The organism is Nitratireductor sp. PBL-C9, from assembly GCF_050877045.1.
In the GTDB taxonomy this organism is placed as follows: domain Bacteria; phylum Pseudomonadota; class Alphaproteobacteria; order Rhizobiales; family Rhizobiaceae; genus Nitratireductor; species Nitratireductor aquimarinus.
Genome location: NZ_JBPAXW010000006.1, coordinates 7,501 through 64,690, shown reverse-complemented (window position 1 = coordinate 64,690; position 57,190 = coordinate 7,501). Strand labels below are relative to the sequence as shown.

The window sequence follows — 57,190 nt, the reverse complement described above, 5'->3', positions numbered from 1 at the left end:
TACATGACGCTGCTGGTGCCCAAGGTCATTCTTCTGGAGAGCTTCCTCTCCTTCCTCGGCCTGGGCGTTCAGGAGCCGCTGACCAGTCTGGGCGTGCTGATCTCCGAGGGCGCGCGCAACATGCGCGGGGCGGCCTACATGCTGCTCTATCCGTCGCTGGCGCTGACCGCGCTCCTGTTTGCGCTCAACTTCCTGGGCGATGGCCTGCGCGATGCGCTCGATCCGAAGGACCGCTGACATGAAGCAGCAGAACGAGGAACGCATCTTCGACATAAGCGACATTCGCGTCACCTTCGACACGCCCGATGGCGCAGTCGAGGCGGTGCGTGGTGTGGACATGCATGTGAACGCCGGCGAAACGGTCGCCGTCGTGGGCGAATCGGGGTCCGGCAAGAGCCAGATCATGATGGCGTCGATGGGGCTTCTGGCGTCCAACGGCTCCGTCTCCGGTTCCGTCAGCTATCGCGGGCAGGAACTCATCGGCCTGCCGCGCGCGAAGCTCAACAAGATCCGCGGCGCGAAGGTCACCATGATCTTCCAGGAGCCGATGACCTCGCTTGATCCGCTCTACACGATCGAGCGGCAGATCTGTGAGCCGATCCGGGTTCATGGCGGGCTTTCGGCCGGGGCGGCGCGCAAGCGTGCGCTGGAGCTTCTCAAGCTCGTCCACATTCCCGATCCCGAGCGACGGATGAAATCCTATCCGCACGAAATGTCCGGTGGCCAGCGTCAGCGCGTGATGATCGCCATGGCGCTCGCCAACGATCCGGACCTGTTGATCGCCGACGAACCGACGACGGCGCTCGATGTGACCATTCAGGCCGAGATCCTCGGCCTGCTGGCCGAACTGCAGAAGAAGCTCGGCATGGCCATTCTCTTCATCACGCATGATCTCGGCATCGTCGAAGCTTTTGCCGACCGGGTCTATGTGATGCAGAAGGGGCTCGTGGTGGAGACGGGCGAGACTGCCGATATTTTCGAGCGGCCGCAGGAGGACTACACCAGAATGCTGCTGGCGGCGGAGCCGGAAGGGCACAAGCCTCCGGTCGGCAACGACCAGCCCATCCTGCTCGATGCGAAGGATGTCTGCGTGACCTTCGTCGTGAAGGGCGGCTTCCTGTCCGGTCCGGGCTACGAGGTGAAGGCGGTGCAGAATGTCGGGCTGACGCTGCGCGCCGGCCAGACCATCGGCATTGTCGGCGAATCGGGGTCGGGCAAGTCCACGCTCGGCCGCGCGCTCCTGCAGCTTCTGCCGTCCGAGGGGCGGGTGGTCTATCAGGGCACGTCCATTCAGGGGTTTGACCGGGCGGCCATGCGGCCCTTCCGGCGCAATCTGCAAATGGTGTTCCAGGACCCCTATGGCTCGCTCAGCCCGCGCATGACGGTGGGCGAGATCATCACCGAGGGGCTGCTCGTTCATGAGCCGCAACTGTCCGCGCGCGAGCGCGACAAACGGGCCATTCAGGCGCTGGAGGAAGTCGGGCTCGACCCGTCCATGCGCAACCGCTTCCCGCACGAGTTTTCGGGCGGTCAGCGCCAGCGCATCGCCATCGCCCGCGCGGTGATACTCAAGCCCACCGTGATCGTGCTGGACGAACCGACCTCGGCGCTTGACCGTTCGGTGCAGAAGCAGATCATCACCCTGCTCAGGAGCATCCAGGAAAGCCACAACCTGTCCTTCATCTTCATCAGCCACGACCTGTCCGTGGTGAAGGCGCTGTCCGATTACGCCATCGTGATGCGTTCGGGCCAGGTCGTGGAAGAGGGGCTCACCAGCGACGTCTTCGATAATCCACAGAGCGATTACACGAAGGACCTGATGGAAGCAGCGTTCAATCTCAGGGAAGTCTTGCATCGCCAGGCAGCAGCCCGCGCATAGTATAAAACAGGGCTGTCCGCAGGATTGCGGGCAGCCCGTCATCGGTTTTCACTCCCCTCAATTACAGCCGCAAATATAAAGTTTCCGATTTTTCGGGAACTTTATCTCCCGCCGTCGCTTCTGCTAATGGAAACAATCGATTGCACAATCGATTGACTCTGCCGTGCGTCTGTTTCACGCTGGCCGGGTCGAACGACGACTGGGAGCAAGGAGGCGCGCTTGAGCGCACCCCAAATGATCGGCGCGAACAATGATGAGGCCATGCCCCTGCGGTGTGGCCATCTGCGTTCGTTCTGCTGGCAGCAGGCGTATATCGTCGCTGTCATCATGAGCGCCGCATCTTTCCCCCTGCTTCTCGGGCGCAGCAAAAAGCGCCGTCGTAGATTCCCGGCAAAAGCGCGTTTGCGCGGAATTGCGACCGTACCGGGCTGGTTTCCAGCCAGTTGACGCCGTTCGCCTGAATACGATTTGCCTTTAGCCGACAACGGCTTCTGGCGCGGATTCCCTTTTTGCCTAAACCAAGTACGTCAAAGACAGAGGAGAACAGAATGCGTTCCATCAAGACCCGCTTAAAGGCAGGCCTCGCCGGCGTCGCGATCTTTGCGGCCGGTGTAACCGCTGCCCAGGCGGACACCTGGAAATACGCTTTCGAAGAAGCGATGACCGACGTTCAGGGCGTCTACGCCCAGAAGTTCAAGGAAGAGATCGAGGCCAATTCGGACCACGAAGTCCAGCTCTTCCCGTTCGGCACGCTTGGCGAGTCTGCCGACATCATGGAGCAGGCACAGGCCGGCATCCTGCAGTTCGTTGACCAGTCCCCGGGCTTCACCGGCGCGCTGATCCCCGAAGCGCAGGTCTTCTTCGTGCCTTACCTGCTTCCGGCAAAGTCCGAAGAACTGGGCGACTTCTTCCGCAACTCCAAGGCCATCAACGAGATGTTCCCGGAGCTCTACGCTCAGCAGGGCCTCGAGCTTCTCACCATGTTCCCCGAGGGCGAAGTGGTGATGAACACCAAGGACCCGGTGGAGAAGCCGGAAGACCTGAACGAAGTGAAGTTCCGCGTCATGACCAACCCGCTTCTGGTGGAAAGCTACAAGGCATTCGGCGCAACGCCGACGCCGCTTCCCTGGGGCGAGGTCTATGGCGGCCTGCAGACCAACATCATTCAGGGTCAGGAAAACCCGCTGTTCTGGGTCGAGTCCACGAAGATGTATGAAGTGACCGGCGCGATCACCCTTACCGGCCACAACAACTTCACCACCGCTGTGATGGCCAACAAGGAATTCTATGATGGCCTGAGCGACGAGGAGAAGAAGCTCGTCCAGGACGCGTCTTCCGCAGCATTCGAGCACATCCTCGAATACCAGAAGGGTCTGAGCGAGGAATCGCTTGCGAAGATCAAGGAAGCCAAGCCCGAGATGACCATCAGCGACCTCACCGAAGAGCAGCGCGCTCCCTTCAAGGAAGCCGCCGCGCAGGTTGAGGCCAAGTTCATCGAGATGACCGGCGACAGCGGCAAGAAGATTCTTGACCAGATGAAGGAAGACCTGAAGGCCGCGACGCAGTAGCCCGCTGCCCGCAGCAAAAACAAGAAGAGCCCTGCGGCCCCTTTTGGGTTGCGGGGTTCCGTCATCTCACTGAGGGGAATGAAGATGGGCAGTGACGACGAAACATCTGAACAGCACAGCGAAACATACGAATCCACACTGCCCGGTGTGATCGGCATGTTCGACAATGCCATCAGCCGCATCGAGTCGGTGATGCTCGCGCTCGGCGTCATGCTCATGGCGCTCAACACCATCGCCAATGTGGTCAGCCGGGGCATCGGCCACACAATCTTTTTCTCCGAGGAGCTCAACAGCATCCTCATCATTCTCATCACCTTCGCCGGCATCGGCTATGCCGCGCGTCACGGGCGCCACATCCGCATGTCCGCTCTTTACGACGCCCTGCCGCCCAAGACGCGCAAGGTGCTGATGATCGTCATCACGGTCATCACCGCGCTGACCATGTTCGCGCTCTGCTATTTCGCGATTGGTTACATCGGCAAGGTGGCCAAGTCCGGTCGCATCCTGCCGGCCATGCAGATCCCCGTTTACTGGATCTATCTCTGGGTCCCTGTCGGCTTCTTCATCACCGGTGTGCAGTACGCGCTCACCGCGCTGAAGAACGTCGTCCAGAAGGACATCTATCTCTCCACGCATGTTCTGGAGGGATATGAAGAAGACGAAATCGAGATCTGACCGGGGCCAGCGACCATGACACTCAAAATCTCCACCATCATGATCGTGTTGCTGCTCTTCGGCTTCCCGATGATGATTCCGCTCATTCTGGGCGCGGGCTACGGCTTCTATGGCCTGTTCGGCGGTTTCGACCGCATGGACTTCATGGTTCAGCAGATGCTGGCCGGCATTCGCCCGGCGTCGCTGATCGCCGTGCCCATGTTCATCCTCGCCGCAGACATCATGACCCGTGGCCAGTCGGCCGACCGTCTGATCGACATGGTCATGAAGTTCATCGGCCACATCAAGGGCGGCCTGGCCGTCTCCACCGCCACCGCCTGTACGCTGTTTGGCGCGGTGTCCGGTTCGACGCAGGCCACGGTCGTTGCCGTCGGTTCGCCGCTGCGCCCGCGCATGCTCAAGGCCGGCTACAATGATTCCTTCGTTCTGGCGCTGATCATCAACGCCAGTGACATCGCCTTCCTGATCCCGCCATCCATCGGCATGATCATCTATGGCGTCGTCTCCAAGACCTCGATTGCAGAACTCTTCATCGCCGGCATCGGGCCGGGCCTTCTGCTTCTGGTCCTGTTCTCCGCCTATTGCATCGTCTACGCGACCATCAAGGGCGTGCCGACGGAACCAAAAGCGCCGTGGGGCGAGCGGGTCGCAGCCGTGCGGGCGGCCATCTGGCCGCTGTTCTTCCCGGTCATCATCGTTGGCGGCATTTATGGCGGCATCGTCAGCCCCACCGAGGCCGCGGCCATCTGTGTGGCCTATGCGCTGTTCCTGGAGCTGGTGATCTTCCGGTCGCTTTCCATTGCCGACATCTACAAGATCTCCAAGTCGACCGGCCTCATCACCGCGGTGGTGTTCATTCTGGTCGCAGCGGGCACGGCCTTTTCCTGGGTCATCTCCTTTGCCCAGATCCCGCAGGAGATCCTCGGCGCCATCGGCATTGACGAGATGGGACCGAAAATGGTCCTCGCGGTCATTTCGATCTCGTTCTTCGTCGGCTGCATGTTCGTGGACCCGATCGTGGTGATTCTCGTTCTGGTGCCGATCTTCGCGCCGGTGGTGGATTCGGTCGGTCTCGACAAGGTTCTGGTCGGCACGATCATCACGCTGCAGGTGGCCATCGGCTCTGCCACGCCGCCATTCGGGTGTGACATCTTCACGGCCATCGCCATCTTCAAGCGGCCCTATATGGACGTGATCCGCGGCATCCCGCCATTCACGCTCATCCTGCTTGGCGTGTCGGTCGCGCTGATCTTCATCCCGCAGATCGCCCTGTTCCTGCCCAGCCTGGCATTCGATTAGGAGACGCGTCATGTTCAAGAGAATACTTGTACCCGTCGACGGTTCGGAAAACGCGCTGAAGGCACTCGAGATGGGCGTTCAGATGCAGAAGACCACGGGCGCCGAGCTGATGACGCTCACCGTTTTCCGGCATCACAGCCTGCTTGAGGCGTCCATGTCGATGGTGCGGCCCGATGATCCGCAGAACATCGATGACGTGATGCGGGAGCACGCCAAGGAGATCGCCGATGCGGCCAAGAAGGCCGCATTGCAGATGGGGGCGGAAAACCCCCGCGCCTTCGTGAAGAACGGCCAGCCGGCGCGCACCATCGTCAAGTTCGCAAAGGAACGCGAGGTGGATCTGATCGTGCTTGGCAGCCGTGGTCTGGGCGATCTGGAGGGCTATCTGCTGGGCAGTGTGTCGCACAAGGTCACCAGTCTGGCCGGTTGCCCGGTCATGGTGGTCTAGTCAGTCTGCGGCCGGGCGGTTGCGCCCCAAGCGAAGCGTTCTGTTTGCGAATGCAATAAGGGCCGGTTCCCGCCATCGGGACCGGCCCTTATTCGTCGTGTTCCAAAAGCGATTCGGCGCTCTGCCCTGGCAGTCTCAAACCGGATCCGCTCCACCAATCGGCGGCGTGCCCGTGGGCTTGCGCCAGATGTGCCCGATACGCGTGCCAATTGCGGTCAGGGCATGCTTGAGGACCGCCGAACGGGCCTTGTTCGCCTGCCGCGCATAGCGCTGCATTTCAGGGCTGGAACCAACGCCCACCGTGTAGTGTGACATCAGAACCTCCTTGAGAGGGTTAGCAATGTAGAGAGTCTGCGGCGGTGTGCTGCCGGTTTCGGCCGGTCAACCCATCGCTACAGTTCCTATTTGGGGTCTATGGCCGTTTTACACAATAGAAATTATTCTTCCCGTTGTGTGCGTTTATGTTACGCTGAGGGCAGGGCCATTCCCCCCCTCCCCCCCCCCGGGATCAAGGGCTTGGACGCAGCAGGTCGCCGGTCGATCGAGCGTCCATCGGATCGGCCCGGCGAGCATATCCGCGCAAATCAGGCCGACCATTGCGGCCATAGGAAGAGGTCCTGACCCCAAGCCATGCGCCAGCGTCTGCCCAATCTCAACGCCGTTCGGGCGTTCGATGCCGCCGCCCGGCACCAGAGCTTCTCGCGCGCCGCCGAAGAGCTTGGCGTCACCCATGCCTCCGTCAGCCGACACATCAAGAATCTCGAAGCCGATCTCGGCATGCCGCTGTTCGAGCGGCGGCACCGGCAGGTGGCGCTCACACCGGGGGGCGCGCGCTATGCGGAAATCGTCGCCGATGCGCTGATGCTCATCTCGCTGGATACGGGCACGCGCGCCACGCGAAACGCGAAGGGCAGGGTGGTGCTGGAATCCGATTCGGACCTGGCGGCCCTCTGGCTCATGCCGCTGCTCACCGACGAAGTTCTGGAAACGCTGGGCATCGAGCTGGAACTACGCTCCTATCCCGAGCCGCCGCGCACCATCGCGCCCGACACGGATCTGGCGCTCACCTGGGGGCGGCTCGATGTGCCGGGCTATTCACGTGAGCCATTTCTGGATTTCACGATCTTCCCCGTCTGCACGCCGGAGCGCGCAGAGCATGTGCGCACCCACGGGCTCATCGCCAACAAGCTGATCTACGACCGGGGCGTCAACACATGGGACGAGCTTCTGCGGCGTCAGGGGTCCAGCCTCAGCGCCGCATCGGGCCATCTCATCTTTCACCGCACGCAGCTTTGTCTAGAGGCTGCGGCGCGCGGGCTCGGCGTGGCGCTGGGCGATGATGTCACGGCGGCGGCCATGCTGCGCGACGGGCGTCTGGTGCGGCCCTGCGGCCCGTCCGTGCCCGGACGCAACAGCTATTATCTCTCCTCGGTGTCGCGCGGGCCTGTCAGCCCCTCCGTCATCGCCATGCGCACATGGCTTCTGGAGAAGGCGGAGGAGCATGTGCGCTGGGCGGAAGAGGCAGGCTATGCTCTGCCGAAGAGCCCCTAGAGCAATTTCGCTGAAACGCGAAAACACCCTGGCTCTTTGTTTTAACGCGATTCCGGACGGAAAACCGGTTCCCACTTTTCCTGGAATTGCTCTGGCCGCACGCTTTCAGGCGCTGCAGCTTTGATCACAAAAAAAAGCCCGGGGCCTCTGCGGTCCCGGGCTTTTCAATGTCTGTCAGGCTGAGGCGCTTCAGGCGGCCTTTTCAGCCAGCCGCTTGCGGATGCTTTCCACATCGGCGCGCGGCGTCGCTGCAAAGAGCGACCGGGTGTATTCGTGCTGCGGGTCGGAGAACACCGCATCGCGGGTTCCGTACTCCACGGCTTCGCCGAAATACATCACCATCACCTCGTCTGCGATGTAGCGCACCACCGAAAGGTCGTGGCTGATGAAGACATAGGTGAGGCCGAACTCTTCCTGAAGGTCCGCCAGAAGGTTCAGCACCTGCGCCTGCACCGAAAGATCGAGCGCGGAAACCGGCTCGTCCAGCACCAGCAGGCGTGGCCGCAGCATCAGCGCGCGCGCGATGGCGATGCGCTGGCGCTGGCCGCCCGAGAACATGTGCGGATAGCGGTTGAAGTGTTCGGCCTGCAGGCCAACCTTCAAGAGCATCTCCATGGCGCGTTCGCGCCGTTCCTGGGCAGGAACCTTCTCGTTGATGATCAGCGGCTCCATCAGAACGTCACCGATCTTCTGGCGCGGGTTCAGCGAACCATAGGGGTTCTGGAAAACGATCTGCACCTTGCGGCGCATTTCGGGATCCACGCCCTTCTTGCCGATCTCAACCGGCTTGCCGTCGATCAGCAGTTCACCGGAGGTGGGCGCATCGATCATCGTCATGATGCGGGCGAGGGTGGATTTGCCACAGCCCGATTCGCCGACGATGGCCAGCGTCTTGCCCTTCTCGACCTTCAGGTCGACGCCTTTCAGCGCATGGACGGTGCGGCCTTTTCCAAAAAAGCCGCCGCCGATGTGATAGTCGCGCGTAATGCCGCGCGTCTCCAGGACGATCTCGCTCATGGGCGGGCTCCTGTCTGCGGCGCTTCATCGAACACGAAGTCGGAGACGGTCGGCAGGCGGTCGCCCGTCGCATTCTCCGGCAGGGCCGAAAGCAGCGCCTTGGTGTAAGGGTGCTGGGGCTTTTCAAACAGCGAAAGCACGTCGGCTTCCTCCATCTTCTTGCCCTTGTACTGCACGATCACACGGTCGGCCGTTTCCGCCACCACGCCCATGTCATGGGTGATCATGATCATGCCCATGTCCTTCTCGACCTGGATCGACACCAGAAGATCGAGAATCTGCTTCTGGATCGTCACGTCGAGCGCGGTGGTCGGCTCGTCGGCGATGAGAAGCTTGGGATCACAGGCAATCGCCATGGCGATCATCACGCGCTGGCACTGGCCGCCGGACATCTGGTGCGGATAGGCGCTCAGCCTATCGGCGGCATTGGGCAGGCCCACGGCCTCGAAGAGTTCCACCGTCCGGTCGCGCCGCTGGCGGGACGTCAGATTGGTGTGCATCTTCAGCGTTTCATCGATCTGGAAGCCGACCGTGAAGCACGGATTGAGGCTGGCGATCGGCTCCTGGAAGATCATGGCGATGTCCTTGCCGACGATCTTGCGTCGCTCGGCAGGAGACAGGTTCATGATGTCGCGGCCCTGGAAGAGCATCGCATCCGCCTTGACCTTCGCGGTCCAGGGCAGAAGCCCCATGACCGCAAGCATCGAAACGGATTTGCCCGAGCCCGATTCGCCGACGATGGCCAGCACCTCGCGCGCATCGACGGACAGCGAAACGCCATCCACCGCACGCAGGGTGCCACCCGCCGTTTCGAACTCGACGCTCAGATTGCGGATGTCGAGAAGAGCACCGTTCTTGTTACTCATGTCACGACCTCTTCAGCTTGGGATCGAGCGCATCGCGAAGACCGTCGCCCATCAGGTTGATGGCCAGAACGGTGATCAGGATGGCGAGACCCGGGAAGGTGACGACCCACCAGGCGCGCAGGATGAACTCGCGCGCTTCGGCCAGCATCGTGCCCCATTCGGGTGTGGGCGGCTGTGCGCCCATGCCCAGGAAGCCCAGCGCCGCCGCATCAAGAATCGCGGCCGAGAAGGAGAGGGCCGCCTGCACGATCAGCGGTGCGGTACAGTTCGGCAGGATGGTCTTGAACATCAGCCGGATGTTGCCCGCGCCGGCAACGCGTGCCGCCGTCACATAGTCGCGTCCCTTCTCCGACATCACCGCAGCGCGCGTCAGGCGCACATAGTGCGGCTGCTGCACAAGCGCGATGGCGATCATCGCGTTGACGAGGCCCGGTCCCAGAATGGCGACCAGAACCAGCGCCAGAAGCAGCGACGGGAAGGCGAGGATGATGTCCATCACGCGCATGATGACCGTGTCGACCGCGCCGCGGAAATAACCGGCGATGAGGCCGATCAGAATACCCACGGAGACGGCGACCGACACCACCACCACGCCGATGAACAGCGAGAAGCGCGCGCCATAGATCAGGCGTGAAAGCACGTCGCGGCCCACGGCGTCGGTGCCGAGGATGAACGACCAGTTGCCGCCTTCCTCCCAGACCGGCGGCAGCAGGAAGAAGCCGCGGTTCTGCATGGTCGGGCTGTGCGGTGCGAGCACCGGCGCAAAAATGGCGATCAGAACGATTGCGATGAAGACATAGAGGCCGATCACGGCGCCACGGTTCTGGCTGAAATAGTACCAGAACTCCGCAAGACGGGCGCGCCGTGAGACCGCGATGACCGTGCCGCCTTCGAGACCGACGGCGGCATTCGGGTCTTTTGTGTTTGTCGAGGTCATGGTCAGTGCCTGATTCTCGGATTGATCAGACCGTAGAGGACGTCCACGATCAGGTTCACGATCATGATGATGGCGGCAATGAGCAGAAGTCCGCCCTGCACCACCGCATAATCGCGCTTGAACACGCTATCGACCATCCACTTGCCGATGCCCGGCCAGGAGAAGATCGTCTCGGTCAGAATGGCGCCTGCGAGCAGCACACCCACCTGGAGACCAATGGTGGTCACCACGGGGATGAGAGCGTTGCGCAGCGCGTGCAGGCCGATCACCCGGCGGGGCGGAAGGCCCTTCGAGCGCGCCGTGCGTACATAGTCCTCGCCAAGCACTTCAAGCATGGCCGAGCGCGTCTGGCGGGCGATCACCGCAAGCGGGATCGTGGCCAGCACGATGGTCGGCAGGATGAGGTGCGAAACCGCCGATTTGAAGGCGCCGGGCTGGCCCGACAGAAGACTGTCGATCAGCATGAAGCCGGTCACGGGCGGGAAGAAGTAGAGCAGCGAGATACGGCCTGAAACCGGCGTCCAGCCAAGAATGCCGGAGAACAGGATGATCAGCAGCAGACCCCACCAGAAGATCGGCATGGAATAGCCGACAAGGGCTGCGCCCATCACCGTCTGGTCGAGCCAGGAGCCGCGCTTGACGGCGGCGATGACGCCGACGGGAACGCCGATGGCAATCGCCACGATGATCGCGGAGAGCGACAGTTCCAGCGTGGCCGGAAACAGCGTCAGGAACTCCTGAAGCACCGGGCGCTTGGTGACGATGGAGGTGCCGAAATCACCCTGCAGCAGGTCCGTCATGTAATGGAAATACTGAACGAACAGCGGCTGGTCGAACCCGTAGAGCGACTGAAGCTGCTGGTAGCGCTCCTCGCTCATGCCGCGTTCGCCGGCGAGAAGCATGATCGGATCGCCTGGCAGGAGGCGGATGAAGGCAAAGGCAACAATGGAGACCCCGATGAATGTGGGGATCAGCAGCGCCAGCCGTGAAAGAAAGAAACGGAGCATCTAATACACGACCGGCGACAGCTCGCGCTGCCGCCGGTTCCTGTCTCTGTTGTGGGGCCTACTCGGCGAGGTCTACGCCTTCAAAGGCGTGGCCACCGAGCGGGTCCATCTTGTAGCCGGTGACTTCCTTGCGCATCGGCATGTGAACCACGGAGTGCGCAATGGTTGCCCAGGGTGCTTCGCGCTTGAAGACGACCTGGGCCTCTTCATAGAGCTTGGCGCGCTCGTCCTGCGAGGAAAGCGTCTTGGCCTTCTGGATCAGACCCTCGAACTCCTCGTTGCACCACTGGGCGCGGTTGGAGCCGCCAACACCGTCACAGCCGAGCAGCACGGCGAGGAAGTTGTCCGGATCGCCATTGTCGCCGGTCCAGCCGAGCAGCACTGCGCCGTCGCGGTCTTCCTCCTTGGAGCGCTCGAGATACTCACCCCATTCGAAGGAGACGATCTCGACATTGACGCCGACCTTGGAGAAGTCTTCCTGGATCAGCTCTGCCATGCGGCGTGCGTTCGGGTTGTACGGACGCTGAACGGGCATCGCCCAGATCTTCATGGAGAGATCCGTAACGCCTGCTTCCTCAAGCATCTTCTTCGATGCTTCCGGATCGTAGGCGTCGTCTTCAACGGCGTTGTTGTACGACCACATTGTCGGCGGGATCGGGTTCTTGGCTGCCTGACCGGCGCCCTGGAACACGGCGTCGAGAATGGCTTCCTTGTTGATCGCCGAGTTCAGCGCCTTGCGGACCTTCGCATTGTCGAAGGGCGCAACCTTGGTGTTGTAAGCCAGGTAGCCGACATTCAGGCCTTCCTGCTCGTCAACCTTCAGCGCATCGTTTGCCTTCAGGCTCTCGATGTCGGCCGGGTTCGGGTAAGGCGTGATGTGGCACTCGCCTGCGATCAGCTTCTGCTGGCGCACGGAGGCCTCGGTGGTGATGGCGAACACCAGATCGTCGATCGGCTGCTTGCCGTTCCAGTAGTCCGGATGCGCCTTGTAGCGGATCACGGCGTCGGGCTGGTAAGCCACGAACTGGAAGGGGCCGGTGCCGACGGGCTTCTGGTTCAGGTCAGACATGGTGCCGGCTTCTGCGAGCTGGTCAGCATATTCTTTCGAGAAGATGGAGGCGAAGTCCATGGCCAGGTTGGCGATGAACGGTGCTTCCGGGCGGTTCAGCACGAACTTGACCGTGTAGTCATCGACCTTGTCGATGGACTTGATCAGGTCCGGCATGGACATGCCGTTGAAGTATTCCCAGGACGCGCCCTCGACATAGGCGTTGTAAGGGTGGTCCTTGCTGTACTGACGGTTGAAGGAGAACAGCACGTCGTCAGCGTTGAAGTCGCGGCTCGGCGTGAAGAAGTCCGTGGTGTGGAACTTGACGCCTTCGCGAAGCTTGAAGGTGACCTCAAGACCATCGTCGGAAACTTCCCAGCTCTCTGCAAGGCCCGGAACAGTCTTCGTCGTACCCGGCTCGAACTGCACGAGACGGTTGTAGACGGGCTTCGACGACGCGTCGAACGTGGTGCCTGCGGTGTAGAGCGCCGGATCAAAGCCTTCCGGGCTTCCTTCCGAGCAATAGACAAGCGTCTTGGCGCTGGCAGCGCCGCTCAGAACCGTGGCGGCAAGCAGCGCAGCCGCAAAGGTCGTTTTGGTTTTCATTGAGGTCTCCCTAACTCTCGCATGAGCCTGCTTATGAGGCCCTGGAAGCCGGCATATAAGCAAAGATCGAAAGGTGAGGGAACTCCCTCGATCACTTTCACGCCGCAAATGCAACTTTTTGTCGAATCGGTCTTGATGGGCGCAACAAATCTCCATCCAAGATATTGTAGTATAGGTCCCGCAAGGACCATATGCATAAGCATACCGTTATTTCGAGGAGAGAACCGCATGGGCGAAAACTGGCAAGACGAGGTTCTGGACTTCTGGTTCGGCACGCTGACGCCCAGGGACTGGTTCACCGTCAGTGAAGAGACGGACGCGCTGATCCGCGAGCGCTTCGGCGCGCTGCACGAACAGCTCGTGCAGAAGCTGCCTGAAAATGTGAAGACCGATCCAAAGGCCGCTCTGGCCGCCGTGATCGTACTCGATCAGTTCCCGCGCAACATCCATCGGCGTCAGCCCGGCGCGTTCTCCTCGGATGAACTCGCCATCGAAGTGGCAGGCGACGCCATCGAGAGAGGTTTCGACGATGGAATGAACGAGCGCGAGCGGCAATTCCTCTACATGCCCTACATGCACTCCGAAGTGCTGGCGGATCAGGAACGCGCGGTGATGCTGTTCCGTTCGCTCGGGCAGGAAGAGGCGTTGAAGTTCGCCATCGAGCATCGCGACATCGTTGCGCGCTTCGGCCGGTTTCCGCATCGAAACCGGGTGCTTGGCCGCGAGAGCGGGCCGGAAGAGTTGGCGTTTCTCGAAGAGCATGAAGGCTATGGACAGTGATGCCGTCCCCCGCCTTGCTCCGGGCAGAGCCGCAGTGAAGCCGTGCGCCCGCCCTTTCTTTCAAATACGGTTGGCCTTTCAAAAACGCTTGGCGTTGCGTTTTTTGTTACGTGAACGTAAACGTTATAGCTGGGTTTTCTTTCTGGGAGGAACAGTTGTCTAAAAGCGCAAAGACGACCGCCAAGGGCGAGAAGACCGTCGCCCCCACGGCGGAGCCCGCCAAAAGCGCCAAAACGGCGGCCAAAAAGACAAAAAATACCGGGGCGGATTTTCCGCGCCCCTGGGTCGATCATTACCCCGAAGGCGTTCCCGCCGAGATGGGGGACTATCCGTTCGCGTCGCTGGGCGATCTTCTGGTCGATGCCTGCAAGGCCCATGGCGACCGTCCGGCCTTCACCTGCATGGGCAAGGCGCTCAGCTATCGCGCGCTTGATGCGCTGTCAGAGCGCTTCGCCGCCTATCTCCAGTCGCTTGGACTGAAGCCCGGCGCGCGCGTTGCGCTGATGATGCCCAATGTCCTGCAATATCCCGTCGCCATGATGGCGGTGCTGCGGGCCGGTTACGTGGTGGTCAACGTCAATCCGCTCTACACGCCGCGCGAGCTTGAGCATCAGCTCAACGACGCCGGGGCCGAGGCCATCGTCATCCTTGAGAATTTCGCCCACACGCTTCAGGCCGTCGCGGCAAGAACGACGGTCAAGCATGTGGTCGTGGCCTCGATGGGCGATCTTCTGGGGCTCAAGGGCTTCATCGTCAATCTGGTCGTGCGCCGGGTGAAGAAGATGGTGCCGGCCTGGTCGCTGCCGGGGCATGTTTCCTTCAACGATGCGCTGAAGCGCGGCGCATCAAAGGGCTTCAAGCCGGTCAATGTGACGCTGTCCGACAATGCGTTCCTGCAATATACGGGCGGCACGACGGGCGTTTCCAAGGGCGCGACGCTGCTGCACAGCAATGTCATGGCCAATGTGATCCAGAACGAATTGTGGTTCCGCAGCGCCTATATCGGCAAGCCGAAGCCGGAAGCGCCGGTGCTCATCTGCGCGCTGCCGCTCTATCACATCTACGCGCTCACGGTGAACGCGCTGATGGGCATGAAGCTGGGCGGCAACAATGTGCTGATCCCCAATCCGCGTGATATCCCGGCCTTCGTGAAGGAATTGCAGAGCTTCGATTTCCACATTTTCCCCGGCCTCAACACGCTGTTCAATGCTCTCCTCAACAATGAGGATTTCCGCAAGCTTCCCTTCAAGAGCCTTCTTGTCACCTTCGGCGGCGGCATGGCGGTGCAGCGCGGCGTTGCCGAACGCTGGCAGGAGCTGACGGGCTGTGTCATTTCACAGGGCTACGGCCTGTCGGAAACCTCTCCGGTCGCAACCGTCAACAGCTTCGACGCGAAGGAATTCACCGGAACGATCGGCTATCCGGTTCCCTCGACCGACATCACCATTCGCGATGACAACGGCAAGGATCTGCCCGGCGGCAAGGTCGGCGAGATCTGCATTCGCGGCCCGCAGGTCATGGCCGGTTACTGGAACCGCCCGGACGAGACCGCCAAGGTGATGACGGAGGACGGTTTCTTCCGGTCGGGCGACATGGGCACCATGGCCGAAGACGGTCAGGTCACCATTGTCGACCGCAAGAAGGACATGATCGTGGTGTCCGGCTTCAAGGTCTTCCCCAATGAGGTGGAAGAGGTGGTCGCCGGTCATCCCGGCGTTCTGGAAGCGGCCATTGTCGGGGTCGAGGACGAGCATTCGGGCGAGGTGCCCAAGCTCTTCGTTGTCCGCAAGGACGCAAACCTCACCGAGGCGGACCTGAAGAAGTTCTGCAAGGAAAACCTCACCGGCTACAAGCGTCCGAAATATGTCGAGTTCCGCGACGATCTGCCGAAATCCAATGTCGGCAAGATCCTGCGCAAGGAACTGCGCTGAACAGGATGGCCCGCGCCCGGTGCGCGGGCCTCGTTTCTTGAGGGCGGCATGCGGTGATTTCGGTCATGCGTGGTTCGACAAGCTCACCATGAGGGAGGAACATACCTTGCGGAAAGGGGACTGTGTTTAGGTGCCCTCTTTTCCAAGGTGCCTGGATCAGGCATGCAGCCAGCGTCCTCCCTCATGGTGAGCCTGTCGAACCACGCACCGCGTTGATGCAACGCGGTTGTACGGTTCAACCCAACCGTGATGCGCCTAAAGCGCTGTCCGCCCCTCCGCCGCCCGGCGCGCCAGAATGATCGCCCCATCCACGGCATCGCCATCGGCGGGTTTCAGCCGCCGGCGCACATCGGGCGAGAGCCAGGGTTCCAGCGGCCCCGAGAGACCACCCAGAAGCGTCACGCGCGGTGCGCCCTGATCGAAAAGCGTGCGCACCAGCATGTCGATCTGCGCCGCCGCATCCTGCACGATGCGCCGGGCTGCCGCGTCCCCCTGATCCGCGTGGCGCAGCACCATGGGCGCAAAGGTGGCGTAGTCGGTGGCGGTGGCCCGATCCATCCACGCGATCACCTCGGCGGGATCATCGTCAAACCGGCGCATGAGTTCCGTCAGCAGCGCACTGTTGGGGATGCGCCCGTCATGCCCCTGCAGGGCGGCGCGCACGGCGTTGAGACCCATATCCGCACCGCTGCCTTCATCGGAAATCGGAAAGCCATAACCGCCGATGCGCAGCCGTCTTCCTTCCACGAGACCAAGCCCGACAGACCCGGTACCGGCAATCGCGATTGCCCCGTCGAGGCCCGAATGCGCACCCAGACAGGCCGTGTCGCTGTCGCTGGCGAAAACGATGCCGGCAAATGGATGCGGCAGCGCCTCAAAGGCTTCAACCGCGCCCTTGCGGCGCATGCCGGCAAGGCCGACGCCGGCATATGTGCGGGCAGTCTGCGCGTCGCCAAAACCCGCTTCCTCAATGGCGGCCTCGAAGGCGCGCCGCACCGAGGCCCAGGCCTCATCGACGCCAAGCCGGGTGGTTGCAGGGCCTGACAGGCCCTGTCCGAGCACCGCGCCCCGTGCATCCTCGATGCGCGCCCGACAACCCGTGCCGCCGCCATCGACGCCAAGATAAAAGCGCTCCTGCGCCTGCGATCCACTCATGCCCGCAACCGCTCGATATCCGCGCCGCACTGCGCCAGCTTGCGGTCGAGTTGTTCATAGCCCCGGTCGATATGGTAGACGCGGTTGATGACGGTTTCCCCTTCGGCTGCCAGCGCCGCCAGCACAAGGCAGACCGAGGCGCGCAGATCCGTCGCCATCACCTGTGCGCCCTTGAGCGGCCGCCCGCCGCGCACCACGGCGGTGGTGCCCTGAAGCGCGATGTCGGCCCCGAGCCGCGTCAGTTCCGGCACATGCATGAAGCGGTTTTCAAAGATCGTTTCGCGGAACAGCGACGTGCCTTCCGCGCAGCAGGCAAGCGCCATGAACTGCGCCTGAAGATCGGTCGGAAAGCCGGGATAGGGTTCGGTGGTCAGGTCCGCCGTGCGCAGGGGCGCGTTTCTTGAAACGACCAGCCCCCGGTCGCTTGGCCACACATTCACCCCCATCACCTCCAGCGCCTGGATCACGGCAGCGAGGTTCTCCATGCGTGCATTGACCAGCTCCAGCGCTCCGCCGGTGATGGCCGCAGCCACCGCATAGGTGCCCGCCTCGATGCGGTCGGGAATGATGTGATGCGCCGCTGCGCGCCACGCCGTGTCGCCTTCAATGATGATGCGGTGCGTTCCCGCTCCCTCGATCTTCGCGCCCATGGCGTTCAGGCAGGCGGCGAGGTCGGCCACTTCCGGTTCGCGCGCCGCGTTCAGGATCTCCGTTTCGCCGCGCGCCGTGGTCGCCGCCATCATGGCGGTCTCGGTCGCGCCCACCGAGGGCGAGCTCAGGATCACGCGCGTGCCCTTGAGGCCGTCACTCGCGCGGGCGACGATCAGGCCGCCCTCCATGCCGATTTCCGCGCCGAGCATTTCAAGCGCCTTCAGATGCATGTCCACGGGCCGCGCGCCGATGGCGCAGCCGCCCGGCAGCGAAACCCGCGCCACGCCGAAGCGCGCCAGAAGCGGGCCCAGAAACAGAACCGTGGCGCGCATCCTGCGCACGGTCTCATAGGAGACTTCGCGCGCGGCGATCTCTTTGGCGTCGATGGTGGCGCAATGCGCGTTGCGGGTCACCTTCGCGCCGTAGAGTTCTGCGACGCACAGCATGTTCTCCACGTCGGAAACCAGCGGCAGGTTTGAAAGCTCAACCGGGTGCGGGCTCAGAAGCGCCGCTGCGATCTGCGGCAGGGCTGCGTTTTTTGCCCCGGCAATGGCGACGGTGCCGTGAAGAGGCTTTCCGCCTGTTATTCTCAGTCTGTCCATGATTGCTGTTCCGGTAGCACCGTGTGGCGAAGGGCCAGTCTCTACGGGCGAATTCCTTTGATCAAGCCCTCTTGGGAATATATTATTCCATACCGTAATTCCTTCGGGATTCCCCTGGCAGCGAAATTCATCTAGTTTCGCGCCCCAGTCTCGTGCCCAGTCTCATGCCCGGCCGTATTTCCGGCCCTGCGCCCACGAAAGGAAGCCATGTCCGTCCTGAAGATCATCGACGCGCAGCTTGAGACGATGGCTCCGGCCGATCGGCAGATCGGGCAGTTCATCATCGACAATCCCGACCGGGTGCTCAGGCTTTCATCGGCAGCCCTTGCCGAAGAGACGGGCCGCAGCCAGTCGAGCGTGGTGAAATTCAGTCAGAAGCTCGGGTTTTCCGGCTATCAGGATCTGAAGCTGGCCGTCAGCAAGGCCAAGGCGCAGGAATGGCAGGTGCCGCCGGGCATGATCCACTCGACCATCGAGATGGGCGACAGCCATGCCACGATTTCGCAGAAGCTGATCAGCAGCAAGCTTCTGTCGATGCAGCAGACGCTGGCCGCCAATCACGAGCCGGAGATCGTCCGGGCGCTCGATGCGCTCGACAGTGCGCGCCGCATCCACATTGCCGGCGTCGGCGCTTCGTCGCTGGTGGCGCGTGACTTCTCCTACAAGCTGCAAAAGCTTGGCCGCAACGCGCTGCATGACAGCGACAGCCATGTGCAGATGGCCAATGTCTCGACACTGCGCGAAGAGGATGTGCTGTTCGCGCTTTCCTATTCAGGAACCAGCATCGAGACCGTGCGCATTGCCGAACTCGCCAAAGCGCGTGGTGCGACCGTCATTTCCGTCACGGGTCTGCAGCAGAACCCGCTGATGCGCGCCGCCGACATTCGTCTGCACACGGTGGCCGATGAAGAGCGGGTGCGCTCCTCGGCCATCACTTCGCGCGATGCGCAGCTCACGCTGATGGATTTCCTGTTCATCCTGATCCTGCAACGCCAGCCGGACGCGGCCGATTACGTTCACAACAGTGAGGCTTCGGTGTCTGCGCTGAAAATGCCGTAGGCAAAACAGGCTGTCAGTAAGCGGCGCGGCGCGCCGTGTCGCTGGGGCGTTCGCCGAATGTTTTTCTGTAGTCGGCGGCGAAACGTCCGAGATGGGAAAAGCCCCAGCGCAGGGCCGTTTCCGTCACCGACACGTCGCCCTGCGCATTCTCCAGATCGAACCGCACACGGCACAGCCGTTCATGCGTCAGCGCATGCATGGGCGACATGCCGTGTGCGCGCTTGTAGGCAAGCTGCAGCGCCCGCGCGCCAACGCCGGAGGCGGCGGCAATCTCGGTCAGCGTGACCGGGCGGTGGGCATTGGCCCTGATGAAGTCGTCGGCGCGTTTCACCTGGCGGGGCGCTGCCTCCTGCGGCCTGTCGAAAAAGGGTGAGAGATTGTTGGGCTGGAGCCTGAGAAGCGCTTCGAGAATGCGCTGCTCGTTGAAGGCGGCGCACAGGCTGAAGGCCTTTTGCTCGCGCGCATCGGCGGCGCGAAACATGGCGTTGACCAGATAGCGCCAGGCGGAAAGCTCGGGCCGGGTGAAGTCGATCACCGGGTCAAACACGAGTGGTCCCGGCAGGCTGCGCTCGCACAGCTGCTCGGCGAAGTCCATGAACGAGGCCTTGTGGATCTGCACCAGAACCTGCTCGCATCCCGCCCACCAGCGCATGGTGGTTTCGCGGTCGGCGTTGAGCAGCGAGGCGGTTTCGCCATCGGTCAGAAACTCCCGCCGGTTGTGCTTTATCGTGGCGCAGCCGGAGATCGGAAGCTGAATGAGATAGAAGGTTTCCAGCGCGCCGGGATCGATCAGCACATCGGCGCCATAGCTGATGTAGTTTAGCGAGATGAGGCGTCCGGGCTGGTGGTGATGCGCGGCGCGAAACTGCCCTCCACCGACCACTTCAAGCCGATGGTTGCAGAATTTCCGGGCGACCTTCTCCCGCGCGCAGTCCAAATCGTCCGATTGAAACAGGACGTGGCTGGACAACGGGTGGCCGCCCCACTCCTCCCGGGCGATCACCATTCCCGGAGTTTAGCAGGCGCTGCGGTTTCGCCAAGAACCGTCTCGTTTTCGGGAAAAATGCGGTCATTTTTTTTCGTTTTTCGGATATTCGCTGCGGTTTCCGGATATTCTTTCGCCCTCCCTCGGCGCACCATGAGCCTCTGTGATCAAGGGAGGAACATCATGGAAAAGGAACTCGAAAAGGGCGTCACCGCGAATGGCGAGGGCTATGCCGGCACGGAATGGAACATTCTGGGCCAGGTCTATTTCCCCAAGGCCACCTGCGATTCCACCTTCGCATTCGAAACCAACAGCGACCCGGGCCAGTTCGTGCCCGTTCACGTTCACCCCACCCAGGAAGAGTTCATCCTGGTGCAGGAGGGCGAGCTGGACCTGAAGCTTGACGGCAAGTGGATGAAGGCGAAGGCCGGCGACCTGGTGCGCATGCCGCGCGGCGTTCCGCATGGCTATTTCAACAAGTCCGACAAGCCGGCCCGCGCGCTCTTCTGGGTGTCGCCGGCGCGGAAGCTCGAAGCCCTGTTCGAGAAGCTGCACAACATGACCGACCCGGAGGAAGTGGTGAAGGTTTCAGCGCTTCACGAAGTGGACTTCCTGCCGCCGGAAGCAAACGACTAGAGCGTTTCATTCCAGGCATTTGGCCGGCTCGGGGTTGGGCCGGCCCACAGACCCGATAACAATCGAACCGGCAATCGGATCTTCGGCGACGTGCGGGAACGCGGCGCGGGGAGATGCTCGTCCCGAATTTGCCGGACGGGAGGAACAACGCCATGACAACAAGAAAGAAAGTCTGCGTGATCGGCGCAGGCGTCAGCGGGCTCGCCGCAGCCCGCTCCTTCAAGAAACGCGGCCACGCGGTCACGGTTCTGGAGCGCAGTCACGAACTGGGCGGGGTGTGGGAACCGTCACGCTCCTACCCGGATGTGCAGACGCAAAGCCCCAAGGATCTGTATCGCTACACCGACAAGGCGATGCCGAAGGATTTTCCCGAATGGCCCAAGGGGCCGCAGGTGTTTTCCTACCTCTCGGATTACGCGAACGACCACGGCCTGCGCCCGCTCATCCGCTTCAACACCGCCGTTTCCTCGATGCGCCGGCGCGCAGACGGCAAGCCCGGCTGGGAACTCGATCTGGAAACCGCCGATGGCGAGAAGGTGAGCGAGAGCTTTGATTTCGTCGCCATCTGCACCGGGCAGTTCAGCGAGAAGAACATCCTCACCCATCCGGGGCAGGAGAAGTTCGAGCAAGCGGGCGGAACGGTCATCCATTCCTCCGAATACACCGATCCCGCCATGGTGAAGGGCAAGAATGTCACCGTTCTGGGTTTTTCGAAATCCGCCACGGACATTGCCGTCAGTGCGGTCAAGTCGGGCGCAGCCTCGGTCACCATCGTCTATCTGGAATCGGTCTGGCGCATTCCCTACTTCGTCGGCGGGCTGATCAACTTCAAACGCATCCTCTATATCCGCGCGCAGGAAAAGATGTTTCCCGGCTGGAGCCTCAGCGGTCTCGCGCGTTTCAACCATGCGGTTGCCCGTCCATTCGTCTGGGCGCACTGGCGCGCGCTCGAAGCGCTTCTGACCGTGCAGCTCAAGCTGAACAAGACCGGGCTGAAGCCGAAAGAGCCGATTGAGGGCGGGGTCAACTGCTCGGTGCCCATCGCCACGCCCGGCTTTTTCGAGATGGTGGCGGACGGGCGCATCAAGGCGGTGCAGGGCACGTTTCAAAGCTATGAGCCCGGCGCGATCCGGCTCACGGGCGGCGAGCGGATCAAGGCCGACATGGCCATTCTCGCAGTGGGCTGGAAACTGGGCGTGCCCTATTTGCCGGCCGAGTATCGCGAAAAGCTGGTGGAGCCGGACGGCCAGTACCGGCTTTATCGCCTGATCGCCAATCCGGACATTCCCGATCTGGGCTTTGTCGGTTTCAACTCGTCCTTCTGCACGGTGCTGTGCGCCGACCTCGCCTCCGAATGGCTGGTGCGTTACGCGGACGGCCAGCTGGCGAAGCAGCCGACGCCGGACGAGATGCGGGCCAATATGGACATGATGCTGAACTGGCGACGCAATGAACGCCCGGCGGCCAAGATCTATGGTGGCCTTTGCGTCGCGCCCTATCACTTCAAGCATTTCGATGAGCTGATCGACGATATGGGCGCACGTGAGAAGCGGCGGAATCCGCTGGCCGAGAACCTCTCGCCGCCCGACGCCGATGCCTATGCGCGCTATCTGCGGTCTGCGCCCGACTATCAGGTGGCGTGAGGCTTTGCCGCGCCGCCTTCATCGACTGGCGGCGCTGCGCCCGCCCTTGAAATCCGGTGCGGCATGAGCGATTGAAAAGGGGCGCGCAGGTTCCATGCGCGCCCCGTTTGCTGTCAGGAGTATCCGTTCCGTGAAATCTCTCACCATCCGCCGCCCCGACGACTGGCATCTGCATCTGCGCGATGGCGCGGTTCTGGAGGCGGTGCTGCCGCATTCCTCCGACGACTTTGCCCGCGCGATCATCATGCCCAATCTGGTGCCGCCGGTGGTGACGGTGAAAGACGCGCTCGCCTATCGGGAGCGGATCATGGCGGCCAAGCCGGAAGGCCATGATTTCACGCCGCTGATGACACTCTATCTGACTGAGCAGACGGATGCCGAGGATGTGGCTGCGGGCTATCGCGACGGACACATTACGGCGGTGAAGCTTTATCCGGCGGGCGCGACCACCAATTCGCAGAGCGGTGTGCGCGATCTTCTGAAGGTGCAGCCGGTGCTGGAGCGCATGGCCGAAATCGGTCTTCCGCTTTGCGTGCATGGCGAGGTGACGGATGCTTCCATCGACATTTTCGACCGTGAGGCCGTGTTCATCGAAACCGTGTTGCAGCCGCTGCGCGCGCGTCTGCCCGAGCTCAAGGTCATCATGGAGCATGTGACGACGAAGAACGGCGTCGACTATGTGCAGGGTGCAGAGAAAAACCTCGCGGCATCGCTGACCACCCATCACCTGATCATCAACCGCAACGCCATTCTGGCCGGCGGCATTCGCCCGCATTATTACTGTCTGCCCGTGGCCAAGCGCGAAGAGCACCGGCTGGCGCTGCGCAAGGCGGCGACGTCGGGCGACAGCCGCTTCTTCCTCGGCACGGATTCGGCCCCGCATCTGGACCCGGCCAAGGAATCGGCCTGTGGCTGCGCTGGCATCTACACCTCCATCAACACCATGTCGTGCCTGGCGCATGTGTTTGAGGAAGAGGGGGCGCTGGACCGGCTGGAGGCCTTCGCCTCGCTCAACGGACCGGCCTATTACGGTCTGCCGGCCAATGAAGACACGATCACGCTCGAGCGTCGCGACGAACCGGTGGAGTTCCCGCATTCGGTCTACAGCTCCGATGGGACGATCACCGTTTTCGATCCGATGTTCCCGATCCATTGGGCCGTGGTGAAGTAAGCCGCGCCGGAAGTTGCGGTCGGTTTTCCGTTGCCTGTTCGCGCCGTCGGGACAATGCGCCTGACGGCATGATGAGCGGGCGGATGCCTAGGGTCAGGACCCTGCATAAGTTCATCTTGCTTTGCGCATAAGGATGTTTCCGTGTTGATGCCATTCGGTTTCGACAAGGGAGCGCCATTTCATGGGCCGTTACTGCCGTTTCTTTCTGACAGTCTGGCTCAGCCTTTTTCTCACCGCCTGCGGTGGTGGAGACGGGGAAAAGGCGAGCAGTGTTCAGCAGCCCGAACCGCCCGAACAGCCCGAGCCACCGGTCTATACGGGCGGTTATCCCGCGTTCGACCCGGTGGCGGCAGCGCAATACCGGGAGACGCCGGAGTTCAGACGTTCCGACCCTGGCGAAGGTGAGGAGAACCATATTCGCGGCCAGTTCGGCCAGCCGCGATTGTGTTCTCAGTCTGCCAATCCCGATTGTGCGGGCACGTCCGCCTATGCCTTGCAGAACATCCATTTCGCCCATACGGCCACCGACTGGAGCGGCAGGCCCCTGACGGGCCATGGCCAGACGATTGCCATTTTCGACAATGGATATCGCCTGTCGCATCGAGAACTCGCGGGCAAGGATGTCATCCGCTACACCGCGCCGGGCCGCACGATAGGGCGTGACAGCCATGGCACGGCGGTCGCCGCAATTGCAGCAGGGGCCGCCGATGGTGTCGGTGCGATGGGGGTGGCGCCCGATGCACGTCTTCATATCTCTTCCTGGGAAGATGTGTCGGACGATGACGCCATGGCGCATATGGTCGCCGCGATCCGCGATGCAGCCAGGCACGGGGCTGTGGCGCAAAACAATTCCTGGGGTTGGCAAACGGAGAAGCAGGCCGATGCGGAAGCGCGGGATTTCGGGGCCTCGGGAACCACGGATTATGCGCGACACCTCGCTGACCGGCAGGGCGACGACCCGCAGACATGGCGTACGCTGTTTGCAGCCTATGACGCGTTCCAGAAAGGCGGTGTTCTGGTTTTCACGAACTCCAACGACCGGACTTTGCATAACGCAACAGCCTGGGCTGCCCTGCCCGAGTTCGTTCCCGAACTCGCCGAGGCGTGGATCGCCGTGGGCAATGCGCTCTTCTCCGTCGACGGGAAGACGGGAGACATTCTCGACGCAGATCTCCTTTCAGCGCCATGTGGTATGGCGGCGCGCTATTGCGTCATTGCCGACGGGACGCTGCGTGTCGCGACAGATGTCGGTGACGGGAGTTACCAGCTTGGCACGGGAACATCTTACGCCGCCCCGCAGGTGGCGGGAGAGATAGCGCTTCTCGCGCAGGCGTTTCCGACCCTTTCGCCGGGGGAGTGGACCACGCGCCTGCTCGCCACGGCGCAGCGCGACTGGGACGGTTTTCAGAATTCGATCGCCGGGCATCAGAATTTTGCGCCGGGTGTCCGCCGCGCCTATTCGCATCTTTACGGCCACGGCGTGCCGGACATGAAGGCGGCGCTTTCGCCGGTGGGGGGGCTCTCCATCGCCTCGGGCGCAAGGGTGGGCGAGGGGCCGCAGACGCCGCTTTCAGCAGCTGCCACAAGCGCGCCGCCGATTGTCGGCAACGCGGTTTCCAAGGCGCTTTCGGGCAGGCGAATCATGGCGCTTGATGCGCTGGGCGGAGATTTTTATCTCGATGGCAGGGCGCTCGCGCCGGCAAACAGGATGCATGCGCCATCGGGCATCGGTGTGGCGCAGAGGCTCGCCGCGCAGCAGGAAAAGCTGGATTTCGCCTTTGCCTTTGCAAACCTGCCCTCATCCGAGTGGCAGAGCCTGCACAGCACCGCATCGGCCAAACTGTTCTTTTCACACGGCTTCACCGAGACACAGGACGGGCTGGTTCTCTCCCGCCTGATGCCGCTGGGGGCGGGGGACTACCTGCAATTTGCAGGCGGTATGGTGGAGCGGAATGAAAGCGAGGCGGTTCAGTTCGCGCTGTCGCGTTTGACAAGGCGTGGGATCATGACGAGCGAGGTCACGCTTTCGGGCGGGCACGGGCGCGGCCGGCTTTTTGGCATGTCGACGTCAAGCCCGTTCGCCCTGGCTGAAAGCAGCGGCCGGTTCTCCGCCGGGGCAACGCTGACGGCGCGGCTCGGCGGGGGCTGGTCCTTCTCGGGTTATGGCGAGGTGGGTCTGGCTCATGCGCAGGAAGGAGAGGAGGCGCTGATCGATTACGGCGCACTCACCTATGCAAGCGGCGGCCTGATGCTGGACAAGACCGGGCTTTTGCAGGCGGGCGACCGCGCAAGGTTCTATGCGGGCATGAAACCCAACCCGCTGGCGGGCCACACCACGCTGCGCGTGCCGGTGGCGCGCACAAAAGAAGGGCTGATCACCTATGAAACCGTGGATGTGAACCTGGCGAGCGGCGATCTGCCCGCGCGCTTCGGTTTTTCCTATACGCATCGCACAGCGCGGAACTTCGACTTGAGCCTCAACGCCAATGCGGATCTCTTCATCACCGCGCCGGAGAGCGCGGTGACGGATGTATCGATCAATTTAAGGAAGTCGTTTTGAGCATCGGACCGAAAAGTGGAATCCGGTTTTCGGATTGATCCGAGGCTCCATTGATGACTCAGGCCGCCTTCGGGCGGTTGATCTGCCCGGAGGCTTCCATGACCATGGGCGACAGGCCCATTCCGCCCTGCTCGATGATCTGGAACAGGTGCGTGCGCATGCGCGGCTCCCAGAACTTGTTGATGTGGTCGGCCACGCCCGCGACCTGCTCTTCCTTTGGCTGGGAGGTGAAGAAGGTGGCGATCTGGTTGGCCATGTAGACCAGGCGCTCGTCGCCGGATTTGAACTTATCGTCATGCGACATGTCTGGTCGCTCCAATTGTCACGCGTTCCGGATGGGTGAAAATGTCGAACTCCTCGCCCCGCACGAGGGCGACCAGGGTCATGCCGGCGGTTTCCGCCGTGCGGATGGCAAGTGCTGTCGGCGCGGAGACGGCGGCGATGAGCGGCGCGCCGATGGCCGCCGTTTTCTGCACCATCTCGACGGAGACGCGAGAGGTAACGACGACCGCGCCGGTTGCGCCATCGATGCCGGCCTCCACCAGTGCGCCCGCCAGCTTGTCGAGCGCATTGTGCCGGCCCACATCCTCGCGAACGGCCACGATGCCCTTGCCGGCAAGATAGAAGCCGGCGGCATGCACCGCGCCGGTGGCGTGATGCAGCTCCTGAAACTTGTGAAGCTCACTGACTGCCCCGGTGAGATCGGCGGCGGTGAAGCGCGGCGATGCGGAAACCTCCGGCACGCTGCGCATCGCTTCCTCGATGCTTTCAATGCCGCACAGGCCGCAGCCGACCGGGCCGGCAAGACGCCTGCGCCGCGCCTCGAAGCGCCTGTTGGCGGTGTCGCGCAGGCGGATCTGCAGGTCGATGCCCGCACCCAGCTCCTGAACCGTGATCGTGTCGATCTCGTCGGCGCTGGCGACGATGCCTTCCGTAACACTGAAGCCCAGGGCGAAGTCTTCGAGGTCCGCCGGTGTCGCCATCATCACGGCATGGGTTGTGCCGCCATAGGAAAGCGCCACGGGCGTTTCCTCGGGCACCGTGCGCGCGCTGACCTTCGTCCCGCCGGTTCGGCGGGCCGTTCTGGTAACGCGGGCTGTGGCTGGAACACCGCTGCTCATGCTGGAACCGGCGGGGTTATTCCGCCGCCTCCACATGCACGATGCGACGGCTCTGGCGCGCGTGCTCCTCGTAGTCTTCCTGCCACTCGGACGGACCGTTGGACGGGGCAACCTGCACCGCCGTGACCTTGTATTCGGGGCAGTTGGTGGCCCAGTCGGAATACTCGGTCGTCACCACATTGGCCTGCGTGGCCGGGTGGTGGAAGGTGGTGTAGACGACACCCGGCGCAACGCGCTCGGTGATGGTGGCGCGCAGGCTGGTCTCGCCGGAGCGGCTCTTGAGCTTCACCCAGTCGCCCTCGCGAACGCCACGGGTCTCGGCGTCGAAGGGATGGATCTCAAGCAGATCCTCCTCATGCCAGACGACATTCTCCGTGCGGCGCGTCTGTGCGCCGACATTGTATTGCGAGAGGATGCGGCCGGTGGTGAGCAGCAGCGGGAAGCGCGGACCGACCTTCTCGTCGGTGGCCACATAGGCGGTGCGCACGAACTTGCCCTTGCCGCGCACGAAGCCGTCGATATGCATGACGGGCGTGCCGGTGGGGGCCTTCTCGTTGCACGGCCACTGGACCGAGCCTTCCTTTTCCAGAAGCTCATAGGTCACGCCTGCGAAGCTTGGCGTTGTGGCCGCGATTTCGGCCATGATCTCGGAAGGGTGCGTGTAGTTCCAGTCCTGACCCAGCGCACGGGCCATGTCCTGCGTGACCTCCCAGTCGGCATAGCCGTTCTTGGGCTCCATCACCTTGCGGACGCGGTTGATGCGGCGTTCGGCATTGGTGAAGGTGCCGTCCTTCTCAAGGAAGGTCGAACCCGGCAGGAATATGTGGGCGTAGTTGGCGGTCTCGTTCAGGAAGAGATCGTGAACGATGACGCATTCCATCGCTTCCAGACCGGCCGCCACATGATGCGTATTGGGATCGGACTGGAGAATGTCTTCGCCCTGCACGTAAAGCGCCTTGAAGGTGCCTTCGACGGCGGCGTCGAGCATGTTGGGAATGCGCAGGCCCGGCTCATTGTCGAGCTTCACGCCCCACAGGCTCTCATAGATCGCGCGGGTCGCATCCTCGGAGATGTGGCGGTAGCCCGGCATCTCGTGCGGGAACGAGCCCATGTCGCAGGAGCCCTGCACGTTGTTTTGACCGCGCAGCGGGTTCACGCCCACGCCCGGCCGGCCGATATTGCCCGTGGCCATGGCGAGGTTGGCGATGGCCATAACGGTGGTGGAGCCCTGGCTGTGCTCGGTGACGCCGAGGCCGTAATAGATCGCGCCATTGCCGCCGGTGGCGTAAAGACGCGCCGCGCCGCGGATCAGCTCCGCCGAAACGCCGGACATCTTTTCGATGGCTTCCGGGCTGTTTTCCGGCTGGAGAACGAAGCTCGCCCAGTCCTGGAACTCGTCCCAGTCGCAGCGCTCGCGGATGAACGCTTCGTTGAAGAGGCCTTCGGAGACGATCACATGGGCAAGCGCGGTCAGCACGGCGACGTTGGTGCCGGGCTTCAGCGGCAGATGGTAGCTCGCCTCCACATGGGGCGTGCGCACCAGCTCGATGCGGCGCGGGTCGATGACGATCAGCTTTGCGCCCTCGCGCAGGCGCTTCTTCAGGCGCGAGCCGAACACGGGGTGGCCGTCGGTCGGGTTTGCGCCGATGACCAGAACCACGTCGGAATGCTCGACCGAATCGAAATCCTGCGTGCCGGCAGAGGTGCCGAAGGTGGTTTTCAGACCATAGCCGGTGGGCGAGTGGCAGACGCGGGCGCAGGTGTCGACATTGTTGTTGCCGAAACCCTGGCGCACCAGTTTCTGAACGAGATAGGTCTCTTCATTGGTGCAGCGCGACGAGGTGATGCCGCCGACGGCAGCCCTGCCGTATTTTTCCTGGATGCGGCCGATCTCGCTGCCGATATGGGCGTAGACCTCTTCCCAGGACACTTCGCGCCACGGGTCGGTGATCTTTTCGCGGATCATCGGGTTGAGGATGCGGTCCTTGTGGGTGGCGTAGCCATAGGCGAAGCGGCCCTTCACGCAGGAGTGGCCGCGATTGGCCTTGCCATCCTTGTAGGGCACCATGCGGACGACTTCCTCGCCCTTCATCTCTGCCTTGAACGAGCAGCCAACGCCGCAATAGGCGCAGGTGGTGACGGCGGAATGATCGGGCATGCCCATCTCGATGATGGACTTTTCCTGAAGCGCGCCGGTGGGGCAGGCCTGCACGCAGGCGCCACAGGAAACGCATTCCGACTGGAGGAAGGGCTCGTCCATGCCGGCGGTGATGCGGCTTTCGAAGCCACGGCCTTCCACTGTCAGGGCGAAGGTGCCCTGCTGCTCCTCACAGGCGCGAACGCACAGCGAGCAGACGATGCACTTGGACGGATCGTAAGCGAAATAGGGGTTGGAAACGTCCAGTTCCTTGAAGTTCACCCCATGCTCGCCGATCGGCGAGGGTTCGAGGTGATTTGCCCCTTCATCGCCATAGCGGTTCTGCTTCAGGCCGACGCTCTCGGCCATGTTGGCCATCTCGCAATTGCCCATGGCGCAGGCCGGGCAGTCTTCCGGATGGTCGGACATGTAGAGTTCCATCACGCCGCGGCGGATGGTGTTGAGGCGGTCGGTCTGCGTGTTGACGGCAATGCCGTCCATGGCCGGGGTGGTGCACGATGCCGGCGTGCCGCCCTTGCCCTCGATCTCGACGAGGCAGAGACGGCAGGAGCCGAAGCTCTTGACCATGTCGTTGGCGCACAGCTTGGGCACGGCAATGCCGGCCTCGCGCGCGGCGCGCATGATCGAGGTGCCTTCCGGAACGGTGACAGACTGGCCGTCGATGGTCAGCGTTACCGTCTTTTCAGAGCGTACAGCGGGTGTGCCGTAGTCGATTTCTTCTACGAAACGCTTGTCGGTTCCACGTTCTTGAGTTCCGCACATGGGTTTCCTCCTATTCCGCTGCTTCGCGCACGGGCGCGGGGCGGAAATCTTCCGGGAAATGGGTCAGTGCGCTCATGACAGGGTAGGGCGTGAAGCCACCCAGTGCGCACAGCGATCCGAACTTCATCGTGTTGCAGAGATCGGTCACGGTCTCGATCTGCTCTTCGGGCGCGATGCCCTGCTTCAGCCGGTCGAGCACTTCGACACCGCGCGTCGAGCCGATGCGGCAGGGCGTGCACTTGCCGCAGCTTTCCACGGCGCAGAACTCCATGGCGAAGCGCGCCTGCTTCAGAAGGTCGACCGTATCGTCGAAGACCACGATGCCGGCATGGCCGATGAGGCCATCCTTGGCGGCGAACGCCTCGTAGTCGAAGGGCGTGTCGAACAGGTCGCGCGGCCAGTAAGCGCCGAGCGGACCGCCCACCTGCACGGCGCGCACGGGACGGCCGGTGGCGGTGCCGCCGCCGATATCGTCCACCAGCTCGCCGAGCGTCATGCCGAAGGCTGCCTCGAACAATCCGCCATGCTTCACATTGCCGGTGATCTGGATCGGAATGGTGCCGCGCGAACGACCCATGCCGAAATCGCGGTAATAGGCCCCGCCCTTGTCGAGAATGATCGGCACGGAGGCGAGCGAGATCACATTGTTGATGACGGTCGGCTTGCCAAAGAGGCCTTCATGCGCCGGCAGCGGCGGCTTGGCGCGGACCTGGCCGCGCTTGCCTTCCAGACTGTCGAGCAGCGCCGTTTCCTCACCGCAGACATAAGCGCCGGCGCCCACGCGCACTTCCATGTCGAAGGCGTATTTCGAGCCGAGCACGCTTTTGCCGAGCATGCCGGCGGCGCGGGCGGCGTCGATGGCCTCGTTCAGGATGCGGTGAACATTGGGATATTCCGAACGCAGGTAGACATAGCCCCTGGTCGCGCCCGTCGCGATGCCGGCAATCGTCATGCCCTCGATGAGCACGAAGGGATCGCCTTCCATGATCATGCGGTCGGAGAAGGTGCCTGAATCGCCTTCGTCGGCGTTGCAGACGATGTATTTCTGCGGGCCGTCGGTGTCGTGCACCGTCTTCCACTTGATGCCGGTCGGGAAGCCCGCGCCGCCACGGCCGCGCAGGCCGGATTCGGTGACTTCCTCGACGATGCCGAGCGGCGTTTTTTCAAGCGCGTTGCGCAGGCCACGGAGGCCGCCATGCTTTTCGTAGTCCTCAAGCGAGACCGGATCGATGATGCCGCAGCGGGCGAAGGTCAGGCGGGTCTGCTTTGCAAGGAAGGGAATGTCCTCGGGCTTGCCGAGGGCGAGGTCATGCGCGCCGCCTTCGATCAGGCCGGCGTCGAACAGGCCCGCCACATCGCCGGGCTTCACCGGACCATAGGCCACGCGGCCTTCGGCGGTTTCCACCTCGACCATGGGCTCAAGCCAGAACATGCCGCGCGAGCCATTGCGGACGATCTTCGCGTCGAGACCGCGTTTTTCGATCTCTTCACGCGCGGCGGCAGCGACCTTTTCGGCGCCCAGCGCCAGCGCGCCGGCATCGCGCGGAATGTAGATGTTGATGGTCATGCTCGCACCTCTGCTGCGATTTCCTCGGCCCGCGCCTCATCCAGCCGGCCAATCACCTCGCCGTCGAGCATGGCGGAGGGCGCACAGGCGCACAGACCGAGGCAATAGACAGGCTCCAGCGTCACCGCGCCATCGGCGGAGGTCTCATGAAACTTGATGCCGAGCAGCTTCTGCAGCTTCTCGGCCACCGCATCGCCGCCCATCGACTGGCAGGCTTCGGCCCGGCACAGTTTCAGCACGTGACGGCCTGCCGGCTTCTCGCGGTAGTCGTGATAAAACGATACGACGCCATAAACTTCGGCGCGTGTCAGGTTGAGGGCCTCGGCGATGATGGGCAGGCTTTCACGCGGCACATGGCCGAGTTCCCGCTGAATCCCATTGAGAATGGGGAGTAACGGGCCCTCTTCGTTCTTCCAGCGGTCGATAATGACCTCGACGGCGGAAGTGATTTCGGTACGTGCTTGCTGCATCTCGCAGCGCCCTCCCTAACGATGCTCGTTCTGGAGGAGAAACAAATCCCGTGTGAAGGATCAATATAGCATATCCGTCAGACGATAGAAAATTTCTATCGATGCTCGCCGTATCGCTCGGCCAGAAGGCCCGCTTCATAGAGCAGGGCGGAGACGAGCGGCGTGTGCGGTTCACGCTTGACGGCGACCAGACCGACCAGGTGGCTGGCGTCGGGCTCGACGATGGGAATGGCGCGGATCGGCTCGGAGAAGCCGAGAACTTCGGCCAGGTTGAGCGGCATGATCGAGGCCCATTTCCCGGTGCGGATATGGGAGAACAGCACGATCATCGAGTTCGATTCGAGCGTGGGGTGGGCCGTCGCCCCCACTTCTTCCAGGTGTTTGTTGATGATCCGGCGGTTCTGCATGTCCGGCGTCAAAAGGCAAAGTGGCAGGTCGGCCACCTCTTTCCAGGTCACGCTCTCGCGGTCGGACATCCGGCTCTTTGCGGCGGTGATGAGCTGGTAGCGCTCGGAGTAGAGCGGTACGGCAGCGACGTGGCCGAGCGGCTCATTGTCGAGATAGGTGATGCCGATGTCGATCTCGAAATTCTCCAGAAGCGAGAGAACTTCCAGCGAGGTGCGCGAGATGATCGAGAAGGTCACCTCGGGGTGTTTGTCGCGAAAGGGCGTGGTGAGTTCGGGCAGCATGGCGAGCGCGGTGGGGATCGCCGCGATGCGCACATGGCCGGCAAGACCGCGCCGCGCAGCCTTCATCTCGGCGCGCATGGTGCGCGTGTCGCCAACGATGCGACGCGCCCATTCCAGCACGCGTTGGCCTTCGGGCGTGAGGCCCTGAAAGCGTGATCCGCGCTGAACCAGCATGACGCCGAGCTGGTCTTCCAGCTGCTTGATGGCGGCTGAGAGCGTTGGCTGCGTGACGCCGAGCTCCGTTGCCGCCCGCCCGAAATGCTGCTCCCTGGCGAGCGCGATGAAGAATTCCAGCTTGTCGATCATGCGCCGACGCTACAGCGCAGCCGCGCTGCGGGCAATCCATCTTGCAGAGCGCCCATCTTGCAGAGCGTGACGGGGCGGTTTGGCAATGCTGCATTACGGGGGCGGTCGATTTGCCTCTCTTGGCCATCGAACCCATCTGCTTTATCTGGGAGAAAAAGCAAAGGCACGTGCACATGACTCTCGACAGACAGACCGTCATCGACCGCTTAAAGTCCGTGAAAGGGCCGAATCTGGAGGGCGACATTGTTTCGCTCGGGCTCGTCTCGGAGATTTTCATCGCAGACGGCAAGGTGTTCTTCTCGATCACCGTGCCATCGAGCCGCGCCCAGGAACTGGAGCCTCTGCGGCAGGCGGCGGAGAACGCCGTGAAGTCGCTGCCGGGCGTCAAGGGCGCCGTGGTGGCGCTGACAGCCGAGAAGCAGGGCGGCGGCATGGGCGCCACACCACCGCCGCGTCCGAAACCGGCCCCCCAGCGTCCGATGCCGGGTGGCCCCGCAGCGCAGGCCGGTCAGCAGCCGGCCAAGCAGGATGTGCCGGGCATCAAGGCCATCGTCGCCGTGGCCAGCGGCAAGGGCGGTGTCGGCAAATCCACCACCGCCGTCAACCTGGCGCTGGGGCTGAAGACGCTCGGGCTCAGGGTCGGCATTCTCGATGCGGATATTTACGGGCCTTCCATGCCGCGTCTGCTCGGCCTCACGGGAAAGCCGGAAACCGCCGATGGCAAGACGCTGAAGCCGATGGAGGCGTTCGGCGTGAAGGTCATGTCCATGGGGTTCCTCGTCGAGGAAGACACGCCGATGATCTGGCGCGGCCCGATGGTCGTTTCGGCGCTGCGGCAGATGCTGCGCGACGTGGCCTGGGGCGAACTGGACGTGCTGGTGGTCGACATGCCGCCCGGCACGGGCGACGCACAGCTGACCATGGCGCAGCAGGTGCCGCTGGCCGGCGCGGTAATCGTCTCGACGCCGCAGGACCTGGCGCTGATCGACGCGCGCAAGGGGCTGAACATGTTCCGCAAGGTGGATGTGCCGCTGCTCGGCATCGTCGAGAACATGAGCTACTTCCTCGCCCCCGATACGGGCGCACGCTACGACATCTTCGGCCATGGCGGCGCGAAGGACGAGGCGGAGCGGCTTGGCGTTCCGTTCCTTGGCGAAGTGCCGCTGACGATGGATGTGCGCGAAACCTCGGATGCGGGAACGCCGGTTGTGGCGTCGAACCCGGAGGGCGCGCAGGCGAAGGTCTACAGGGACATCGCCGCTAAGGTGCAGACGCAGCTGGCGGCGGCCATGCAGAGCGCGGCGGACGAGGCCCCGGCCATCGTCTTCGATTAATGCGTTAGGGGAATAATGCGTTACGGGCGATTGAACAAAGCGGTCGCCTGTGTAACGTAATCGCCATCAGGGAGCACCGCACGCCCGTTCGGGCGTGCGCGGGACGCTCTGCCAATCGCGTGCCATTTGCTCTGGAGGTTGAAGCATGAGCGTCGAAAACAACGAAACCATTCTCCATGAGCGCCTTGATGGCTGGCATCGGATCACGCTGAACCGGCCGGAAAAGCTCAACGCTTTCAACGAAGCGCAGCATGTGGCGCTGCGGGACGCGCTGGAAGCCTGTTCTGCGGATGAGGGCTGCCGTGCGGTGCTTCTGACGGGCGCGGGGCGCGGCTTCTGCGCCGGGCAGGATCTGGGCGATCGCGATCCGGCCAAGATGGAAAGCAAGCCGGACCTCGGCTATACGATCGAAAATTTCTATAATCCGCTGGTGCGCAAGCTGCGCGGCATGAACAAGCCCATCGTCTGTGCGGTGAACGGCGTTGCGGCCGGCGCCGGCGCGAACATCGCGCTGGCATGCGACATCGTGCTGGCGGCGAAATCGGCGAAGTTCATCCAGGCATTCGCGAAAATCGCTCTGGTGCCGGACTCCGGCGGCACATGGTTCCTGACGCGCATTCTGGGCGAGCCGCGCGCCAAGGCGCTGGCGCTGACGGGCGAGCCGCTCTCGGCGGAAGATGCTGCGAACTGGGGCCTGATCTGGCGTGCCGTGGAAGACGAAGCCCTGATGGAAGAGGCCGAAGCGCTGGTGACCAAGCTGGCGCACGGTCCGACGCAGGCCTATGGCCTGATCAAGAAAGCGATCCACGCCGCGCCGGGAAGCTCTCTCGACGCGCAGCTGGAGCTGGAGCGCGAACTGCAGCGCGAGGCCGGCCGCTCGGACGATTACCGCGAAGGCGTCGCGGCGTTCCTCGAAAAGCGCAAGCCCGTGTTCAAGGGTTAGGGCATCTTGCAGTCAGTTGCCCGCGCCTGACATTTATTCATGCGCCCTTGCGTATTCAGGTGCAAAAGAGAAAGAGCGGGCAGCGTTTCACTGAAACAACGACCCGCTCGATCAGGAAATCTCCAGAACGAAAAAGCGTCCTCAGGCTGAGGGCGCTTCGGCTTCTTCCGTGTCGCCGCCGGTGACGCGGGTGTTGAAGTCGGAGAAGAACTGGCCGGCCAGCTTCTTGGAGGTCGACTGGATGAGGCGGCTGCCGAGCTGGGCCATCTTGCCGCCGACATCGGCCTTGGCGCTGTAGGTCAGGATGGTGGCGTCCGGGCCGTCTTCCTTGAGCGACACATCGGCGCCGCCCTTGGCGAAACCGGCCACGCCGCCCTTGCCCTCGCCGCTGATCGTGTAGGAGTGCGGCGGGTTGAGATTGGTGAGCTCCACCGCGCCGCTGAACTTGGCCTTGATCGGGCCGATCTTCAGGGCGACGATTGCCTCGAACTCGGTGTCCGACGTCTTTTCCAGTTCCTGACAGCCGGGAATGCAGTCTTTCAGCACATCCGGGTCGTTCAGCGCCTGCCAGACCGTTTCCACCGGCGCTTCGATGCGTTCTTCACCTTCGATGACCATGGCCATGGCGCGTCCCTCCTGAAATCATGTCTCAATCTGGCTAACCCACTGCTTGCGTCTTGTCCATCCGCGCGGGCGTCGGCAGTGTTGTCTTGCAGGTGACATGTGCCGCGATTATGCGACATCGAATCGGCCGAGACTTCAGGTGGAACAATGAGCGACAGCGATGTGCATGACGGAACGGGGACTGAAGCTGCGGGAACGGCGGGAGAGGTTTTCCGCGTCTTCCTCAAGCTCGGTGTGACCTCGTTCGGTGGCCCCATCGCGCATCTCGGCTATTTCCACGACGCGCTGGTGGTGCGGCGCAAATGGCTGGACGAAAAGGCCTATGCGGACCTCGTTGCGCTGTGCCAGTTCCTGCCCGGCCCGGCGAGCAGCCAGGTGGGCTTTGCGCTGGGTTTCCTGCGGGCAGGCCCCATGGGGGCGGCAGCCGCGTGGGCGGCCTTCACCCTGCCTTCGGCCCTGCTTCTCTTTGCGTTCGCGCTTTTTGCGGGGGCGCTCGACAATCCGCTCGGCGCGGGGCTGTTGCACGGGCTGAAGATCGTGGCGGTGGCCGTGGTGGCGCAGGCGGTGTGGGGCATGGCGCGGTCGCTCTGCCCGGATCGCGAGCGCGCAGGCATCGCGCTTGCAGCGCTTGTTCTGGTGACGTTAGCGGCCAGCGCCTTCGCGCAGGTTGCGGCCATTCTGTCTGGCGCGCTGCTTGGCTGGTGGCTGTGCCGGGATAAGGTCGGTGAGGCTGGGCAGACGGTGGCCTTCGGGCTGTCGAAGCACGCCGGGATCATCTGCCTTTCCCTTTTCGCGTTTCTGCTGTTCGGTCTGCCGCTGGCAGGGCAGATGACGCAGGGGCTTGCCGTGTTCGACACCTTCTATCGTGCGGGCGCGCTGGTGTTCGGCGGCGGGCATGTGGTGCTGCCGCTGCTTGAGGCGGGCGTCGTCGAGCCCGGCTGGGTCTCGCAGGATGCGTTTCTTGCCGGCTACGGCGCGGCGCAGGCCGTGCCGGGACCGCTCTTCACATTCGCGGCCTATCTGGGCGCGGTTCTGGACATGCCGCCCACGGGCGTGGCCGGCGCTGCAATCGCGCTTGTCGCGATCTTCCTGCCGGGGTTCCTGCTTTTGATGGGCGTTGCGCCCTTCTGGGACCGTTTCCGCCAGTTCGATGCGGCGCGCGCGGCAATGATGGGCACGAATGCGGCGGTGGTCGGCATATTGGCGGCAGCTCTCTACGATCCGCTCTGGACCACGGCGATCCTTGCACCGGCAGACTTTGCGCTGGCGGCGGTCGGCTTTCTGCTTCTCACGGTGTGGAAGGCCCCGCCATGGGTGGTGGTGGTGCTGTGCGCGCTGGCGGGAATGGCGCTGGCAGTCTTTTGAAAGAGGCCCGTCCCGGAAACCGGGAGGGGCCTTTGTCTGCGGTTATGCAGCGGCGCGTCGATGTTCGGCGGAAGCGGCTGCTGCGAGTTCGCGGATGCCGGGCTCGATCTGTTGGGCCGCGATGGACGAAATGCCAAGCCGCATGAACTGCGTCGCGCGCGGGCGGTCAATGAAGAAGCGCGCACCGGGCTCGATCAGAACGCTGCGCCGGGCAGCCGATTTGGCAAGGGCCACGGTGTCCAGTCCGGGCGGGCCTTCGAGCCAGAGCGAGGTGCCGCCGCGAATGTCGGCTGCGTTCCAGTCCGGCAGGATGTCGCCGACAGCCTGATAAAGCTTTTCACGCCGCTCCTCGAAGGCCGCAGAAATGCGTCGCACCAGCGTGTCGTGATGGCCAAGCGACAGGAACAGCGCCACGGCCCGCTGGTTGTTGGCCGGCGGATGGCGCAGCATGAAGCGGCGTAAGGCGCGCAGTTCTGCGATCAGGTCAGCCGGGGCAACGATGTAACCCATGCGCAGGCCCGGTGCGAGCGTCTTGGACATGGAGCCCAGATGCACAACGCGGCCCGTGCGGTCGAGCCCCTTGAGGGCTGCCTGCGGGCGCTCGTCGGCGAGCTGGCTGTCATAATCATCCTCGATGACGATCCAGTCATTGCGCTCCGCCCCTTCCAGAAGCGCCTCGCGGCGCGCCTGGCTGAGCGGCACCATGGTCGGGCAATGATGGCTCGGCGTGGCGAAAACGAAGTCTGCATCTTCCGGAATCTGCGCCACGTCGATGCCCTGCCGGTCGACGGGAACCGGTGCGATCTGTGCGCCGGCGAGCTGGAAGATGGAACGCGCGTCGGGATAGCCGGGGTTCTCCACGGCCACCTTCTTGCCGCGGTTCATGAGCAGCGTGGCGAGCATGTAAAGCGCGTGCTGCGAGCCGAGCGTGATCAGGATTTCGTCGGGATTGGCGAAGATGCCGCGACGCGGAAGAAGCCGCGCCTGGATCTGCTCGATCAACAACGGGTCGTCACGGTCGACCATATCGGCCGCCCAGTTGCGAATCTCCAGAACGGCAAGCGCCATGCGGTTGCATTCGCGCCATTCGGCGGTCGGGAAAAGCCCCGGATCGAACTGCCCATAGACGAAAGGATAAGAGGCCTTCATCCAGTCTTCGTTCTTGCGCGGCTCGGGCATTTCGCTGGCCAGAATCTGGAACCGCTCGCCCCAGTTCACGCCATCCTTGCCACCCTGTTTGCGCGGCGGGCGCGGGGGCGCGGCCAGCACTTCCGGATTGACAAAGTGACCGCGGCGCTCGCGCGCGATCAGGAAGCCCTGATCGACGAGCTGCTGGAAGGCCAGCACCACCGTACCACGCGCAACACCCAGCTTTTCCGCGAGAATGCGGCAGGATGGAAGCGGCATGGAAGGGGCGATCTGGCGATCGAGAATTGCCGACACGATGGCCTGGCGGATCTGTGCCTGGAGCGTCTGTCCCGATTCGGGGGAAATCTTGAACAGACCGGTCCAGAGGGCGGTGTCGTTTCTGGCTGACATATGGTTTTCCTCTCCGGGGCGGAGCGTAACCTTGGGGCAATGCATGTCAACCCTGGTACAATTGATTGTTCCAACAAAGAAATTGATGGATGCCAGCAACCCCCTGTGCCGCCTCATTTTGTCTGATAAAAGAGGCGCGTTTCTTTTTGCAGGAGGGCCCCCTTGGACACGGCATTCGAAACCGCGCTGGCTGCGCTTCAGGAGCATCGCGGGAAAACCGCGCCCATGGATATGCGCGCCGCCTTTGATTCCGACCCGAATCGTTTTGCCCGCTTCTCGCTCGCTCTCGACGATCTGACGCTGGATTATTCGCGCGCCGCAGTGGACGAGGAAACGGTGGGGCTGCTCCTCAAGCTTGCCGAGGCTGCCGGGCTGGAGCAGGCGCGGGACGATATGTTTGCCGGCAAACACATCAACGTCACCGAGGACCGCGCCGTGCTGCATACGGCTCTGCGCGCGCTCTCCGGCGGTGCTGTCTACAATGACGGCGATGACGTGATGCCGGATGTGCGCGCCGTGCTGGAGGCGATGGACGCTTTTGCCGACGGCGTGCGTTCGGGCGCGATCCATGGCGCGACCGGCAAGGCCTTCACCGATGTGGTGAACATCGGCATTGGCGGCTCGGACCTTGGCCCCGTCATGGTGACGCGGGCGCTCTCGCCCTATCATGACGGGCCGCGCCTTCATTATGTCTCCAACGTGGATGGCGCGCATATTGCCGACACGCTGTCGGGGCTCGATCCGGAGACCACGCTCTTCATCATCGCCTCGAAGACCTTCACGACCATCGAGACGATGACCAATGCCCGCACGGCGCAGAAATGGGTCGCCGCAAAGCTCGGGCAGTCGGCGACGGGCGATCATTTCGCCGCCGTTTCCACCGCGCTCGACAAGGTGGCGGAGTTCGGCATCGATCCGGCGCGCGTGTTCGGATTCTGGGACTGGGTTGGCGGGCGGTATTCGCTGTGGTCGGCCATTGGCCTGCCGATCATGATCGCGCTTGGTGCTGATGATTTCCGCCGTCTGCTCGCCGGTGCGGAAGCCATGGACCGGCATTTCAAATCCGCACCGCTCAGAGAAAATTTGCCGGCTATGCTTGGCCTGATCGGCTACTGGCACCGGGTCGTGTGCGATTATCCGGCCCGCGCGATCATTCCCTATGACCAGCGCCTTGAGCGGCTGCCGGCCTATCTCCAGCAGCTCGATATGGAATCGAACGGCAAGGGCGTGCGGCTCGACGGTTCGCCGGTCATCACGCCCACCGGGCCGCTGGTGTGGGGCGAGCCGGGCACCAATGGCCAGCACGCTTTCTTCCAGCTTCTGCACCAGGGCACCGACATCATTCCGGTGGAGTTCATGCTGGCGGCGGAAGGGCATGAGGCTGGCCTGCAGCACCATCACGATTTGCTGGTGGCCAATTGTCTTGCGCAGGCTGAAGCCCTGATGAAGGGGCGCACGCTGGCCGAGGCCGAAGCGCAGCTTCTGGACAAGGGGTTCCCCGAAGACGAGATCAGGCGGATCGCGCCGCATCGGGTCTTCACCGGCAACCGGCCGTCGCTGACGGTTCTCTACCGCAAGCTTGATCCCTATGCGCTTGGCCGCCTGATCGCGCTCTATGAACACCGGGTTTTCGTCGAGGCGCAGCTCTTCGGCATCAACGCTTTCGACCAATGGGGCGTGGAGCTGGGCAAGGAGCTCGCCACGGAACTCCTGCCCGTGGTCGAGGGCAAGGCGGATGCTGCCGATCGCGATGCCGCAACCGCAGGCATGGTGAAACGCATCACGGCGCTGCGCGAAGGCTGAATCGGACGCCGGCCTCCTCCTTCCGGGCGGTAGCGCCGGCACCCCGCCATCCTGTTTCCAGACGGTCATTTTGTACCTGAACCGGCGGACCAGCTCTCATGGGAGAGCCGGTCCGGTCGGGGTTTCCGCGCATCCGGACAGGAATAGATTATTCCTGACTGTAATTGACTCTTGGAATTTTCAATCTTAACACTTCTGAAAGGCGAGTAGACCGGCGAAAGCGGTGAGACCGCGCGCCGGAAGGCGATTTCGGGAGACGTTATGAACGCGCAGACGCTTATGTCGGAGCTGGAAAAGCTCGTTTCGGAAGGACGCAACCCCGACACGATGCAGATCGATCTGCAGCCGACGACCGAAATCCTCAAGCTCATCAACACGGCAGACAAGGACGTGCCGCTGGCCGTCGAAAAGGTGATCCCGGAGATCGCGGAAGCCGTCGACCGGATCGTCGAGGCGTTTCAGAACGGTGGCCGGCTCATCTATATGGGCGCTGGCACGAGCGGCCGGCTCGGCGTGCTCGACGCTTCGGAATGCCCGCCCACCTTCAGCGTGCCAGAAGACATGGTGACCGGCGTGATCGCCGGCGGCGACCATGCGCTGAGGCACGCCGTTGAAGGCGCGGAAGACGACCCGGAACAGGGACGGCAGGCGCTTGTCGATCTGGCGCTCACCGACAGGGATGTCGTGGTGGGCATCGCGGTGAGCGGCCGCACGCCCTATGTGATCGGCGGCCTGAAATACGCCCGCGAGACCGGTGCGAAAACCGTTTCGCTTTCGTGCAATCCGGATTCGGCCATCGGCGCGATTGCCGATATCGCCATCGCGCCCGTGGTGGGGCCGGAAATCCTGACCGGCTCGACGCGGATGAAATCGGGTACGGCGCAGAAGCTCATCCTCAACATGCTCTCCACGGCGAGCATGATCCGCATAGGCAAGATCTACCAGAACCTGATGGTGGACGTTAACATCAGCAACCAGAAGCTTCTGGCGCGTGCATCGCGCATTGTCATGGAGGCAACGGGCTGCTCGGCGGACGAGGCCGAGACGCTGCTGGGCCAGAGTGGCAATGATGTGAAACTCGCGATCTTCATCGCATTGACGGACATGGATGTGGAGGAGGCGCGCGCGGCGCTCGAGCAGGCTGGCGGCTTCCTGCGCAAGGCAATAAACGACAGGCAGGGCCAGACGGCCAGCAAGTGAAGCAGGCATTCATGCGGTCCGTCGAAAGGCCGCTGGCATCAATCGCTTTCGGAGGAAGATGATCATGGGAAAAACTTTGATGAAGAATTTCGCAGCGTCGGTGGCGCTCGCAGCAACGCTCGGCGCAACGACGGCAATTGCGCCGGCTGCGGCCGAGACGCTGCGCATGGCCTGGTCGCAGGACGCGACGGGTCTTGATCCGCACAAGCAGACGGCTTTCTCGTCGCTCAGGCTTCTTGAACTGGTCTATGAGCCGCTGGTGCGTCTCGACGCCGAGCTGCAGATCGTTCCGGCCGTGGCCGAGAGCTGGGAGTTCTCCGAGGACGGCAAGACGCTGACCTTCAAGCTGGACGGCGATGCGAAGTTCCAGAACGGTGAAAAGGTGACGTCGGCTGACGTGAAGGCTTCCTTCCAGCGCATTCTGGACGAAGCGACGGGCGCTGCCGCCCGCGCCAACTTCACCTCCATCGAGAGCATCGACACGCCGGACGAGACGACCGTTGTCTTCAACCTGTCGCAGCCGGACGTTCCGATGCTGACGGCGATGACGAGCATCAACGCCGCCGTTGCTCCGGCAAGCGAGATCGAGGCCGGCACGATCGGCACGAAGGCGATTGGCTCCGGCCCGTTCAAGCTGGACAGCTGGGAGCCGAACCAGAAAGAGGTTCTGAGCGCCAACCCGGACTGGGCCGGCGGCGAGGTGAAGGTCGACGGCATCAACATTTCCGTTCTGCCGGACGAGACCGCCATTCTGGCGGCGCTGCGCACCAAGCAGGTGGATTTCGCGCTGATCAACGATCCGCTCGTGGCCACGCTGGTGCCGAACGAGGCGAGCCTCGAACTGAGCCGCACGCCGGTTCTGGCCTATCACGTGCTGCAGCTGAACCCGTCGCGCGAGCCGATGACGGAGCTGGCCGTGCGTCAGGCGATCTCCTGCGCCATCGACCGTCAGGACGTGCTTGATACAGCGCTTCTGGGCGAGGGCGCCGTGACCGGCCCGCTGACCATGCCGGCCTACCGCTCGGACCCGGCTTCGCTGTTCTGCTATGAGCGCGATGTCGAGAAGGCCAAGGCGCTGATGGCCGAGGCCGGATATGCAGACGGCTTTTCCGCAACGGTGATCGCAGCCACGGGCGAGCCGCCCACAGCCGCTGCCGAAGCACAGGTGATCCAGTCGCAGCTTGCCGAGATCGGCATCGATCTCGACATCAAGATGATGGAGCTCAACGTCTATGTGGACACCTGGCTGAAGGGTGATTTCGACATGGCGGTGGCGCTGAATGGCGGCCGCGCCGATCCGTTCTCCATGTACAACCGCTACTGGACCAAGGCAGGCAACCTGCAGCATGTCGCCAACTATATCGACGACACGCTGGACAGCCTGATGCAGGAAGGCCGCGAAGAGACCGACCCGGCGAAGCGCAAGGAGATCTTCTCCAGGTTCGAGACGCATCTCGCCGAGGTTTCGCCGTGGATCTGGCTCTACACGGGCTACACTTACACCGCGCAGCAGAAGAATGTGGGCGGCTTCGTGCCTTCCCCGACCGGCACGCTGTTCGGCCTGACCGAGGTAACGGTCGGCGAGTGATTGCCAAACGGGGCCGCGCCTGAACGTGCGGCCCCGTTTGCGCCTGGCGCCCTGTCGCGCTTGAAACGTGAGAATTTGATGCGGCTCCGCCCAGCGCCCTCGTGGTTCGACAAGCTCACCATGAGGGCTATTGATGGCCCGTCACCCTGCAATGATCTGCAGGTCGGTACCGGAGGCGTATGAGATGTGTGGTGTTTGGTTCAAACCCTCAGAGTGCCGGGGCCAAGGTCCTCAATGTGAGAACTGATCCCCAGCCCTCATGGTGAGCTTGTCGAACCACGGGGGCGGCATGAAGGGCGCGGCCCTCAACCCCACGGCACAAGACGATTGCAGTTAGAAGGACACGGAGTGGAAGCTTCATGAATTACCTGGCCCGAAGGCTGATGACCTTTCCATTGGTCATGCTCGGGGTGTCCATCCTCGTCTTTGTTTCGATCCGGCTGGTGCCGGGCGACGCCATCACGGCCATGCTGGGAACAGAGGCCGGGCTTTTGACGCCCGATCAGCGCGCAGCGCTTGAGGCCTATTTCGGCATCGATCAGGGCTGGTTCACCCAGTACTGGCGCTGGCTTGCGGGTGCGGTTCAGGGCGATCTCGGCGTGTCCGTGACCTTCGGCAAGCCGGTGCTCGACGTGATTCTCGAACGCTTTCCGCTGACGCTGGAGCTGGCGCTTCTCTCCATGGTCATCGCGCTCGCCATCGGTCTTCCGGCGGGCATCTTCGCCGCCACGCGCAATGAAAAGCCGTCCGATCTCGCCGTGCGCATCTTCGCGATGATCGGCCAGTCGACGCCGAATTTCGTGTTCGCGCTTCTGGCGATTTATGTGCTGTCGGTGGGCTTCGGGGTGCTGCCGGCCATGGGCGAGTTCACGCCCTTCCTTGAAAATCCGCTGCGCAATCTGGGGCAGATGATCCTGCCGGCGCTGACGCTGGGCTTTGCCTTCGCCGCCGCCGTGACGCGCATTTCGCGTTCGGCCATGCTCGACATTCTGAGCGACGATTACATCCGCACCGCGCGCGCCAAGGGCGTGCCGGCGCGCAAGGTGATCTGGCGGCATGCGCTGCCCAACGCGCTGATCCCGGTGGTGACGCTGAGCGGCGTCGAGTTCGGCTATCTCCTGGGCGGCGCGGTGATCGTGGAACAGATTTTTGCGCTGCCGGGCCTCGGGCGCATGGTGCTCGACGCCATTCTCCAGCGCGACTACGCGCTGGTGCAGGGCTCGGTCCTGTTCATCGCGCTCAACTTCATGATCGTGAATCTTCTGGTCGATCTCGCCTATGCGGTGCTCGATCCACGCATTCGGCTGGGGGGCAAGTGATGCAGTTGCTGCGCGCCATTTTCAGCCATTCGAGCGGCCGCATCGGCGGCGCCATCGTTGGCCTTTACATCATCATCGCCATTCTCGGGCTTCTCGGCATCACGCCGCACGACCCGCTGATGCAGTTCCGCGTCGACCGTCTGCATGCGCCCGACGCGACCTACTGGATGGGCACGGACCTGTTCGGCCGCGATGTGGCGAGCCGGTTGATGCTGGGCATCAGCCAGTCCTTCATCGTCGCTTTCGCCTCGGTGGCGCTGGCGGCTGTGGCGGGCATTGTGCTCGGTCTTGCGGCCGCGTGGTTCGGCGGCTGGTGGGACGGCACGATCATGCGCTTCATGGACGTGCTTCTTGCTTTCCCGGCGATCCTTCTTGCGCTGCTCATCATCGCAATCGTGGGGCCGGGCACCTGGACCAGCGTGATGGCCATCGCCATCGTCTACACGCCGATCTTCACCCGTGTGGTGCGCGGGCCGGCGCTCTCCCTGAAGACGCGCGACTTCGTGGACGCCGCGCGCACTTTCGGTTCGAGCCGCAACTACATTCTGACGCGCCATCTGATGCTGAACCTCGTCGCGCCGCTGACGGTGCAGGTGACGCTGGCGCTCGCATGGGGCCTTTTGACGGAAGCGGGCCTGAGCTTTCTCGGCCTCGGCACGCAGCCGCCGGCCTCGTCGCTTGGCCTGATGCTCGCCGACAGCCGCAATCTGATGGAGATGGCGCCCTGGCTTCTCATCTTCCCGGGCATTGCGATCATGATCGGCATTCTCGGCTTCAACCTTCTGGGGGATGCGTTGCGCGACATTCTCGATCCCAAGACGCGGAGGTCGGCCGCATGACATCGCTTCTGTCTGTTTCAAACCTGCGCGTCGGTTTTGGCCGCAAGCCAGAAGACAATGAAATCGTCCATGGCGTGAGCTTCGATCTCGCTGCCGGCGAGACGCTGGCCATTGTCGGCGAAAGCGGTTCGGGCAAATCCGTCACCGCGCTGTCGATCAACCGGCTGGTGGATTTCGGTGGCGGCCGCATCATCGACGGGTCCATCCGGTTCCGGCGCGAGGACGGCAGCACGCTCGATCTGGCAGCAGCCGGTGAGCAGGAGCTGACGAAGATCCGCGGCGGCGAGATCGGCATGATCTTCCAGGAGCCGATGACCTCGCTCAATCCGGTTCTGACCATTGGCGAGCAGATCGAGGAATCGTTCCGCCTGCATCGTGGCCTGACCGGCCGGCAGGCGCGGGAAGCGGCGAAGGACGCGCTCGACCGGGTGCGCATTCCCGATGCCGCGCGACGCCTGAAATATTGTCCGCACCAGCTGTCCGGCGGCATGCTTCAGCGCGTGATGATCGCCACGGCCCTGTCGTGCAATCCGCGTCTTCTGATCGCGGATGAGCCCACCACGGCGCTCGACGTGACGGTGCAGGCGCAGATCATGGCGCTTCTCGCCGAGCTGAAGCGCGAGACCGGCATGGGCATGATCTTCATCACCCATGACATCGGGCTGGTGGCCGGCATCGCCGACAAGGTGATGGTGATGCAGAATGGCGAGGCGGTGGAGCAGGGACCGCTCGACGCGGTGCTCGATGCGCCGCAGCATCCCTATACGAAGCATCTTCTGAGCGCCGTGCCGCATTTCGAGGCCGGCCGCGCCACGCGCACCGACTATCGCCGGGCCGACGAGCCAAGCGCCGCGCCGGCGCTTAAAGTGGAGGGGCTGACGGTTCGCTTTCCGGTGACCGGTGGTCTCCTGCGCCGGCAGACCGGTGCGGTTCATGCGGTGGACGGCGTGGATTTCGACCTGATGCCGGGTGAGACGCTGGGCATTGTCGGCGAAAGCGGCTCGGGCAAATCGACCACGGCGCGCGCCATTCTGGGGCTGGTCGAGCCGACGCGCGGCACATTCTCCGCGAACACGAATGGCGCGGCGCGGCAGAGCAGCAAGCCGGTGCAGATGGTGTTCCAGAACCCCTATGCCTCGCTCAATCCGCGGCTTCGGGTGGACAGCATTCTGGCCGAGCCGGTGATTGCCGCCGGCGGCGGGCTGAACGGTGAAACGCAGGCGCGCATGCGCATGCTGCTTGACCGGGTAGGCCTGCCGGAGAATGCGCTGGAGCGCTATCCGCACGAGTTTTCCGGCGGCCAGCGGCAGCGCCTTTGCATCGCCCGCGCGCTGATGCTCAACCCGTCCGTGGTGGTGCTGGACGAGGCCGTCTCGGCGCTCGACGTTTCGGTGCAGGCCAAGGTGCTGGAACTCCTGGTGGACCTGCAGCGCGAGTTCGGCCTCGCCTATCTCTTCGTCTCGCACGACATGGCGGTGGTGGAGCGCATCGCGCACCGCATCGCAGTGGTCTATGCGGGGCAGATCGTCGAGATCGGTGATGCGGCGTCGGTCCTTTCCGATCCGAAACACGCCTATACGAAACGGCTGATCTCGGCGGTGCCGAGCGTCGACCGGCGCAAAGAGACCTTTGAGGTGGACACGCGGCAGGTGCCGTCGCTGGTGCGGCCGCTGGGCTTCGAGCCGGAACCGGCCAACTGGCAGAGTTTTGGTCCCGACCACATGGCGCGGGCGGAGGCATGAGCATGACGGACACGCCTGCCTTTGCGCCGCGCTTCGAGTGCGCCTTTGCCCTGCTGAACGCCTCGGTGGAGGCTGGGCGCATTCCCGGCGGGGTGCTCGGCGTGATCGACCGGGATGGCGGGCGCATGGTGCGCGCCACCGGTTATGCGCAGCGCGTGCCGCATGAGCGTGAAATGCGCACCGACACCTGGTTCGATCTTGCATCGCTGACCAAGGTAATCTTCACCACCACGCGCATTCTGGAACTGGCGAAAGAGGGCGTGATCGATCTCGATGCGCCGCTCACCACGCTTCTGCCGGATCTGCGCCAGTATGATCCGGGCGCATGGGAGCGGCAGGTGACATTTCGCCAGTGCCTCGGCCACCAGACGCCGTTTCCGGCGGTGGAGCCGATCTACACCTATGGCCGCGATGCGGACCTGCTGCGCGCCTTCATTCTCCAGCGGCGCTGGGAAAAAGGCCCGTCGGTCTATTCCGACATCAACTTTATTCTGCTCGGCTTCGCGCTGGAGCGGCTTGAAGGCAAGCGACTGCGGGCATTCGATCCGGGGCCGGGCTTCGCCTTTGCCGCCGATCCGGAAAAGACGGCGGCGACCGAGGACTGCACATGGCGGCACCGGGTGCTGTGCGGCGAGGTGCATGACGACAATTGTTCAGCGCTTGAGGGCGCGGGGCATGCCGGACTGTTCGGCACGGCCGACGCCGTGCTCGATTTCGCGGCAGGGCTTTTTGCAGGCGACGCCGATGGGGATGAGACGGTGGCGCTGATGCGCACGCCGCTTTCCGAAAAACGCACCCACGGCTGGGAACGGCCATATGATAACTGGCCCGGCGGGGCGCTGGCCAGCGCCGGCACGATCGGGCATACGGGTTTCACGGGAACCGGGCTTTGGGTCGATTTCGACAATGGCCTTGCGTGGACCCTTCTCACCAACCGCATACATCCGACCCGGCATTTCGACAGCGGCATCGCTGCGCTGCGACAGGCGGTCGGCGATTGCATGAACGCAGGATAGGAGCGCACATGGCTGAAGGATTTGAGCCTGTCTGGGCCGTCGGCCTGATGACCGGCACCGTACTCGACGGAAACATCGACGTAGCGCTTCTGAAAACGGATGGCGAGCGCATCGAAGCGTTCGGCGCTTACACGCTGGCGCCCTATCCGCAATCGACGCGCGACCTTCTGGAAGAAACGCTGCAGCAGGCGCGGGCCTGGAATTTCGAGGGCGATGAACCGGCGATCTTCGCCGAGGCGGAAGAGGTTCTGACGCGTGCGCAGGCGCACGCCGTGCGAGAGCTGGTGGAAAGCCATGGCCTGACCATGGCCGATATCGGCGCGGTCGGCTTTCACGGGCAGACGGTGCTGCACCGTGCGCCGCAGGAAGGGCGTCTCGGCGAGACGCGTCAGCTCGGCGACGGCGACCTGATGCATTCCATTCTGGGCTGTCCGGTGGTCTATGATTTCCGCTCGGCGGACATGCGCGCCGGCGGGCAGGGGGCGCCGCTTTCTGCAGCCTATCATGCAGCCCTCTTGCGGGACGTGGACACGGATGGCGAGACGGCGGTGCTCAATCTGGGTGGCGTGGCCAATGTGAGCTGGTGGGACGGTGCGGACCGGCTTATCGCTTTCGACACCGGCCCGGCCAATGCGCCGATCAATGATTTCGTCAAGGCGCAGGGGCTTGGCGACATGGACCGCGACGGTGCGCTGGCAGCTTCGGGCACGGTGGACGAGGCGCGGCTGGCGGAGCTGTTGAAGCATCCCTATCTCGCCGCGCCCTATCCGAAATCGCTCGACCGTTTCGACTTCGGCGCGTCCATGGCCGACGGTCTCGACGCAAGCACGGGCGCTGCGACGCTGACGGCCTTCACCGCATCGGCGGTCGGCAAGGCGCTCGATCTTCTGCCGGTTCGGCCAAACCGGCTGATCGTGTGCGGTGGTGGCCGGCACAACCCGACCATCATGAAGATGCTGGGCGAACGCGCCGGCGTGGAAGCAGCCCCCGCCGAAACGGTTGGCTGGCGTGGCGACGCCATCGAGGCCGAGTGCTTCGCTTTCCTTGCGGTGCGCGTGCTGCGCGATCTGCCGATCAGCTTCCCGACGACGACGGGCGCGCCCGAGCCGCTGCGCGGCGGGAAGATTGCCCGCTAAGTTTTTGTGTGAGACGAGGGCAGCCGCTTCTGGAGAAAGATGCGGCTGCGCCCGATCGGGAAATTCTCAAGCCGTCCGAATTCCACATAGCCCTGACGGGTATACGCCTTCTCAGCGCTGGGATTGAACGTGTCGATCAGCGCGGAGTGGCAACCGCGCCGCTCTGCCTCTTCTTCCGCCGCCGCGAGCATGCGCCCGGCCATGCCCTGCCCGCGCAGGCTGTCATCCACCCACAGTTTCTGAATGTAGAGCCAGCCCCAGGCGGTGTAGCCGGAGATGCCGGCCAGCACAGCGCCGTTCTCATCGCGCACGATGATGGCGAGCGTGGCCTTTTCGGACGGGCCGACATCGGCGTCGTTGAATGCAGCGAGCTCCGTCTCCACCCGCGCCAGCGCCGCCTCGTCCGGCGTTTCGGTAACTTCGATTGTGACGCTCACGGCCATTCCATCCTTGTTCAAAACGGTTTTGAGCGTTCTATCCTTCCTGCGGGGAACGGCAAGAGGCGGGGAGAAGGTGGACCGCATCGGCAGGTTCATTTCGACAGGGCGCGAAAAATTTTTCATGGTGTTGTCGATTCCGGCTTCCGCCAGACGACCATGGGCGTTCGAAGCGCTCATATAAGGAGAGACACCATGCGCTATGCCTGCCTGATCTATTACAATCCGAAAGAGCTGTTCGGCGGTAGCCCGGAAGCGAATGCGGCGCTGGCCGAGTGCGCTGGCTATGACGAGAAGCTGAAGGAGACCGGCCACTTCGTCATGGGCGAGGCGCTGGAGTTGCCCGAAAGCGCCATGACCGTGCAGATGCGCGACGGGAAGATGTCGGCGGTGGATGGCCCCTTCATGGAGACGAAGGACATGCTTGGCGGCATCGTGCTCGTCGAAGCGCCCGACCTGAACGATGCGGTGCGCGCGATCAGCGGTCATCCGCTGGCGAAGATCGGTTCCATCGAAGTGCGTCCGCTGGTCGACTTCTCGAGCCCGCCGCCGCAGCTGTGAACGGGGCTGACGCACGCGCTGCCGTCGAGGCGGTCTATCGCCGCGAGAAGCGGCGCGTGCTCGCAACTTTGATCCGCCTTCTGGGCGGGTTCGATGCGGCGGAGGAGGCGCTTCACGAAGCCTTCGCCGCCGCAGCGGACCGGTGGCCACGCGAGGGCGTGCCGGCCAATCCCTATTCGTGGCTGGTGTCGACCGGCCGTTTCAAAATGGTGGATCGCTGGCGTCGGCAGGCGCGGCTTGCCGGCGCGCTGCCGCAACTTGCGGCGCTGGCCGACCCGGCTTCGGAACCGGCCATTCCCGAACATATCCGCGATGACGAACTGCGGCTGATCTTCACCTGCTGCCACCCGGACCTGCCTGCCGATGCCAGCATTGCGCTGACACTGCGCGAAGTTGGCGGGCTGACCACGGAAGAGATCGCGCGGGCCTATCTGACCCGGCCGCCGACGATTGCTCAACGGATCGTGCGCGCCAAGGCGAAGATCCGCGACGAGGCGATTCCCTTCGAGATACCCGCACGGGCGGAGCTGCCGGGACGGATCGAGAGTGTTCTGCGCGTGATCTACCTCATCTTCAATGAGGGGTATGCCGCGACGGACGGGCCGGAGCTGACCCGCGCCGACCTTTCCGGTGAGGCGATCAGGCTCGGCCGGTTGATGGCGGGGCTGATGGACGATCCGGACGTGGCGGGCCTTCTGGCGCTGATGCTTTTGCACGAGGCGCGGCGCGAAAGCCGGGTGGACGCGGCAGGCGACATCGTTCTGCTGGAAGATCAGGACCGCTCGCGCTGGGACCGCGCCCTGATCGATGAGGCGCGGGCGTTGATCGATCACGCGCTGCACGCGGGACGGCTTGGCCCCTATCTTTTGCAGGCGGCGATTGCAGGGGAGCACGGCGCGGCGGCGCGCACGGATGAAACGAACTGGCGGCAGGTCGTGTCGCTCTACGACATTCTGGCGATGGTGGATCCGTCGCCGGTTGTGGCGCTCAACCGGGCTGCGGCGCTCAGCATGCGCGACGGTGCGGAAGCGGGGCTTGCGGCCATTGATGCAGCGATGGCCGATGGAAGGCTCGACGCCTATCATCTGGCCCATGCGGCCCGCGCCGACATGCTGCGCCGGCTGGGACGCATTGACGTGGCGCGGGAAGCCTATCGCACGGCGCTGGAGCTGGCCCGCCAGCCGGCGGAGCGCCGGTTTCTGGAGCGGCGGCTGGCCGCGCTCTGATCAGCGGCCAACCTGCCGGAGCGGGACGCCCTTCAGCACGTTCTCCTCGATGGCCTCGAGCGAGCGACCCTTGGTTTCGGGCAGCCAGATGATCGAGATCACCAGTGCGATCAGGCAGATCAGGGCGAAGAACATGAACACGGTCGAGAGACCGAACTGCGTTACGCCGGTCAGGAAGAACAGCGCGACCAGCGCGTTGAACAGCCATGAGGTTGCGGACGCAGCGGAGAGGCCCGCCTCGCGCAGGCTGGAAGGCATGAGTTCGGCCATCAGCACATAGGGCAGTGGCCCGAGGCTGAGGGCGAAGGCGGCGATGTAGACGCACAGGCCGGCGAGGCCGAGAAACGGCATGTCCCACAGATGCGCGGCGACCACGGCGGAGAGGCCGAGGATCATGACCAGCGATCCGTAGATCGCCAGCGGGCGGCGGCCAAGCTTATCGACGGTCAGGATGGCGATGACGGTGGCGATCACATTGATGAGGCCAAGGCCGAAGGTTGCGCCCAGCGCTGCGAGCCCCGGCGGAAAGCCAAGCTCGGTGAAAATGGTGGGCGCATAATAGAGAATGCCGTCAATGCCGCTCAGGTTCTGCAGAATGAAGAGACCGCAGCACAGGGCGAGGACGGCCAAGGTCGCGCCGGTGCGCAGCGAGAGCGAAGGCCGCGCGTGCCCGGCGGTGGACGGCGCGGCGTGCGGGGTGGGCACGCCAAGCACACCGGCTGCTGCGCGGGCGGCGGCGTCGCCGCGCGTGGCGATGAGCCAGCTCGGACTTTCCGGCACGGCGACAAGCATGAGGAGCCCGGCGAGCGGGATGACGATGCCGCCGCCAATGGCGAGCGGCCATGCGGAATGGTCGAGCAGGATCAGCGGCACCGCATAGGCGGCGAGAATGCCGAGCGTGACGGCGAGCTGAAACAGCGCCACCACGCCGCCGCGCCGGTCTGCCGGGGTGGCCTCGCCCGCATACATGGGCGCGACCATGGAGGAGATGCCGACGGCAAGCCCGATCAGGACGCGCGCAAAGACCAGCAGGGAGAGGGACGGTTCGGTGAGAACCACGCCATAGCCGGCGGCAGCCAGAACGAATGCGCCGGCAAGCGCCATGCGCCGGCCAAAACGGCGGGCAAGCGGTGCGGCCGCAACCGCGCCGAAGAAGCAGGAGATGACCAGCGAGACGGTGAGATATTCCTGCCCGCGAACGGTGAGGCTGAACACTGCCGCGATGGGCTCCAGCCAGTCGGCGATGCTGGCCGTGCTGTAGCCGAACAACAGCCCGCTGCAGGCTGTCAGTGCGGCGACCCGCGCAACCGCGAAGGCGGCGGGCCTGCCGGGAATGGCGGCGTCGCTCATTGCGCCGCCACGAGCTCGCGCTGCTCCAGATCTTCAAGGCTTACGCCCTTGGTCTCCGGCGCATAGAGCCAGGCGACCACCGCGCCCAGAACGCAGAAGGCGCAGAACACGGCGAAGGTTGCCGCCGCACCGGCATAGCTGACCAGCACCGGGAACATGAAGACAACGAGGAAGTTGCACGACCAGTTGGCGACCGAGGCCATGGCCATGCCGCGGCTGCGCATGGCGAGCGGGAAAAGCTCGGACATATAAAGCCAGGGAAGCGGCCCGAGACTGACGGCGAAGAAGGCGATGTAGGCAAACAGCCCGATCAGCGCCAGGGTCGCAAGCTCGGAACCCTGTCCGTTCATCGCATAGGCGATCACCGCCAGGCTCACGGCAGAACCGATGAAACCCAGAATGAAGAGCGGTCGGCGACCGAGCCTGTCGACGAAGAGCATGGCGACCACGGTCATCACGACATTGACGAGGCCGATGCCCACCGTGGCGGTGAGCTGGGTGCTCGAACCATCGAAGCCGGCATGGCCGAGAATGGTCGGCGCATAATAGATGACGGCGTTGATGCCGCTGACCTGCTGAAGCAGGAAGGCGGCGATGGCGAAGATCGCCAGCGGGCGGATGTGATCCGACAGGAAGTCCGACCACGGGGCTGTGCGCGGTTCGCCTGCATGCGTTGCGGCGATGTCGCCGACAATGTGGTCCACTTCCTTGCGGTCGAGGTCCGGCTGGATGGCGGCGATGACCGAGCCGGCCTCTTCGCGGCGGCCGCGCATGACGAGCCAGCGCGGGCTTTCCGGCGAGAGCGCGATGCCGATCAGCGAGACGAAGGCGGGCACCGCGCCAAGCGCCAGCATCCAGCGCCAAGCGCCGAGCGGCTCCAGCGCCAGGTCGATCAGATAGGACACCAGAATGCCAATCGTGATCATGAGCTGGAAGGCAGAGACGATCGCGCCGCGATGCCGCGCCGGCGCAAGTTCGGCGAGGAACATGGGGGCGGCGAGCGCCGATGCGCCGATGGCGATGCCGAGCAGAAGGCGCGCAAGGATGAGCGCGATTTCTTCCTGCGCCAGACCGCTGGCGATCGCACCGATGCCGAACAGAACCGAACACATGATGAGCACCTTGCGGCGGCCCAGACTGTCGGCCCACAGCGCGGCGAGGATCGCGCCACCCACCGCGCCAAGCGGCACGGAGGCGGTGACGAGGCCTTCACCGGAGGCGGAGATTTCGAAGGTCGAAGTAATGAGCGGCAGAGCGCCGGCAATCACGCCTTCATCGAACCCGAAGAGAAAGCCGAACAGGGCGGCCAGTATCACCAGTCGGATCAGCATGGATCAGTTCTCCTCCCCGAGCAGCTCGGCCACGCCTTCTGCATGACGAAGCGACCAGGCCGTGATGGTCAGGTAGCTGTTGGCCGAACCCTGTGAAGGCCACGCTGCAGAATCGGCAACGGACAGATTGGGCAGAGCCCAGAACCGGCCATGGGTGTCGGTGACGCCGACGCCCGGCTCCGCCGACATGCGCAGGCCGCCGATTTCATGCAGGGCCGCGCCGGGCGGGTTGATCTGGCTGCGCACCAGCTCCGCGCCCATGCCTTCCGCCACCTGCGGAAGGAAGGCGTTCATCTCGTCGAGAATGCGCAGGTCGTTTTCGGTGCGGCCGTTGAGGACTGCGTAGCGGCCCATATTGCCGGGGCCGTCGCCGCATTGTCCGGTGAGCTGTAACTCGTTGCTCTTGGCCGCTTCGCCGACGCCGAAGCAATAGGCGAGGAGGTACAGCCCCTGGGGATCGCAGTCGAGCCACACGGTTGCGTGATAGGGCGAATACCAGGTCTCGTCGAACGGTCCCTGGATCTGGATGTGATAGGGACGGTCCTTGCCGGCGGGAATGAAGGTGTAGATCGGCTCGTTGAGCGGCGCCTTCAGACGGAACAGGCCCTGAATGAACAGGTGGTCGGCGATGTGCGTGCCGACCAGCGGGTGAATGTCGCGCAGACCGGAATCGAGCGCCAGCCGCGTCGACTGGATCGCGCCACCGGCCAGACTGTAATGACGGGCGACAAGGCGGAAGCGGCGGTCGCTCTGCGCACCGCGCGCGACGATGCCGGTCACCTGCCGGCCATTGTTCTCGATGCTCTCGGCAATGGTGTCGGGAACCAGCACGATGCGTCCGCGCGCCACTTCTCTTGAGAGAAGGCCGCTGCGCAGCAGGCGGTCGGCAGCAGAATCGAAGCCGCGCGGCACATAGCCATTGCGCGATTCCTGCGTGTCGACACCGAGTGCGGCGTGTTCGGCATCGATGCCGGCCTTGTGGAGGCGGTCCAGAATCGTGTCCTGCGCCTTGCCGCGGAAGAAGGGCGGGCGCTCCTCTGAGCGGCCGGAGACATGCATGATGCGCTCGGCGCGGTCGTAATAGCTGGCGAACTCTTCATAAGAGAACGGCCAGTCGTCAAAATCCCATTCCGAAAAGCGCGGCGTGCAGCCGCCCCAGAAAAGCGTGCGTCCGCCGACAGCCGACCATGCATCATTGTTGAGCGGCGAGGCAACGCCATCGCTGAAGTGCTCGTGGTCGGTCCAGGCGGTGCGGTAGCGCACCAGATTGTGGATCTGCGGGGTGATGTCCTCGCGGCTGCGGAAAGGGGTGGAGCCCACATGGCTTGGCAGCAGGAAAGGGCCGGCCTCCAGGATCACCACGGAAAGCCCCTTGCGCGCCAGTTCGATGGCGCTGGTGACGCCGGCCGTTCCGGAGCCGATCACCAGCACGTCAATGCCGGTGGTCGCCTTGGAGATGGAAAAGGGATCGGAGGTCAGGAGAGAAGAGAGTGTCGGCATCGGTGCGGCGGTCTCAGCGATTGAAGAGGGCATTGGCGACTTTTCTGAATGCGGTGATGATGTCGGTGACGTCGTCGTCGGTGAGTTTGGAAGCGATGGCGAGGAGCGCACCGCGCTCGCTGAGCGCATCGCAATTGGGCAGCGCGCCGCGGCGATAATCGATCTCGCCGGCAAAGGCGTTGAGCGGATGCGTCCAAGGGAAGCCGTCACGGCTGTTGGATCGCTTCTCGGTGAGGCTCGGAATGTTGAAATACCAGTGCAGTCCCCATTCGCGCATGGTGATGCAGCTCAGCGAACCTGCCGGGCCGCGAATGCCCTCGGCGCGCAGTGCTTCGGTGAAGGCCTGACAGGTCTCGGCGTCACGATAGAGCGTGACAAGGAAGGGGCCGCTGTCGCCGGATGGATCCGGCACGGTGCGGAAATCGATCTGCGGAATGTCTGACAGCGCTTCGCGGATGCGCCATTTGGCCGTGCGCATGGTGCCGGTGATCTGGCCGAGCTTGCGAGACTGGGCAAGCGCCATGGCGCCGGCCAGATCCGACATGCGTGCGCCAAAACCCCAGAGCTGGCAGGTCTCGTCGGATGTGTCGAGCCGCCCTTCTTCATTGCGCGCAAAGCCCAGATCGTGGAGCGCGGTGATGCGGCGGAAGATGGCATCGTCCTGACAGACGATCATGCCGCCATCGCCGGCGGTCATGTTCTTGTTGAGCTGGAAGCTGAAGGTGGCGATGTCGCCGAAGCGGCCAACCGGCGTGCCGCCGGAACTTGCGCCGGCAGCCTGCGCGCAATCCTCGATGAGGGCGAGGCCGTTCTCCTTCGCGATCCCTGCGATCTCGGACACATGGCCGGGCGCACCACTCATATGCACCAGAAGGATGGCGCGGGTGCGCGGCGTGATCTTGCGGCGCAGATCCGCCGGATCCATGCAGAAGGTCTCGTCGATATCGACCAGCCGGGGGATCGCGCCGCTGCGCACGATGGCGGACACGCAGCTCACCCACATATATCCGGCGATCAGAACCTCGTCGCCCGGCCCGATGTCGAGCGCCGAAATGGCGATGGAAAGGGCGGCCGTCCCGGAGGAAACGCCAAGCGCATGGCGATGGCCATAGGCGGCGCGCCACTCCTGTTCCAGCGTGTCGACCATGTGCTGCGGGTCGGGACCGTAAAACCGGAAGGGGCTCTGCGCG

The 57,190-nt window shown here is 63.5% G+C and carries 49 protein-coding genes (2 of these 49 running past the window's edge); 27 read left to right on the top strand and 22 right to left on the bottom strand.

All coding sequences use genetic code 11. The annotated features are described in order from the left end of the window. The 6 genes from ACRTG1_RS13760 to ACRTG1_RS13735 form a co-directional block, all read left to right on the top strand. A protein-coding gene (locus ACRTG1_RS13760; protein ID WP_206546553.1) for an ABC transporter permease crosses the window boundary here: on the top strand, positions 1-237 show its end. 906 nt of this gene lie to the left of the window's left edge; the window shows 237 of its 1,143 coding nt (coding positions 907-1,143); the start codon falls outside the window, past its left edge; it ends in the stop codon at positions 235-237. A gap of 1 nt (position 238) precedes the next feature. Continuing rightward, positions 239-1,879: an ABC transporter ATP-binding protein gene (locus ACRTG1_RS13755; RefSeq protein WP_206546554.1), complete on the top strand. Its 1,641-nt coding sequence runs from the start codon at positions 239-241 to the stop codon at positions 1,877-1,879. 548 nt (positions 1,880-2,427) lie between these two features. Continuing rightward, on the top strand, positions 2,428-3,447 hold the full coding sequence (gene dctP, locus ACRTG1_RS13750) for a TRAP transporter substrate-binding protein DctP (protein ID WP_113153752.1): 1,020 nt from the start codon (positions 2,428-2,430) through the stop codon (positions 3,445-3,447). An 84-nt stretch (positions 3,448-3,531) separates the two neighbouring features. Beyond that, positions 3,532-4,122: a TRAP transporter small permease gene (locus ACRTG1_RS13745; RefSeq protein WP_222474306.1), complete on the top strand. Its 591-nt coding sequence runs from the start codon at positions 3,532-3,534 to the stop codon at positions 4,120-4,122. A gap of 15 nt (positions 4,123-4,137) precedes the next feature. Beyond that, entirely contained in the window at positions 4,138-5,421 is a 1,284-nt protein-coding gene (locus ACRTG1_RS13740) for a TRAP transporter large permease (protein ID WP_206546555.1), read from the top strand. Positions 5,422-5,431: 10 nt separating this feature from the next. Continuing rightward, positions 5,432-5,869: a universal stress protein gene (locus ACRTG1_RS13735; RefSeq protein WP_206546556.1), complete on the top strand. Its 438-nt coding sequence runs from the start codon at positions 5,432-5,434 to the stop codon at positions 5,867-5,869. A 135-nt stretch (positions 5,870-6,004) separates the two neighbouring features. Here the strand turns inward: ACRTG1_RS13735 and ACRTG1_RS13730 are convergent, their stop codons facing one another. Beyond that, complete coding sequence (locus ACRTG1_RS13730) at positions 6,005-6,184, bottom strand: hypothetical protein (protein WP_113153756.1); 180 nt, start codon at positions 6,182-6,184, stop codon at positions 6,005-6,007. Positions 6,185-6,499: 315 nt separating this feature from the next. Here ACRTG1_RS13730 and ACRTG1_RS13725 point away from each other — a divergent pair, with 315 nt between their 5' ends. Then, entirely contained in the window at positions 6,500-7,420 is a 921-nt protein-coding gene (locus ACRTG1_RS13725) for a LysR family transcriptional regulator (RefSeq protein ID WP_206546557.1), read from the top strand. 189 nt (positions 7,421-7,609) lie between these two features. Here the strand turns inward: ACRTG1_RS13725 and ACRTG1_RS13720 are convergent, their stop codons facing one another. From ACRTG1_RS13720 to ACRTG1_RS13700, 5 genes are read right to left on the bottom strand one after another with little or no spacing between them, the layout of a single operon-like run. Continuing rightward, the gene (locus tag ACRTG1_RS13720; protein WP_113153758.1) at positions 7,610-8,437 is read right to left on the bottom strand and encodes an ABC transporter ATP-binding protein; all 828 of its coding nucleotides are present in this window, start codon (positions 8,435-8,437) and stop codon (positions 7,610-7,612) included. Beyond that, the gene (locus ACRTG1_RS13715; RefSeq protein ID WP_113153759.1) at positions 8,434-9,303 is read right to left on the bottom strand and encodes an ABC transporter ATP-binding protein; all 870 of its coding nucleotides are present in this window, start codon (positions 9,301-9,303) and stop codon (positions 8,434-8,436) included. The genes ACRTG1_RS13720 and ACRTG1_RS13715 overlap by 4 nt, the downstream gene beginning before the upstream one ends. 1 nt (position 9,304) lies before the next feature. Then, the gene (locus tag ACRTG1_RS13710) at positions 9,305-10,240 is read right to left on the bottom strand and encodes an ABC transporter permease subunit (protein WP_210343997.1); all 936 of its coding nucleotides are present in this window, start codon (positions 10,238-10,240) and stop codon (positions 9,305-9,307) included. Between the two features lie 2 nt (positions 10,241-10,242). Continuing rightward, complete coding sequence (locus tag ACRTG1_RS13705) at positions 10,243-11,247, bottom strand: ABC transporter permease subunit (RefSeq protein WP_113153760.1); 1,005 nt, start codon at positions 11,245-11,247, stop codon at positions 10,243-10,245. 58 nt (positions 11,248-11,305) lie between these two features. Then, a complete protein-coding gene (locus ACRTG1_RS13700) occupies positions 11,306-12,901 on the bottom strand; it encodes an ABC transporter substrate-binding protein (RefSeq protein WP_206546559.1) in 1,596 nt (531 codons plus the stop codon). Between the two features lie 228 nt (positions 12,902-13,129). Here ACRTG1_RS13700 and ACRTG1_RS13695 point away from each other — a divergent pair, with 228 nt between their 5' ends. Next, the gene (locus tag ACRTG1_RS13695; RefSeq protein WP_206549129.1) at positions 13,130-13,681 is read left to right on the top strand and encodes a DUF924 family protein; all 552 of its coding nucleotides are present in this window, start codon (positions 13,130-13,132) and stop codon (positions 13,679-13,681) included. 155 nt (positions 13,682-13,836) lie between these two features. Then, complete coding sequence (locus tag ACRTG1_RS13690; RefSeq protein ID WP_210346649.1) at positions 13,837-15,612, top strand: long-chain-fatty-acid--CoA ligase; 1,776 nt, start codon at positions 13,837-13,839, stop codon at positions 15,610-15,612. A 255-nt stretch (positions 15,613-15,867) separates the two neighbouring features. Here the strand turns inward: ACRTG1_RS13690 and ACRTG1_RS13685 are convergent, their stop codons facing one another. Together ACRTG1_RS13685 and murA are read right to left on the bottom strand one after the other, a co-directional pair. Then, entirely contained in the window at positions 15,868-16,767 is a 900-nt protein-coding gene (locus tag ACRTG1_RS13685; RefSeq protein WP_206553364.1) for an N-acetylglucosamine kinase, read from the bottom strand. Next, the gene (gene murA / locus ACRTG1_RS13680) at positions 16,764-18,020 is read right to left on the bottom strand and encodes a UDP-N-acetylglucosamine 1-carboxyvinyltransferase (protein ID WP_432516413.1); all 1,257 of its coding nucleotides are present in this window, start codon (positions 18,018-18,020) and stop codon (positions 16,764-16,766) included. Before murA ends, ACRTG1_RS13685 begins: the two co-directional genes overlap by 4 nt. Positions 18,021-18,227: 207 nt before the next feature. Here murA and ACRTG1_RS13675 point away from each other — a divergent pair, with 207 nt between their 5' ends. Continuing rightward, positions 18,228-19,079: a MurR/RpiR family transcriptional regulator gene (locus ACRTG1_RS13675; RefSeq protein WP_206546564.1), complete on the top strand. Its 852-nt coding sequence runs from the start codon at positions 18,228-18,230 to the stop codon at positions 19,077-19,079. Between the two features lie 13 nt (positions 19,080-19,092). On the opposite strand, the gene ACRTG1_RS13670 is transcribed toward ACRTG1_RS13675, so the two are convergent. Further along, entirely contained in the window at positions 19,093-20,049 is a 957-nt protein-coding gene (locus tag ACRTG1_RS13670) for an AraC family transcriptional regulator (RefSeq protein ID WP_432516412.1), read from the bottom strand. Between the two features lie 198 nt (positions 20,050-20,247). Between ACRTG1_RS13670 and ACRTG1_RS13665 the strand changes: the two genes are divergently transcribed. The 4 genes from ACRTG1_RS13665 to ACRTG1_RS13650 all read left to right on the top strand — a co-directional run bounded on the left by ACRTG1_RS13665 (position 20,248) and on the right by ACRTG1_RS13650 (position 26,074). Continuing rightward, positions 20,248-20,700, top strand: a complete 453-nt coding sequence (locus tag ACRTG1_RS13665) for a cupin domain-containing protein (RefSeq protein WP_113153768.1) — start codon at positions 20,248-20,250, stop codon at positions 20,698-20,700. A gap of 152 nt (positions 20,701-20,852) precedes the next feature. Then, positions 20,853-22,343, top strand: coding sequence for a flavin-containing monooxygenase (locus tag ACRTG1_RS13660; RefSeq protein ID WP_432516411.1), 1,491 nt, complete (start codon positions 20,853-20,855; stop codon positions 22,341-22,343). A gap of 130 nt (positions 22,344-22,473) precedes the next feature. Beyond that, positions 22,474-23,514, top strand: coding sequence for a dihydroorotase (gene pyrC / locus ACRTG1_RS13655; RefSeq protein WP_206995771.1), 1,041 nt, complete (start codon positions 22,474-22,476; stop codon positions 23,512-23,514). Positions 23,515-23,695: 181 nt separating this feature from the next. Beyond that, complete coding sequence (locus ACRTG1_RS13650; RefSeq protein WP_432516410.1) at positions 23,696-26,074, top strand: S8 family serine peptidase; 2,379 nt, start codon at positions 23,696-23,698, stop codon at positions 26,072-26,074. 58 nt (positions 26,075-26,132) lie between these two features. Here the strand turns inward: ACRTG1_RS13650 and ACRTG1_RS13645 are convergent, their stop codons facing one another. The 6 genes from ACRTG1_RS13645 to ACRTG1_RS13620 all read right to left on the bottom strand — a co-directional run bounded on the left by ACRTG1_RS13645 (position 26,133) and on the right by ACRTG1_RS13620 (position 33,147). After that, the gene (locus ACRTG1_RS13645; RefSeq protein ID WP_113153772.1) at positions 26,133-26,378 is read right to left on the bottom strand and encodes a formate dehydrogenase subunit delta; all 246 of its coding nucleotides are present in this window, start codon (positions 26,376-26,378) and stop codon (positions 26,133-26,135) included. Next, positions 26,368-27,195, bottom strand: a complete 828-nt coding sequence (gene fdhD / locus ACRTG1_RS13640) for a formate dehydrogenase accessory sulfurtransferase FdhD (RefSeq protein WP_432516409.1) — start codon at positions 27,193-27,195, stop codon at positions 26,368-26,370. The genes ACRTG1_RS13645 and fdhD overlap by 11 nt, the downstream gene beginning before the upstream one ends. Positions 27,196-27,211: 16 nt before the next feature. Beyond that, complete coding sequence (gene fdhF, locus ACRTG1_RS13635; RefSeq protein WP_297563751.1) at positions 27,212-30,115, bottom strand: formate dehydrogenase subunit alpha; 2,904 nt, start codon at positions 30,113-30,115, stop codon at positions 27,212-27,214. 10 nt (positions 30,116-30,125) lie between these two features. Continuing rightward, positions 30,126-31,682, bottom strand: coding sequence for a formate dehydrogenase beta subunit (locus ACRTG1_RS13630; protein ID WP_432516408.1), 1,557 nt, complete (start codon positions 31,680-31,682; stop codon positions 30,126-30,128). Further along, positions 31,679-32,152 (bottom strand): formate dehydrogenase subunit gamma, encoded by a 474-nt coding sequence (locus ACRTG1_RS13625; protein WP_113153776.1) that lies wholly within the window; start codon positions 32,150-32,152, stop codon positions 31,679-31,681. The genes ACRTG1_RS13630 and ACRTG1_RS13625 overlap by 4 nt, the downstream gene beginning before the upstream one ends. A 95-nt stretch (positions 32,153-32,247) precedes the next feature. Further along, positions 32,248-33,147 (bottom strand): LysR family transcriptional regulator, encoded by a 900-nt coding sequence (locus ACRTG1_RS13620; RefSeq protein WP_113153777.1) that lies wholly within the window; start codon positions 33,145-33,147, stop codon positions 32,248-32,250. A 173-nt stretch (positions 33,148-33,320) separates the two neighbouring features. On the opposite strand from ACRTG1_RS13620, the gene ACRTG1_RS13615 reads away from it, so the two are divergent. Both ACRTG1_RS13615 and paaG read left to right on the top strand, forming a co-directional pair. Next, entirely contained in the window at positions 33,321-34,481 is a 1,161-nt protein-coding gene (locus ACRTG1_RS13615) for an Mrp/NBP35 family ATP-binding protein (RefSeq protein WP_432516407.1), read from the top strand. A gap of 145 nt (positions 34,482-34,626) precedes the next feature. Further along, a complete protein-coding gene (paaG, locus tag ACRTG1_RS13610) occupies positions 34,627-35,424 on the top strand; it encodes a 2-(1,2-epoxy-1,2-dihydrophenyl)acetyl-CoA isomerase PaaG (protein ID WP_206546572.1) in 798 nt (265 codons plus the stop codon). Between the two features lie 141 nt (positions 35,425-35,565). Here the strand turns inward: paaG and ACRTG1_RS13605 are convergent, their stop codons facing one another. Continuing rightward, entirely contained in the window at positions 35,566-36,048 is a 483-nt protein-coding gene (locus ACRTG1_RS13605) for an SRPBCC family protein (protein WP_113153780.1), read from the bottom strand. A 147-nt stretch (positions 36,049-36,195) separates the two neighbouring features. Between ACRTG1_RS13605 and chrA the strand changes: the two genes are divergently transcribed. Further along, entirely contained in the window at positions 36,196-37,413 is a 1,218-nt protein-coding gene (gene chrA, locus ACRTG1_RS13600) for a chromate efflux transporter (protein ID WP_432516406.1), read from the top strand. Between the two features lie 42 nt (positions 37,414-37,455). Here chrA and ACRTG1_RS13595 read toward each other — a convergent pair whose 3' ends face one another. Beyond that, entirely contained in the window at positions 37,456-38,952 is a 1,497-nt protein-coding gene (locus ACRTG1_RS13595) for a PLP-dependent aminotransferase family protein (protein ID WP_206546574.1), read from the bottom strand. A gap of 162 nt (positions 38,953-39,114) precedes the next feature. Between ACRTG1_RS13595 and pgi the strand changes: the two genes are divergently transcribed. The 8 genes from pgi (at position 39,115) to ACRTG1_RS13555 (ending at position 49,595) form a co-directional block, all read left to right on the top strand. Next, a complete protein-coding gene (pgi, locus tag ACRTG1_RS13590) occupies positions 39,115-40,755 on the top strand; it encodes a glucose-6-phosphate isomerase (RefSeq protein WP_297563758.1) in 1,641 nt (546 codons plus the stop codon). Positions 40,756-41,016: 261 nt separating this feature from the next. Further along, positions 41,017-41,955: an N-acetylmuramic acid 6-phosphate etherase gene (gene murQ, locus ACRTG1_RS13585; RefSeq protein WP_113153784.1), complete on the top strand. Its 939-nt coding sequence runs from the start codon at positions 41,017-41,019 to the stop codon at positions 41,953-41,955. Between the two features lie 79 nt (positions 41,956-42,034). After that, positions 42,035-43,543: an ABC transporter substrate-binding protein gene (locus tag ACRTG1_RS13580; protein WP_432516405.1), complete on the top strand. Its 1,509-nt coding sequence runs from the start codon at positions 42,035-42,037 to the stop codon at positions 43,541-43,543. Positions 43,544-43,902: 359 nt separating this feature from the next. Next, positions 43,903-44,862, top strand: coding sequence for an ABC transporter permease (locus tag ACRTG1_RS13575; RefSeq protein ID WP_113153785.1), 960 nt, complete (start codon positions 43,903-43,905; stop codon positions 44,860-44,862). After that, a complete protein-coding gene (locus ACRTG1_RS13570) occupies positions 44,862-45,701 on the top strand; it encodes an ABC transporter permease (RefSeq protein ID WP_007010541.1) in 840 nt (279 codons plus the stop codon). Before ACRTG1_RS13575 ends, ACRTG1_RS13570 begins: the two co-directional genes overlap by 1 nt. Further along, on the top strand, positions 45,698-47,443 hold the full coding sequence (locus ACRTG1_RS13565; protein ID WP_206553376.1) for an ABC transporter ATP-binding protein: 1,746 nt from the start codon (positions 45,698-45,700) through the stop codon (positions 47,441-47,443). Before ACRTG1_RS13570 ends, ACRTG1_RS13565 begins: the two co-directional genes overlap by 4 nt. A 2-nt stretch (positions 47,444-47,445) precedes the next feature. After that, the gene (locus ACRTG1_RS13560; RefSeq protein WP_206546579.1) at positions 47,446-48,459 is read left to right on the top strand and encodes a serine hydrolase domain-containing protein; all 1,014 of its coding nucleotides are present in this window, start codon (positions 47,446-47,448) and stop codon (positions 48,457-48,459) included. An 8-nt stretch (positions 48,460-48,467) separates the two neighbouring features. Continuing rightward, positions 48,468-49,595, top strand: a complete 1,128-nt coding sequence (locus ACRTG1_RS13555) for an anhydro-N-acetylmuramic acid kinase (RefSeq protein WP_432516404.1) — start codon at positions 48,468-48,470, stop codon at positions 49,593-49,595. Here ACRTG1_RS13555 and ACRTG1_RS13550 read toward each other — a convergent pair. After that, positions 49,592-50,020: a GNAT family N-acetyltransferase gene (locus ACRTG1_RS13550; RefSeq protein WP_224924935.1), complete on the bottom strand. Its 429-nt coding sequence runs from the start codon at positions 50,018-50,020 to the stop codon at positions 49,592-49,594. The two genes, ACRTG1_RS13555 and ACRTG1_RS13550, sit on opposite strands and share 4 nt — an antisense overlap. A gap of 207 nt (positions 50,021-50,227) precedes the next feature. On the opposite strand from ACRTG1_RS13550, the gene ACRTG1_RS13545 reads away from it, so the two are divergent. Together ACRTG1_RS13545 and ACRTG1_RS13540 are read left to right on the top strand one after the other, a co-directional pair. Beyond that, positions 50,228-50,593, top strand: a complete 366-nt coding sequence (locus ACRTG1_RS13545; protein WP_206553378.1) for a YciI family protein — start codon at positions 50,228-50,230, stop codon at positions 50,591-50,593. Further along, on the top strand, positions 50,590-51,819 hold the full coding sequence (locus ACRTG1_RS13540; RefSeq protein WP_432516403.1) for an RNA polymerase sigma factor: 1,230 nt from the start codon (positions 50,590-50,592) through the stop codon (positions 51,817-51,819). The genes ACRTG1_RS13545 and ACRTG1_RS13540 overlap by 4 nt, the downstream gene beginning before the upstream one ends. Here ACRTG1_RS13540 and ACRTG1_RS13535 read toward each other — a convergent pair whose 3' ends face one another. The 4 genes in view from ACRTG1_RS13535 to ACRTG1_RS13520 are tightly spaced (at most 3 nt apart) and all read right to left on the bottom strand, a layout consistent with a single transcriptional unit that may run on beyond the window. After that, entirely contained in the window at positions 51,820-53,169 is a 1,350-nt protein-coding gene (locus ACRTG1_RS13535) for a sugar porter family MFS transporter (protein WP_432516402.1), read from the bottom strand. Next, positions 53,166-54,500 carry a sugar porter family MFS transporter gene (locus tag ACRTG1_RS13530; protein ID WP_206549147.1) on the bottom strand — a complete coding sequence of 445 codons (1,335 nt, stop codon included), beginning with the start codon at positions 54,498-54,500 and terminating at the stop codon, positions 53,166-53,168. The genes ACRTG1_RS13535 and ACRTG1_RS13530 overlap by 4 nt, the downstream gene beginning before the upstream one ends. Before the next feature lie 3 nt (positions 54,501-54,503). Further along, complete coding sequence (locus tag ACRTG1_RS13525) at positions 54,504-56,033, bottom strand: GMC oxidoreductase (protein WP_222512273.1); 1,530 nt, start codon at positions 56,031-56,033, stop codon at positions 54,504-54,506. Then, positions 56,014-57,190, bottom strand: the 3' portion of a protein-coding gene (locus ACRTG1_RS13520; RefSeq protein ID WP_432516401.1) for a DegT/DnrJ/EryC1/StrS family aminotransferase. The gene runs 146 nt beyond the window's last position; 1,177 of the gene's 1,323 nt are visible here — the last part of the coding sequence; its start codon lies off the right edge, out of view; it ends in the stop codon at positions 56,014-56,016. Before ACRTG1_RS13520 ends, ACRTG1_RS13525 begins: the two co-directional genes overlap by 20 nt.

Bases quoted from the DNA above. Each gene is read 5' to 3' on its own strand.
- ACRTG1_RS13555 (WP_432516404.1), top strand. From the start codon at position 48,468: ATGGCTGAAGGATTTGAGCCTGTCTGGGCCGTCGGCCTGATGACCGGC.
- ACRTG1_RS13570 (WP_007010541.1), top strand. From the start codon at position 44,862: ATGCAGTTGCTGCGCGCCATTTTCAGCCATTCGAGCGGCCGCATCGGC.
- ACRTG1_RS13715 (WP_113153759.1), bottom strand. From the start codon at position 9,303: ATGAGTAACAAGAACGGTGCTCTTCTCGACATCCGCAATCTGAGCGTC.
- ACRTG1_RS13575 (WP_113153785.1), top strand. From the start codon at position 43,903: ATGAATTACCTGGCCCGAAGGCTGATGACCTTTCCATTGGTCATGCTC.
- chrA (WP_432516406.1), top strand. From the start codon at position 36,196: ATGAGCGACAGCGATGTGCATGACGGAACGGGGACTGAAGCTGCGGGA.
- ACRTG1_RS13665 (WP_113153768.1), top strand. From the start codon at position 20,248: ATGGAAAAGGAACTCGAAAAGGGCGTCACCGCGAATGGCGAGGGCTAT.
- ACRTG1_RS13685 (WP_206553364.1), bottom strand. From the start codon at position 16,767: ATGAGTGGATCGCAGGCGCAGGAGCGCTTTTATCTTGGCGTCGATGGC.
- ACRTG1_RS13615 (WP_432516407.1), top strand. From the start codon at position 33,321: ATGACTCTCGACAGACAGACCGTCATCGACCGCTTAAAGTCCGTGAAA.
- ACRTG1_RS13710 (WP_210343997.1), bottom strand. From the start codon at position 10,240: ATGACCTCGACAAACACAAAAGACCCGAATGCCGCCGTCGGTCTCGAA.
- ACRTG1_RS13535 (WP_432516402.1), bottom strand. From the start codon at position 53,169: ATGAGCGACGCCGCCATTCCCGGCAGGCCCGCCGCCTTCGCGGTTGCG.
- ACRTG1_RS13725 (WP_206546557.1), top strand. From the start codon at position 6,500: ATGCGCCAGCGTCTGCCCAATCTCAACGCCGTTCGGGCGTTCGATGCC.
- ACRTG1_RS13755 (WP_206546554.1), top strand. From the start codon at position 239: ATGAAGCAGCAGAACGAGGAACGCATCTTCGACATAAGCGACATTCGC.
- murQ (WP_113153784.1), top strand. From the start codon at position 41,017: ATGAACGCGCAGACGCTTATGTCGGAGCTGGAAAAGCTCGTTTCGGAA.
- ACRTG1_RS13740 (WP_206546555.1), top strand. From the start codon at position 4,138: ATGACACTCAAAATCTCCACCATCATGATCGTGTTGCTGCTCTTCGGC.
- ACRTG1_RS13595 (WP_206546574.1), bottom strand. From the start codon at position 38,952: ATGTCAGCCAGAAACGACACCGCCCTCTGGACCGGTCTGTTCAAGATT.
- ACRTG1_RS13560 (WP_206546579.1), top strand. From the start codon at position 47,446: ATGACGGACACGCCTGCCTTTGCGCCGCGCTTCGAGTGCGCCTTTGCC.
- ACRTG1_RS13620 (WP_113153777.1), bottom strand. From the start codon at position 33,147: ATGATCGACAAGCTGGAATTCTTCATCGCGCTCGCCAGGGAGCAGCAT.
- murA (WP_432516413.1), bottom strand. From the start codon at position 18,020: ATGGACAGACTGAGAATAACAGGCGGAAAGCCTCTTCACGGCACCGTC.
- ACRTG1_RS13650 (WP_432516410.1), top strand. From the start codon at position 23,696: ATGGGCCGTTACTGCCGTTTCTTTCTGACAGTCTGGCTCAGCCTTTTT.
- ACRTG1_RS13700 (WP_206546559.1), bottom strand. From the start codon at position 12,901: ATGAAAACCAAAACGACCTTTGCGGCTGCGCTGCTTGCCGCCACGGTT.
- ACRTG1_RS13530 (WP_206549147.1), bottom strand. From the start codon at position 54,500: ATGCTGATCCGACTGGTGATACTGGCCGCCCTGTTCGGCTTTCTCTTC.
- ACRTG1_RS13720 (WP_113153758.1), bottom strand. From the start codon at position 8,437: ATGAGCGAGATCGTCCTGGAGACGCGCGGCATTACGCGCGACTATCAC.
- ACRTG1_RS13630 (WP_432516408.1), bottom strand. From the start codon at position 31,682: ATGACCATCAACATCTACATTCCGCGCGATGCCGGCGCGCTGGCGCTG.
- fdhF (WP_297563751.1), bottom strand. From the start codon at position 30,115: ATGTGCGGAACTCAAGAACGTGGAACCGACAAGCGTTTCGTAGAAGAA.
- ACRTG1_RS13675 (WP_206546564.1), top strand. From the start codon at position 18,228: ATGTCCGTCCTGAAGATCATCGACGCGCAGCTTGAGACGATGGCTCCG.
- ACRTG1_RS13645 (WP_113153772.1), bottom strand. From the start codon at position 26,378: ATGTCGCATGACGATAAGTTCAAATCCGGCGACGAGCGCCTGGTCTAC.
- ACRTG1_RS13660 (WP_432516411.1), top strand. From the start codon at position 20,853: ATGACAACAAGAAAGAAAGTCTGCGTGATCGGCGCAGGCGTCAGCGGG.
- fdhD (WP_432516409.1), bottom strand. From the start codon at position 27,195: ATGAGCAGCGGTGTTCCAGCCACAGCCCGCGTTACCAGAACGGCCCGC.
- dctP (WP_113153752.1), top strand. From the start codon at position 2,428: ATGCGTTCCATCAAGACCCGCTTAAAGGCAGGCCTCGCCGGCGTCGCG.
- ACRTG1_RS13565 (WP_206553376.1), top strand. From the start codon at position 45,698: ATGACATCGCTTCTGTCTGTTTCAAACCTGCGCGTCGGTTTTGGCCGC.
- ACRTG1_RS13525 (WP_222512273.1), bottom strand. From the start codon at position 56,033: ATGCCCTCTTCAATCGCTGAGACCGCCGCACCGATGCCGACACTCTCT.
- ACRTG1_RS13580 (WP_432516405.1), top strand. From the start codon at position 42,035: ATGAAGAATTTCGCAGCGTCGGTGGCGCTCGCAGCAACGCTCGGCGCA.
- ACRTG1_RS13605 (WP_113153780.1), bottom strand. From the start codon at position 36,048: ATGGCCATGGTCATCGAAGGTGAAGAACGCATCGAAGCGCCGGTGGAA.
- ACRTG1_RS13705 (WP_113153760.1), bottom strand. From the start codon at position 11,247: ATGCTCCGTTTCTTTCTTTCACGGCTGGCGCTGCTGATCCCCACATTC.
- ACRTG1_RS13625 (WP_113153776.1), bottom strand. From the start codon at position 32,152: ATGCAGCAAGCACGTACCGAAATCACTTCCGCCGTCGAGGTCATTATC.
- ACRTG1_RS13735 (WP_206546556.1), top strand. From the start codon at position 5,432: ATGTTCAAGAGAATACTTGTACCCGTCGACGGTTCGGAAAACGCGCTG.
- ACRTG1_RS13545 (WP_206553378.1), top strand. From the start codon at position 50,228: ATGCGCTATGCCTGCCTGATCTATTACAATCCGAAAGAGCTGTTCGGC.
- paaG (WP_206546572.1), top strand. From the start codon at position 34,627: ATGAGCGTCGAAAACAACGAAACCATTCTCCATGAGCGCCTTGATGGC.
- ACRTG1_RS13745 (WP_222474306.1), top strand. From the start codon at position 3,532: ATGGGCAGTGACGACGAAACATCTGAACAGCACAGCGAAACATACGAA.
- ACRTG1_RS13695 (WP_206549129.1), top strand. From the start codon at position 13,130: ATGGGCGAAAACTGGCAAGACGAGGTTCTGGACTTCTGGTTCGGCACG.
- ACRTG1_RS13730 (WP_113153756.1), bottom strand. From the start codon at position 6,184: ATGTCACACTACACGGTGGGCGTTGGTTCCAGCCCTGAAATGCAGCGC.